Source organism: Candidatus Saganbacteria bacterium (assembly GCA_026387835.1).
Taxonomy (GTDB): domain Bacteria; phylum Margulisbacteria; class WOR-1; order JAKLHX01; family JAKLHX01; genus JAPLKZ01.
This window is the reverse complement of record JAPLKZ010000004.1, coordinates 16,234-73,904: the sequence shown is the minus strand read 5'-3', so window position 1 is coordinate 73,904 and position 57,671 is coordinate 16,234. Positions and strand designations below refer to the sequence as shown.

56 protein-coding genes are annotated in these 57,671 nt (G+C 45.4%); 39 read left to right on the top strand and 17 right to left on the bottom strand.

The window, feature by feature from the left end:
- The first annotated feature begins 39 nt into the window (after nucleotides 1-39).
- From NTZ10_00610 to dxs, 11 genes are read left to right on the top strand one after another with little or no spacing between them, the layout of a single operon-like run.
- On the top strand, nucleotides 40-354 hold the full coding sequence (locus NTZ10_00610; protein ID MCX5748737.1) for an SPOR domain-containing protein: 315 nt from the start codon (nucleotides 40-42) through the stop codon (nucleotides 352-354).
- A 33-nt stretch (nucleotides 355-387) separates the two neighbouring features.
- The gene (locus NTZ10_00605; GenBank protein ID MCX5748736.1) at nucleotides 388-1,416 is read left to right on the top strand and encodes a rod shape-determining protein; all 1,029 of its coding nucleotides are present in this window, start codon (nucleotides 388-390) and stop codon (nucleotides 1,414-1,416) included.
- An 18-nt stretch (nucleotides 1,417-1,434) separates the two neighbouring features.
- Nucleotides 1,435-2,247, top strand: a complete 813-nt coding sequence (mreC, locus tag NTZ10_00600) for a rod shape-determining protein MreC (GenBank protein MCX5748735.1) — start codon at nucleotides 1,435-1,437, stop codon at nucleotides 2,245-2,247.
- Nucleotides 2,248-2,251: 4 nt separating this feature from the next.
- On the top strand, nucleotides 2,252-2,722 hold the full coding sequence (locus NTZ10_00595) for a hypothetical protein (GenBank protein MCX5748734.1): 471 nt from the start codon (nucleotides 2,252-2,254) through the stop codon (nucleotides 2,720-2,722).
- Nucleotides 2,715-4,490 (top strand): penicillin-binding protein 2, encoded by a 1,776-nt coding sequence (mrdA, locus tag NTZ10_00590; protein ID MCX5748733.1) that lies wholly within the window; start codon nucleotides 2,715-2,717, stop codon nucleotides 4,488-4,490. The genes NTZ10_00595 and mrdA overlap by 8 nt, the downstream gene beginning before the upstream one ends.
- Nucleotides 4,487-5,020 carry a methylated-DNA--[protein]-cysteine S-methyltransferase gene (locus NTZ10_00585; protein ID MCX5748732.1) on the top strand — a complete coding sequence of 178 codons (534 nt, stop codon included), beginning with the start codon at nucleotides 4,487-4,489 and terminating at the stop codon, nucleotides 5,018-5,020. The genes mrdA and NTZ10_00585 overlap by 4 nt, the downstream gene beginning before the upstream one ends.
- 59 nt (nucleotides 5,021-5,079) lie before the next feature.
- A complete protein-coding gene (locus tag NTZ10_00580; protein ID MCX5748731.1) occupies nucleotides 5,080-5,721 on the top strand; it encodes a polysaccharide deacetylase family protein in 642 nt (213 codons plus the stop codon).
- Nucleotides 5,722-6,495 (top strand): imidazole glycerol phosphate synthase subunit HisF, encoded by a 774-nt coding sequence (gene hisF / locus NTZ10_00575; protein ID MCX5748730.1) that lies wholly within the window; start codon nucleotides 5,722-5,724, stop codon nucleotides 6,493-6,495.
- Nucleotides 6,492-7,388 (top strand): polyprenyl synthetase family protein, encoded by an 897-nt coding sequence (locus NTZ10_00570; GenBank protein ID MCX5748729.1) that lies wholly within the window; start codon nucleotides 6,492-6,494, stop codon nucleotides 7,386-7,388. The genes hisF and NTZ10_00570 overlap by 4 nt, the downstream gene beginning before the upstream one ends.
- 6 nt (nucleotides 7,389-7,394) lie before the next feature.
- The gene (locus NTZ10_00565; protein ID MCX5748728.1) at nucleotides 7,395-7,862 is read left to right on the top strand and encodes a divergent PAP2 family protein; all 468 of its coding nucleotides are present in this window, start codon (nucleotides 7,395-7,397) and stop codon (nucleotides 7,860-7,862) included.
- Nucleotides 7,852-9,744, top strand: coding sequence for a 1-deoxy-D-xylulose-5-phosphate synthase (gene dxs / locus NTZ10_00560; GenBank protein MCX5748727.1), 1,893 nt, complete (start codon nucleotides 7,852-7,854; stop codon nucleotides 9,742-9,744). The genes NTZ10_00565 and dxs overlap by 11 nt, the downstream gene beginning before the upstream one ends.
- Nucleotides 9,745-9,747: 3 nt before the next feature.
- Here dxs and NTZ10_00555 read toward each other — a convergent pair whose 3' ends face one another.
- Entirely contained in the window at nucleotides 9,748-11,076 is a 1,329-nt protein-coding gene (locus NTZ10_00555) for a hypothetical protein (protein MCX5748726.1), read from the bottom strand.
- Nucleotides 11,077-11,156: 80 nt separating this feature from the next.
- On the opposite strand from NTZ10_00555, the gene NTZ10_00550 reads away from it, so the two are divergent.
- From NTZ10_00550 to NTZ10_00525, 6 genes are all read left to right on the top strand, one after another.
- Nucleotides 11,157-12,815 (top strand): formate--tetrahydrofolate ligase, encoded by a 1,659-nt coding sequence (locus NTZ10_00550; protein ID MCX5748725.1) that lies wholly within the window; start codon nucleotides 11,157-11,159, stop codon nucleotides 12,813-12,815.
- Nucleotides 12,816-12,817: 2 nt separating this feature from the next.
- On the top strand, nucleotides 12,818-13,381 hold the full coding sequence (gene folE / locus NTZ10_00545) for a GTP cyclohydrolase I FolE (protein MCX5748724.1): 564 nt from the start codon (nucleotides 12,818-12,820) through the stop codon (nucleotides 13,379-13,381).
- 95 nt (nucleotides 13,382-13,476) lie between these two features.
- Complete coding sequence (locus NTZ10_00540) at nucleotides 13,477-14,490, top strand: family 10 glycosylhydrolase (protein MCX5748723.1); 1,014 nt, start codon at nucleotides 13,477-13,479, stop codon at nucleotides 14,488-14,490.
- A complete protein-coding gene (gene dprA / locus NTZ10_00535; protein ID MCX5748722.1) occupies nucleotides 14,480-15,562 on the top strand; it encodes a DNA-processing protein DprA in 1,083 nt (360 codons plus the stop codon). The genes NTZ10_00540 and dprA overlap by 11 nt, the downstream gene beginning before the upstream one ends.
- Before the next feature lie 45 nt (nucleotides 15,563-15,607).
- The gene (locus tag NTZ10_00530) at nucleotides 15,608-16,879 is read left to right on the top strand and encodes a CBS domain-containing protein (protein ID MCX5748721.1); all 1,272 of its coding nucleotides are present in this window, start codon (nucleotides 15,608-15,610) and stop codon (nucleotides 16,877-16,879) included.
- 33 nt (nucleotides 16,880-16,912) lie between these two features.
- Entirely contained in the window at nucleotides 16,913-18,172 is a 1,260-nt protein-coding gene (locus tag NTZ10_00525) for a divalent metal cation transporter (GenBank protein ID MCX5748720.1), read from the top strand.
- A gap of 75 nt (nucleotides 18,173-18,247) precedes the next feature.
- On the opposite strand, the gene NTZ10_00520 is transcribed toward NTZ10_00525, so the two are convergent.
- A complete protein-coding gene (locus NTZ10_00520) occupies nucleotides 18,248-18,406 on the bottom strand; it encodes a hypothetical protein (GenBank protein MCX5748719.1) in 159 nt (52 codons plus the stop codon).
- Between the two features lie 116 nt (nucleotides 18,407-18,522).
- Between NTZ10_00520 and accC the strand changes: the two genes are divergently transcribed.
- The 9 genes from accC to amrS are packed head-to-tail and all read left to right on the top strand — an operon-like array spanning nucleotide 18,523 to nucleotide 27,078.
- Complete coding sequence (gene accC / locus NTZ10_00515) at nucleotides 18,523-19,866, top strand: acetyl-CoA carboxylase biotin carboxylase subunit (GenBank protein MCX5748718.1); 1,344 nt, start codon at nucleotides 18,523-18,525, stop codon at nucleotides 19,864-19,866.
- A gap of 3 nt (nucleotides 19,867-19,869) precedes the next feature.
- On the top strand, nucleotides 19,870-20,283 hold the full coding sequence (gene nusB / locus NTZ10_00510) for a transcription antitermination factor NusB (protein MCX5748717.1): 414 nt from the start codon (nucleotides 19,870-19,872) through the stop codon (nucleotides 20,281-20,283).
- A gap of 22 nt (nucleotides 20,284-20,305) precedes the next feature.
- Complete coding sequence (locus tag NTZ10_00505) at nucleotides 20,306-20,983, top strand: riboflavin synthase (protein ID MCX5748716.1); 678 nt, start codon at nucleotides 20,306-20,308, stop codon at nucleotides 20,981-20,983.
- Complete coding sequence (locus NTZ10_00500) at nucleotides 20,974-22,215, top strand: bifunctional 3,4-dihydroxy-2-butanone-4-phosphate synthase/GTP cyclohydrolase II (protein ID MCX5748715.1); 1,242 nt, start codon at nucleotides 20,974-20,976, stop codon at nucleotides 22,213-22,215. Before NTZ10_00505 ends, NTZ10_00500 begins: the two co-directional genes overlap by 10 nt.
- 15 nt (nucleotides 22,216-22,230) lie before the next feature.
- Nucleotides 22,231-22,692: a 6,7-dimethyl-8-ribityllumazine synthase gene (gene ribE, locus NTZ10_00495; protein MCX5748714.1), complete on the top strand. Its 462-nt coding sequence runs from the start codon at nucleotides 22,231-22,233 to the stop codon at nucleotides 22,690-22,692.
- A 27-nt stretch (nucleotides 22,693-22,719) separates the two neighbouring features.
- Entirely contained in the window at nucleotides 22,720-23,817 is a 1,098-nt protein-coding gene (locus tag NTZ10_00490; protein MCX5748713.1) for an ABC transporter ATP-binding protein, read from the top strand.
- Entirely contained in the window at nucleotides 23,817-25,265 is a 1,449-nt protein-coding gene (gene gcvPB, locus NTZ10_00485; GenBank protein ID MCX5748712.1) for an aminomethyl-transferring glycine dehydrogenase subunit GcvPB, read from the top strand. Before NTZ10_00490 ends, gcvPB begins: the two co-directional genes overlap by 1 nt.
- On the top strand, nucleotides 25,265-25,990 hold the full coding sequence (locus tag NTZ10_00480; protein ID MCX5748711.1) for a lipoate--protein ligase family protein: 726 nt from the start codon (nucleotides 25,265-25,267) through the stop codon (nucleotides 25,988-25,990). The genes gcvPB and NTZ10_00480 overlap by 1 nt, the downstream gene beginning before the upstream one ends.
- A 17-nt stretch (nucleotides 25,991-26,007) precedes the next feature.
- Complete coding sequence (gene amrS / locus NTZ10_00475) at nucleotides 26,008-27,078, top strand: AmmeMemoRadiSam system radical SAM enzyme (protein MCX5748710.1); 1,071 nt, start codon at nucleotides 26,008-26,010, stop codon at nucleotides 27,076-27,078.
- Here the strand turns inward: amrS and NTZ10_00470 are convergent.
- The 3 genes from NTZ10_00470 to NTZ10_00460 are packed head-to-tail and all read right to left on the bottom strand — an operon-like array spanning nucleotide 27,075 to nucleotide 29,096.
- On the bottom strand, nucleotides 27,075-27,308 hold the full coding sequence (locus tag NTZ10_00470) for a hypothetical protein (protein MCX5748709.1): 234 nt from the start codon (nucleotides 27,306-27,308) through the stop codon (nucleotides 27,075-27,077). The genes amrS and NTZ10_00470 overlap by 4 nt on opposite strands.
- Nucleotides 27,305-28,495: a cation:proton antiporter gene (locus NTZ10_00465; protein MCX5748708.1), complete on the bottom strand. Its 1,191-nt coding sequence runs from the start codon at nucleotides 28,493-28,495 to the stop codon at nucleotides 27,305-27,307. Before NTZ10_00465 ends, NTZ10_00470 begins: the two co-directional genes overlap by 4 nt.
- Before the next feature lies 1 nt (nucleotide 28,496).
- Nucleotides 28,497-29,096 (bottom strand): DUF502 domain-containing protein, encoded by a 600-nt coding sequence (locus tag NTZ10_00460; GenBank protein ID MCX5748707.1) that lies wholly within the window; start codon nucleotides 29,094-29,096, stop codon nucleotides 28,497-28,499.
- 96 nt (nucleotides 29,097-29,192) lie between these two features.
- Between NTZ10_00460 and NTZ10_00455 the strand changes: the two genes are divergently transcribed.
- A complete protein-coding gene (locus tag NTZ10_00455; protein ID MCX5748706.1) occupies nucleotides 29,193-29,426 on the top strand; it encodes an Lrp/AsnC ligand binding domain-containing protein in 234 nt (77 codons plus the stop codon).
- Here NTZ10_00455 and NTZ10_00450 read toward each other — a convergent pair whose 3' ends face one another.
- The 6 genes from NTZ10_00450 to NTZ10_00425 all read right to left on the bottom strand — a co-directional run bounded on the left by NTZ10_00450 (nucleotide 29,427) and on the right by NTZ10_00425 (nucleotide 33,576).
- Nucleotides 29,427-30,935 carry a 2-isopropylmalate synthase gene (locus NTZ10_00450; GenBank protein ID MCX5748705.1) on the bottom strand — a complete coding sequence of 503 codons (1,509 nt, stop codon included), beginning with the start codon at nucleotides 30,933-30,935 and terminating at the stop codon, nucleotides 29,427-29,429.
- A 69-nt stretch (nucleotides 30,936-31,004) separates the two neighbouring features.
- On the bottom strand, nucleotides 31,005-31,256 hold the full coding sequence (locus NTZ10_00445) for a type II toxin-antitoxin system RelE/ParE family toxin (protein MCX5748704.1): 252 nt from the start codon (nucleotides 31,254-31,256) through the stop codon (nucleotides 31,005-31,007).
- The gene (locus tag NTZ10_00440; protein MCX5748703.1) at nucleotides 31,256-31,492 is read right to left on the bottom strand and encodes a hypothetical protein; all 237 of its coding nucleotides are present in this window, start codon (nucleotides 31,490-31,492) and stop codon (nucleotides 31,256-31,258) included. Before NTZ10_00440 ends, NTZ10_00445 begins: the two co-directional genes overlap by 1 nt.
- A 314-nt stretch (nucleotides 31,493-31,806) precedes the next feature.
- Nucleotides 31,807-32,406 (bottom strand): HD domain-containing protein, encoded by a 600-nt coding sequence (locus NTZ10_00435; GenBank protein ID MCX5748702.1) that lies wholly within the window; start codon nucleotides 32,404-32,406, stop codon nucleotides 31,807-31,809.
- Nucleotides 32,407-33,039: a hypothetical protein gene (locus NTZ10_00430; GenBank protein ID MCX5748701.1), complete on the bottom strand. Its 633-nt coding sequence runs from the start codon at nucleotides 33,037-33,039 to the stop codon at nucleotides 32,407-32,409. It abuts the gene before it with no gap.
- 12 nt (nucleotides 33,040-33,051) lie between these two features.
- A complete protein-coding gene (locus NTZ10_00425; GenBank protein ID MCX5748700.1) occupies nucleotides 33,052-33,576 on the bottom strand; it encodes a tetratricopeptide repeat protein in 525 nt (174 codons plus the stop codon).
- Between the two features lie 150 nt (nucleotides 33,577-33,726).
- On the opposite strand from NTZ10_00425, the gene NTZ10_00420 reads away from it, so the two are divergent.
- The 10 genes from NTZ10_00420 (at nucleotide 33,727) to NTZ10_00375 (ending at nucleotide 45,776) form a co-directional block, all read left to right on the top strand.
- Nucleotides 33,727-34,683, top strand: coding sequence for a patatin-like phospholipase family protein (locus NTZ10_00420; GenBank protein MCX5748699.1), 957 nt, complete (start codon nucleotides 33,727-33,729; stop codon nucleotides 34,681-34,683).
- Nucleotides 34,684-34,766: 83 nt separating this feature from the next.
- Complete coding sequence (locus NTZ10_00415) at nucleotides 34,767-35,906, top strand: Fic family protein (GenBank protein MCX5748698.1); 1,140 nt, start codon at nucleotides 34,767-34,769, stop codon at nucleotides 35,904-35,906.
- A 10-nt stretch (nucleotides 35,907-35,916) separates the two neighbouring features.
- Nucleotides 35,917-37,950, top strand: coding sequence for a class I SAM-dependent DNA methyltransferase (locus NTZ10_00410; GenBank protein MCX5748697.1), 2,034 nt, complete (start codon nucleotides 35,917-35,919; stop codon nucleotides 37,948-37,950).
- A 2-nt stretch (nucleotides 37,951-37,952) separates the two neighbouring features.
- On the top strand, nucleotides 37,953-39,275 hold the full coding sequence (locus NTZ10_00405) for a restriction endonuclease subunit S (protein ID MCX5748696.1): 1,323 nt from the start codon (nucleotides 37,953-37,955) through the stop codon (nucleotides 39,273-39,275).
- A gap of 5 nt (nucleotides 39,276-39,280) precedes the next feature.
- A complete protein-coding gene (locus NTZ10_00400; protein MCX5748695.1) occupies nucleotides 39,281-40,267 on the top strand; it encodes a DUF3644 domain-containing protein in 987 nt (328 codons plus the stop codon).
- A complete protein-coding gene (locus NTZ10_00395; protein ID MCX5748694.1) occupies nucleotides 40,257-40,616 on the top strand; it encodes a hypothetical protein in 360 nt (119 codons plus the stop codon). The genes NTZ10_00400 and NTZ10_00395 overlap by 11 nt, the downstream gene beginning before the upstream one ends.
- Nucleotides 40,616-43,597 carry a type I restriction endonuclease gene (locus NTZ10_00390; protein MCX5748693.1) on the top strand — a complete coding sequence of 994 codons (2,982 nt, stop codon included), beginning with the start codon at nucleotides 40,616-40,618 and terminating at the stop codon, nucleotides 43,595-43,597. The genes NTZ10_00395 and NTZ10_00390 overlap by 1 nt, the downstream gene beginning before the upstream one ends.
- Nucleotides 43,587-44,618 carry a hypothetical protein gene (locus tag NTZ10_00385; protein MCX5748692.1) on the top strand — a complete coding sequence of 344 codons (1,032 nt, stop codon included), beginning with the start codon at nucleotides 43,587-43,589 and terminating at the stop codon, nucleotides 44,616-44,618. The genes NTZ10_00390 and NTZ10_00385 overlap by 11 nt, the downstream gene beginning before the upstream one ends.
- A gap of 23 nt (nucleotides 44,619-44,641) precedes the next feature.
- Nucleotides 44,642-45,004: a hypothetical protein gene (locus NTZ10_00380; protein ID MCX5748691.1), complete on the top strand. Its 363-nt coding sequence runs from the start codon at nucleotides 44,642-44,644 to the stop codon at nucleotides 45,002-45,004.
- Nucleotides 45,005-45,221: 217 nt separating this feature from the next.
- Nucleotides 45,222-45,776 (top strand): isoprenylcysteine carboxylmethyltransferase family protein, encoded by a 555-nt coding sequence (locus NTZ10_00375; protein ID MCX5748690.1) that lies wholly within the window; start codon nucleotides 45,222-45,224, stop codon nucleotides 45,774-45,776.
- 24 nt (nucleotides 45,777-45,800) lie between these two features.
- On the opposite strand, the gene NTZ10_00370 is transcribed toward NTZ10_00375, so the two are convergent.
- Together NTZ10_00370 and NTZ10_00365 are read right to left on the bottom strand one after the other, a co-directional pair.
- The gene (locus NTZ10_00370; protein MCX5748689.1) at nucleotides 45,801-46,385 is read right to left on the bottom strand and encodes an ORF6N domain-containing protein; all 585 of its coding nucleotides are present in this window, start codon (nucleotides 46,383-46,385) and stop codon (nucleotides 45,801-45,803) included.
- A 165-nt stretch (nucleotides 46,386-46,550) separates the two neighbouring features.
- Nucleotides 46,551-47,183, bottom strand: a complete 633-nt coding sequence (locus NTZ10_00365; protein MCX5748688.1) for a hypothetical protein — start codon at nucleotides 47,181-47,183, stop codon at nucleotides 46,551-46,553.
- A gap of 113 nt (nucleotides 47,184-47,296) precedes the next feature.
- Here NTZ10_00365 and NTZ10_00360 point away from each other — a divergent pair, with 113 nt between their 5' ends.
- Nucleotides 47,297-48,520 (top strand): C45 family autoproteolytic acyltransferase/hydrolase, encoded by a 1,224-nt coding sequence (locus NTZ10_00360; protein MCX5748687.1) that lies wholly within the window; start codon nucleotides 47,297-47,299, stop codon nucleotides 48,518-48,520.
- Nucleotides 48,507-49,556: a hypothetical protein gene (locus NTZ10_00355; GenBank protein MCX5748686.1), complete on the top strand. Its 1,050-nt coding sequence runs from the start codon at nucleotides 48,507-48,509 to the stop codon at nucleotides 49,554-49,556. The genes NTZ10_00360 and NTZ10_00355 overlap by 14 nt, the downstream gene beginning before the upstream one ends.
- A gap of 20 nt (nucleotides 49,557-49,576) precedes the next feature.
- Here the strand turns inward: NTZ10_00355 and NTZ10_00350 are convergent, their stop codons facing one another.
- From NTZ10_00350 to NTZ10_00335, 4 genes are all read right to left on the bottom strand, one after another.
- Nucleotides 49,577-51,736: a DUF4116 domain-containing protein gene (locus tag NTZ10_00350; GenBank protein MCX5748685.1), complete on the bottom strand. Its 2,160-nt coding sequence runs from the start codon at nucleotides 51,734-51,736 to the stop codon at nucleotides 49,577-49,579.
- An 11-nt stretch (nucleotides 51,737-51,747) separates the two neighbouring features.
- Complete coding sequence (locus tag NTZ10_00345) at nucleotides 51,748-53,760, bottom strand: DUF4116 domain-containing protein (protein MCX5748684.1); 2,013 nt, start codon at nucleotides 53,758-53,760, stop codon at nucleotides 51,748-51,750.
- Nucleotides 53,761-53,773: 13 nt separating this feature from the next.
- Nucleotides 53,774-56,527, bottom strand: a complete 2,754-nt coding sequence (locus NTZ10_00340; GenBank protein ID MCX5748683.1) for a DUF4116 domain-containing protein — start codon at nucleotides 56,525-56,527, stop codon at nucleotides 53,774-53,776.
- 90 nt (nucleotides 56,528-56,617) lie between these two features.
- Nucleotides 56,618-57,671, bottom strand: a 1,054-nt coding sequence (locus tag NTZ10_00335) for a metallopeptidase TldD-related protein (GenBank protein ID MCX5748682.1), incomplete at its 5' end; no start/stop codon positions are given.

The window sequence follows — 57,671 nt, the reverse complement described above, 5'->3', positions numbered from 1 at the left end:
TGGGCGCTGCCTCCCGAGGAAAAACCGGCGGAAAAGGTATTGATAAAAAAGAACCCGTTCTTTCCGGAAAAGAAGGCCGTAAAAGCGACTAAAAAAGCAAAAGAGGCGCTTAAAAAAGAACTGCCGGACAGCCTTTTTAAAGTCCAGGCAGCCGTGGCGCCCTCAAAGGAAAAAGCCGTGAAGATCATAAAAGACCTCAATGCGAAAGGTTTTGAAGAGATATTCGCCCACGATATCGGGGGCGGGAAATTCTCGATACAGGCGGGAGCTTTCAAATCAAAAGAGAACGCTGAAAAACTCGTGAAAGACCTAAAGGCGAAAGGTTTCGACGGAAAAATATCTGACGGAGAATAAGAAAGGAGAAAGAAAGTGGGGATATACGATTACGTGTTCGGACATTTTTCAAGGGACCTGGGGATAGACCTCGGGACGGCGACGACGCTTGTGTTCGCGAAAGGCGAGGGCATAATACTCTGCGAGCCGTCCGTGGTAGCAATAAATAAGGATACAGGGAAAGTCCTTGCGATCGGCAACGAAGCAAAAGGTATGCTCGGCAGGACGCCGGCAAATATCATCGCGGTAAGACCTTTAAGGGACGGGGTCATCGCGGATTTCGAGGTCACAGAGATGATGATGAGGCATTTTATAACAAAAAGCCATAACAGGACAGCTTTTGTAAGGCCGAGGATAGTCATAGGTGTGCCTTCGGGGATAACAGGGGTGGAAAAGCGGGCAGTGATCGACGCGGCGATGCACGCGGGCGCAAGAGAAGCGTACCTTATAGAAGAGCCGATGGCTGCGGCTATAGGCGCCTCGCTTCCCGTGTCGGAACCGGTAGGTTCGATGATCGTTGATATCGGGGGCGGCACGACTGAAGTCGCGGTCCTGGCTCTCGGAGGTATCGTGGTCTCAAAATCGATCCGCGTGGCGGGAGACGAAATGGACGAAGCCATAGTAGCTCACTGCAGGAAAAATTATAACCTTCTGATCGGGGAAAGGACCGCGGAGCAGATAAAGATCGACATCGGATCGGCTTATCCTCTGGGCGAGGAGAGGACCGTCGAGGTCAGAGGCAGGGACCTTGTGTCCGGCCTGCCAAAAACGATAACGCTCACATCGGCCGAGATCAGGGATGCGCTTGCCGAACCTGTAGCAACGGTAGTTGACGCTGTTCGGATGACACTTGAAAAGACACCGCCGGAACTTGCCGCGGATATTATGGACAGGGGCATAGTAATGGCGGGAGGCGGGTCGCTACTTCGCGGTTTAGATAAACACCTGAGCCAGGAGACCGATATGTCAGTGTACGTTGTCGATGATCCGCTTTCCTGTGTCGCTTATGGCACGGGAAAAGTACTTGAAGAGATAGATACTCTCAAGAAGATGCTCATCACCAACAAGAAATCCTGGCAGTAGTCCGGGCGGCCATTATCTATGCGAAACGGCTCAAGGAACAATTTTCTTAAAGCATCGGTGTTGGTCATCGCACTGATAGTCATAGTCAATATACCAATTTTAAGAGAGATCCCGCCGGTAAGGTTCACAAAGAGCTTCATTTCTTTTATTACCTATCCGTTCCAGTTTGCCGCGTACAAGATCGTTTCCGGGGCTAAATATTCCCTCGGATCGGTGGCCGCATTGCGCGGCGCCCAGAAAGAGAATGAAAGACTGAGAGAAAGGCTCTCTCAGGAAAAGGCGGTCAACAGCCTGCTGGAATCCGTGATCGGCGAGAACAGGCAGATGCGCGGACTTTTGAATTTCAAAAGAAAAGACCCCTTTGTGATGAGCCTGCTCGCTGCCGAGGTGGTCTCAAGAAGCGCCAGCAGCTGGTTTGAGGTCGTGACCGCGGACAAAGGGACGGCTGACGGCGTGCATGCGGAAAAGGCGGTAATAAATGAAAGCGGCCTGGTCGGCCGCGTCATCGAAGCGGACAAGTATTCTTCCAGGATAATGCTGATCACCGATCCCGGATGCGGCATCTCGGTCGCGATAAAAAGGACCGGAAATATTGGCTCCGCTTCAGGGCTCGGGGAAGGAAAGATGAGGATCAGGTACATCGATTCAGCGGCGGATGTAAGAGTGAACGACGAGGTGGTCACATCCGGCAATTCGTCCGTATTCCCTAAAGGGCTGATAGTCGGGCGCGTCTCAAGCACAGGCAAAAAGGATTATGATCTTTTTCAACAGGTGATGATCGACACGGCTGTCGATTTTTCAAACTTAGAAAAGATCTTTATCCTAAGATAAAGCGATGCGAATAATCAGACTTTTCCTTTTCATCCTTGTCATCTTTGTCCTGCAGACCGTTGTATTGACCCATATCAGGCTATTCGGCGCCTATTTTTGCCCGCTTCTGGCGCTGGTCATCATCTGGGGTCTTATGAAGGGAACGGTCGAAGGTTTTTTTGCAGGGCTTCTTTCAGGTTTTCTTATGGATATTTCCGCGGCGAATATCCTGTTCTTTACGGTCACATATCCGCTGGCCGGTTACCTGTGCGGTCTCGCAAGGGAAAGCGTGTTCAGGGATGAAGATACCGTGATATTTGCGGTCGTCTTTTTGGGCAGCCTGATCACTTTTCTTGCGGAAGCACTTCTGCTCTCTCAATTTTTTGGCAGGAACAATCCGGGGTTTTGGACAACGGCGGTCATTTCAGCATTGCTTAACACGGCATTCGTACCTCTGATGAAGATGTCACTCGCAAAAATAGGTAAAAATGAATGAAATAAAGGAAATGAAAAGCCAGGCGCTTATGATCGGTGCGGTGCTCGGCCTGGCGCTGGCCGCAATAGTAGTGCGGCTGTGGCAGGTACAGGTGATAGACAGCGCGTCTTACAGGCGGCTTGCACAAATAAACGCAGCCCGCACGATGCCCGTCATCGCCCCGCGCGGCGTGATCTATGACAGGTACGGAAAGCTTCTTGTCGGCAATAAACCGGTCTTTTCGGTATATGTGCTTCAGAGCGAGACAAAGAACAGGCAGTATCTGATAAAAAAACTGGCGGCGCTTCTTTCAATGCAGGCCGAAGAGATAGAGAAAAGATTGAACGAAAAAAAGGCGCGGCCTTTTGACCCCGTCATAATAAAGGAGAACACGCCTATCGATGCCGTGACAAGGATAGAAGAAGAACGGTCGGGCCTTGAAGGGGTAGTGGTTAGCGTGCGGCCCGTCAGGGTCTATCCGAACAAGAGTATCGCGGCGCACGTGCTGGGTTATATAGGCGAGGTGACCGCTCTTGATATAGAAAAGGACTCCGGAAAGCTGCTCGGCTCCGGCGACCTTATCGGGAAAGCGGGAATAGAAAAGATATACGACGCGTACCTGAGGGGCTCAAACGGCGGCGAAAGGGCGAGCATAAATATATTCGGGTCATCGGGGCAGATGAAAGACGCGCAGGAGTCCGTACCGGGAAAGAACCTGAAACTGACAATAGATCTCGATCTTCAGAAAACCGCTGAAAAAGCACTCGGTTCAAGTAACGGCGCCGTGGTGGTCCTTGATCCTTCAAACGGCGATGTTCTTGCTCTCGTTTCGCATCCGAGCTATGATCCTAATATCTTTTCCGGTCCCATATCCCCCTCGACCTGGAAACAGCTGTCCGGAGGGAACCATCCGTTCTTGAACAGGGCCCTGAGCGTTTATCCGCCTGGATCTATCTTTAAGGCGATAACTATCTCTGCGGTCCTTGAAAGAGCGCTGGCAAAACCGGGAGAGACATTCTTCTGTCCGGGATATTTCAAGCTCGGCCAGCGCACGGCAAAGTGCTGGAAGACAAAGGGGCACGGGACCCTGACGCTTATGGAAGGCTTAGTGCAGTCATGCGACATCGTATTTTACAATATGGGACTCCGGGCCGGGCCGGACCGGCTCGCCGATCTCGCAAAAGGGTTCGGTCTCGGGGAACGCACGGGGATAGATCTGCCGTCGGAAGCAAAAGGAGTGGTCCCTGACTCGGCTTGGAAAAAGAGGGTCTATAAGGAACCATGGTATCCCGGAGATTCGATAAACTACGGCATCGGCCAGGGATTTTTATGGGTGACGCCTTTGCAGATGGTGAATGTATACGCGTCTATAGCCAACGGCATCGCACGATTTGAACCGCATCTGGTGACCGACATCAGAGACAGGGAAGGTGAAGAAATATATTTATATAAACCAAAACGGATCGGGGATGTGCCTGTCTCGCAAAAAAACCTTGTCCTTGTAAGGTCAGCTCTGCATGATGTCGTGTCAAGAGGCACCGGAAGGGCGGCAAGGATAATCACTTTTGAAGCTGCAGGGAAGACCGGGACAGCCGAGAACCCGAGAAAACCTCCGCACGCCTGGTTCGTCTGCTACGCGCCTTATAACGAACCGCAAATAGCGATAGCAGCGTTCGTCGAGCACGGGATGCACGGCGATCAGGTGACCGCCAGGATAGCGCACGACATATTGAAATGGTATCTGGATAACAGGGTCAGCAGGACCGGGCCGGATACTCGATTTCCATGATAAAATTACAGGATATGGGAGTAACTCAGCGAAAGACATTCACATACGCGATATTTAAAATGCCCGCGGGGTATATGGCCGCTATCAGGACATATAAAGGATTGTATTCCATAATACTCCCCAAAAAAACGCCGTCCGAGCTGATAGAAACGGTCAAAAAGACATTCAAAAAAATAAGGAAATATTCCGCTTCGTTTGGCGGGCTCAAAAAAAAATTAAAAAGGTATTTCGCAAAGAAAAGAGTCAGGTTCAATTATCGTCTTGATCTTGAAGGTTTCTCGGATTTTGACAAAAAAGTGTTCGCGGTAACGGCGACTATCCCGAGGGGACAAACGCGCTCGTACAGCTGGGTAGCGCGCCTTATCGGCGATACAAATTTCTCAAGGGCCGTGGGCCAGGCGCTTTCAAGGAACAGGCTTCCGGTAGTAATACCCTGTCACAGGGTCGTGGGCAAGAAGGACTTCGGCGGGTTTTCATACGGAATGGACAACAAGAGATTACTGTTGAATGCGGAAGGACGCCTGTGGTAAAAAAATACCTGATACTATTACTGCTGATAATTTTTTCACAGCATGCGCCGGCTTTTATAATGCAAAAAGTCATCTGGAAAGGCCCCGCGGATAAAAAAGAGATCGCATTGACCTTTGATGACGGGCCCAAGCCGGAATATTCCCAGAAAGTGCTGGACATCCTGACAAGATACACGGTCAAAGCCACTTTCTTTGTCGTCGGCAAAGAAGCAAAGGATTTTCCCGACATAATAATGAGGATGAACGACGAAGGCCACGAGATAGGAAATCACACATACACTCATAGGAATATTTCCGTCATGCCCGAAGAAGCCCTGAAGAAAGAACTGACAAAGACGAATACCGTGATATTTGACATAACCGGTAAATATCCCGGACTTTTCAGGCCTCCGGGAGGTGATTTTGTTTTCAGGACGAGATCTGTCGCGTCGAAATGCGGCTTGCGGCAGGTAAACTGGTCCGTCAACGCCGGCGACTTCGTGAAGATGACCCGCGATTTTGATCTCGACGAGGATTACGAAAAGACCGGAAGAAAACTCGCTGACAGCGTGATAGCGAAAGCGGGTAACGGGGATATCATCCTTTTCCATAACGGCAGCGAGGAGACGATCAGGGCGCTCCCGTTGATAATCGAAAGCCTGAGGGCAAAAGGTTACGAGTTCGTGACCGTATCAAAAATGATGTCAAAAGGAAAAAGTTAAATGCTTGCAAAAAGAATAATCCCCTGCCTTGATGTAAAAGAGGGGCGCGTGGTGAAAGGCATCAATTTTGTGAACCTTGCCGATGCAGGGGACCCCGTCTCGCTCGCTAAAGTTTACGACAAAGAAGGCGCGGACGAACTGTGTTTCCTTGACATCACGGCATCTCATGAAAAAAGAGGCGTGATGATCGATGTTGTAAGGAGGGTGGCCGAAGAAGTGTTCATCCCGTTCACGGTGGGCGGCGGGATAAGCGATCTGGACGCTATAAGAGAGATACTGTCTTCAGGTGCCGACAAAGTATCGATAAATACTGCGGCAGTGAACGATCCCGGATTGATCACCGCTTCGGCAGCGAGGTTCGGCTCGCAGTGTATCGTGATCGCTATCGACGCGAAACATGTCACTAGCAGCAGACCGAAAGACATAAAGAAATGGGAAGTGTACACGCACGGCGGAAGGACGCCGACCGGTATAGATGCCGTAGAATGGGCAAAAAAGGCGGAAAAGTTTGGGGCTGGCGAGATACTTCTGACCAGCATGGACAGGGATGGGACAAAGATCGGATATGATATAGAACTGACAAGGGCAGTATCTGAAAGCGTGAACATCCCGGTGATAGCATCCGGCGGGGCGGGAACGCTTGAGCACATCAATGATATTTTGACCGATGGCAGGGCTGATGCCGCTCTGCTCGCTTCTCTGCTGCATTACGGGCAGTTGAGGATCAAGGATATAAAGCAGTATCTGTCAAAAAATGGAGTGGCGGTCAGATGACAGAATTCTTCTTTGATATAAAAGCATATCTGAACGACAAAAAACAGGTGATCGACAAAAGCCTTGAACATCTGCTTCCGGATGATGATTCTGTCCTGTCACAGGCCATGAGGTACAGCGTTCTCTCTTCGGGAAAGCGTTTCAGGCCGATACTGGTGCTTGCCAGCGCCTCGGCTGTCGGAGGAAAAGAAGAGGACGTCATGACGACCGCGTGCGCCATCGAGATGATACATGCTTTTTCCCTTGTCCACGACGATCTCCCTTCGATGGATGATGACGATCTTAGAAGAGGTCTTCCTTCCTGCCATAAGAAATTCGGCGAGGCGACGGCGATCCTGGCCGGGGACGCGCTTTTGATCAGGGCGTTCGAAGTGCTTGCTAAGCTTCCGTACAGCGTCAATATTGCCGTAAAGAAATTTTCCGGTATTATCGGCGTTATTTCAAAAGCTGCGGGATGCGCCGGCATGACGGGAGGGCAATCACTGGACCTTATCAGCGAAGGTGCCGTGCCCGGCAAAGAATGGCTGCTTGAGATCCACAGAAAAAAGACCGCGGAACTCCTGATGGCAAGCTGTTATGCGGGAGCAAAAGTGGCCGGTGCAAAAAAATGGCAGATAGAATGCCTGAAAAAATATGCCTATCACACCGGAATGGCATTCCAGATAAAAGATGATATACTTGATGTGAGCGGAGACCCTCAGGAGACCGGAAAACCTTCAATGTCCGACAAAAAGAAGGAGAAGATCACGTTCCCTTCGGTCTTCGGACTTGAGGCCTCCATGGAAATGCTCCTGAAAGAAAAAGAATCAGCGCTAAAGGCACTGAAAAAGTTCGATAAGTCGGCCGACCCGTTGAGGGAAATGGCAAAATTTGCAGCGGAAAGGAACAATTAAATCATCATGAAGGTGCTTTTTGAGATACTGAAGAACTATCCTCTGATGTCCTCGCTTCTGGCCATGTTCCTTGGCCAGGCGTTCAAGATCGTCTACTACTATATGATCGACAAAAAACTTGAATGGCGCCATTTTTTAGAATCCGGAGGGATGCCTTCAGCGCACTCCGCCATGGCAACTTCTCTCGCCGTCTCGGTCGGCATCTGGAACGGCTGGTGCTCGTCGCAGTTCGCGATCTCAGTGGCTTTTTCCTGCATAGTGATGTATGACGCCGTGGGAGTGAGGCGCGCGACCGGTGCCCAGTCGATAGTACTTAACAGGATACTCGAGGACCTTTACAAGTCAGGCAGGATAAGCAGTGAAAAACTTCATGAGTTCATGGGCCATACGCCTCTCGAGGTCCTTGCCGGCCTGATATTCGGTCTGATAATATCTTTGCTTATGTATTTTGGAGTATACTCCTTTGTTGCTTGACAGACTTGATCTTCCGTCCGACCTAAAAAAACTGTCCGGTCCCGAGCTGGATGAGCTTGCGAAAGACATCAGGACGGTGATAATTGATACAGTTTCAAGGAACGGCGGCCACCTGTCTTCCAACCTGGGCTCCGTCGAGCTTTCGATCGCGCTGCACACGATCTTTGATTCCCCCTCCGATAAGATCATCTGGGACGTAGGCCATCAGTCATATGCGCACAAGATATTGACCGGAAGGCTAAAGCAGTTCGGTACCCTGAGGCTGTATGACGGGATAAGCGGATACCCCTCTTCGGAGGAAAGCGAGCATGACCAGTTCACGACCGGGCACGCCAGCACTGCCATTTCGTCCGCCATAGGGCTTGCCAAGGCGAGAGATCTTTTAGGAAAAGATTATAAAGTAGTCGCGGCCATAGGGGACGGATCGCTGTCGGGAGGACTTTCTCTTGAAGCGATCAATAACGCGATGAACCTGAAGAGCAACCTCGTCATCATCCTTAATGACAACGAGATGTCCATATCAAAGAATGTCGGGGCCCTTGCCGAATATTTCACAAAAGTGCGGATGAACCCGATCTACACCAAGACCAAGGCGCGCGTAGAAAAATTGGTAAAAAAGATCCCTAAGATCGGGATGCCTATGTTCAAGATCGCCGAAAAATTGAAGAACAGGATGAAAAACTTTATCATAAACTTCCAGACCGAGGTGATCGTCGAAGAGTTCGGCATACAATACCTCGGGCCTATTGACGGGCACAATATAACCCTGCTGATGAGCGCCCTTTCATTTGCAAAAGAGGTGCAGAGACCCATACTTCTTCATATCCTTACAAAGAAAGGGAAAGGATACCCTCCCGCGGAAAAGAACCCGACTAAGTTTCACGGTGTTGCAGCGTTCGATGTAAAGACCGGTGAGCCTCTGGTAAAAAGCCTGCCGGCGACATATACAGAGATATTCGGGAAGACTGTCCTGCGCCTGGGTTTAAAGGATCCAAATATCGTGGCAGTGACAGCCGCGATGGTCGAGGGTACCGGACTTGACGAGTTCGCGAAAGCTTATCCTGACAGATTTTACGATGTCGGCATAGCGGAGGAGCACTCGGTGATCTTTGCGGCCGGCCTGGCAAAAGGCGGGATGGTCCCGGTGTGCGCGATCTACTCGACTTTTCTGCAGAGGTCTTACGACCAAATATTCCATGATGTCTGCCTGCAGAATCTCCATGTCGTTTTCTGCATGGACAGGGCGGGGGTGGTAGGGGATGACGGGCCTACGCATAACGGCGTGTTCGATCTCGCGTATATGAGACACCTGCCGAACATGGTCGTGATGGCGCCGAAGGATGAGAATGAACTGCAGCACATGATCTTTACGGCGATAAATCACGATGGTCCGATATCGCTCAGGTACCCGAAAACGAAGATTACCGGTGTAAAAATGGACGGTGAGCTTAAGAAGATAGAGATAGGAAAAGGAGAGATAGTTTATAAATCCGAAATCCGAAATCCGAAATCCGAAACGATTTTGATCATATCTATCGGTTCAATGGTACACCCTTCGATAGAAGCGGCAAAGATGCTTGAAAAGGACGCTGTAAGCGCCACTGTCATCAATTCCCGGTTTGTAAAACCTCTTGACAGGGATCTTATCGTGAAAGAAGCGAAAGAAGCCGGTCAGATAGTCACCGTCGAAGAAGGATGCCTCCAGGGTGGTTTCGGCTCCGCGGTCCTCGAGCTACTTGAAGAAGAAAAGATAATAAAACCGGTGAAGAGGATCGGCCTTCCCGACAAGTTCATCGAAGCGGGAAAAAGAGATTTTATTTTAGAAAAATACGGATTGTACTCTCAGGGGATCGCCGGGACGATAAGAAGATCACAGGCCTGAACTTTATCCCTTCCGGTCAAGCCTATCCCAGAACTTTGCCTTTAAAGATGCGAGATCGAATTGGCTGATCTTTTCAGCGGTGCTTTCATCAGCTTCAAATACAAAATACATATCGTTACGGTTCAACAAGCGAGCTGCCAGGCTGTCGATTATCACTACAGACCTGGGGTATGTCTGAAGGCTGGATGACGGCCATCTTGGACTGACCGGCTTCTCAAGGACATTTTTCATCGCAAGAGCTTTGTGCCCGCCGGTGGCCATGAAAAGATGAAGGTCTGATGCGTGCGCCATCTCTCCGGTACCGCGGGTAAGCCCGAAAGCGGGGACCCTTTTTGCGGTTTTAAGGACGCTGTCCCAGGAAGAAGCAAATGATCTCATAAAATCCCGGTACACTTCAAGCTCAACATACGATAATTCATCAGGTACATTATCGCCGTGAAAAGACGCGGCAAGCACCTGACATTTACTGATGATTTCATTGAATGTCAGAAGCCCGTATGCAGCGGCTACATCCCTGAACATCGTGCCCCTTAAATATCCTGTTGTTTTAAAAGAAGGGACAAAACCTCCCGTATTTTGTATCCGTGTGGCATCGGTCAACCTTGAAAGCCTGAAACCTTCTTTTACAGGATCATAATCCCCGGGCTCGCACTGACCGTCATGCCCGTTTATCCCTATGCCGTGCCACTGGACGAGAGAACAGCCAAAATACTTTTTTAGAACATCTTCAAATATCCTTAATGCTTCAATATCCGCATATTCATATCTGACAGGCGGGCCAATGTACTGCTCTTCATTAAAACCGGCGGCGTTCATCCAGAGAAGATGTTCACCCATAAAAGTCCAGGGCGACTGGCGGTTGGCGATAAAATCGGATTCGGAACCTATATCATCCGTGATCTTGTCGTACAGCGACCTGTGCAGGGCATATTCATCGATCGAACCCACGAACGGGATCCTGTTAACGGGCAGGCTCATTCCGAATATGTTTTTTGAAAATTCAGGCATCCCGAGCGCGTATCTAGTTTCTTCCCATGTCCCTCCGGCTGACACGCCGAGTGTTGCCTTTTCATTTCCCAAAGCTTCAAAAGCTTTCAGAGTTATTCCCGCGCCTAAATACGCGGCAGTTTTCTGGTCTGGCACGATTATGACTTTCAGGCCGAAAACTGTCGATACCGAGAATACGTCATCTAATGTAGTTAATCTTTGTTCCGGAGTTTTCGGGAAGATACGCCTGGAATACTTCGGGTCGGAACCATATAGGTTACCGCTGAATACGGCATGTGGGACCGCAGATAATTGCGGAAGTCCTTTTCTTATTATTAATGCCATGTTTATTATTTCTATATACTACTTTTATATCGTCTTGAAAAACCAAAAATTTCACTGATTTATGATAAAATGCCTGTATTATGGTCTCCGATATAGAGATCGCGAAGAAGTGTAAACTCCTGCCGATAGAAAAGATCGCGGCATCGCTCGGGTTGAAAAAGAGCGAGATAGAGCTTTACGGACGGCATATCGCAAAGATTTATCTTTCGGCTTATAAGAAAAGGGTGAAGAAAAAGGACGGGAGTTTGATACTTGTCACTACGATATCCCCGACGCCTTTTGGCGAGGGGAAAACGACGGTGACGATCGGTCTGGCGCAGGCTTTAAAGAAAATAGGAAAGAAAACCATGGTCTGTATAAGGGAGCCGTCTCTCGGCCCTACGATGGGAATAAAAGGCGGCGCAGCGGGAGGCGGGTATTCGCAGGTGCTCCCGATGGAAGACATCAACCTTCATTTTACCGGTGATATGTATATGGTAGGAGCCGCGCACAATCTCCTTGCCGCGATGATCGATAACCATCTTTATTTCGGAAATGAGCTCGGGATAGACAAGGACAGGATTACATGGACAAGGGTCGTCGACATGAACGACAGGGCGCTCCGCAGCATAACTTATAAGTTCAAAGAAATAGAAAGGACCGCGCAGTTTGAGATCACGGCCGCTTCCGAGGTCATGTCAGTCATTTGTCTTTCTATGAGCATCGCGCAGATGAAAGAAAAACTGGGCAGGATAGTCGTCGGTTTTTCAAAAGGCGGTGAGCCGGTCACTGCATGTGACCTAAAAGCCTCGGGCGCGATGGCGCTTCTGCTTAAAGAAGCGATAAAACCAAATCTTGTCCAGACGGTGGAAGGAGTCCCGGCATTCGTCCACGGAGGCCCTTTTGCAAATATCGCCCACGGTTGCAATAGTCTGATAGCGACAAAACTGGCGCTGAAACTGGCGGACTATGTGGTGACGGAAGCGGGGTTCGGATCCGACCTCGGGGCAGAAAAGTTCTTCGATATTAAATGCAGGACCGGCGCCTTAAAACCCTCTTGCATCGTCCTGGTAATAACCACAAAAGCTCTGAAATGGCAGGGCGGAGCTGTCAAGGACAAATACAAGGACAGGGACGAGGAGGCGCTGAAAAAAGGCTTTGCAAATATGGATAGACATGTAGCGGGCCTTAGAAATTACGGGATCCCGGTGATCGGGGCGGTCAATAAATATGATTTTGACAGTCCGGAAGAAATAAAGATGATATGCGACAGATGTAAAGAGATAGGAATAAAGTGCGTTGTCTGCGATGTAAGAGAAAACGGCGGTAAAGGCGGGATAGGGCTCGCTAAGGAAGTAGCCGGACCGATAAATAATAAAAAGGCGGATATTTCTTTCTTGTACGATGTCAATGCCTCTATTGAAGAGAAGATCCGGAGCATCGCGGTAAAGATATACGGTGCTGACGGCGTTGAGTTTTCGGAACAGGCAAAAACAGATCTCGGGATAATAAAGAAAAAAGGATATTCATCCCTGCCGGTCTGTATCGCGAAGAACCAGTTCTCTTTTACGGATGATCACACAAGGCTCGGAGCGCCTGCAGGTTTCACGATAAAAGTAAAAAAAATGAAGATCGCCGCGGGAGCAGGATTCATCATAGCGTACCTCGGTGATATAATGACAATGCCGGGCCTTCCGAAACATCCGGCAGCGGAAAATATGGATATCGACGATGAAGGCTGTGTACGCGGGATATTTTAAAGATGATCAACCTTAAAAAGATAGAAAAAGCAGTAAAAGAAATACTTGAGGCCATAGGCGAGGATGTCGACCGCGAGGGCATCAAGGGCACGCCCGCAAGGGTCGCAAGGATGTACGCGGAACTCTTTGCCGGGCTTTCAAAAGATCCTGCCAAAGAGCTGACCATGTTCCATAATGAAGACCACGAAGAGATGGTGATGGTCCGCGACATACCTTTTTACTCGATGTGCGAGCATCATCTTATCCCTTTCATCGGCATGGCGCATATAGTCTATATCCCGCGAAAGGGCCACATAACCGGCCTTTCAAAGCTCGTGCGGGTAGTGGAGGCTTTTGCAAAGAGGCCACAGGTGCAGGAAAGGCTGACATCCCAGATCGCAGACCTGCTGATGAAGAAAATGAACCCCCACGGTGTACTGGTGATCATAGAAGCCGAACACCTTTGCATGTCGATGCGCGGGGTCAAAAAGCCCGGGGCCATCACGACGACCTCGGCTGTCAGGGGCATATTCCGCAGGAATGCCGCAACCAGGGCAGAAGCCCTTTCCCTCATAAAGAGCAAATGAACCCCAAAAGGCTCTTTTTTCTCTTTCTAATCATTGTCATTGTGTCGGTCTTTTACGCATGGCGGGCAGATTGCTCATACGCTTATGTGAAAGCAATGTGGGTGACAAGGTTTAAGATGGATTCAAAAGAAAAGATCGATAATTTCGTGAAAGCCGCGGCGGAGAACGGCTTTAACACGCTCTTTGTACAGGTCTGCGGCAGAGGCGTTGCTTTTTACAGGTCGGACATACTTCCATCCGTCGATACCGGATTTGACCCCCTGGCATATACTGTCGAAAAATCCCACAGCCGGGGGATAAGTGTCCATGCATGGATAAACACATTCCTTGTATGGTCAACTTCCGAGGCTCCGGAACAGCAGGACCATATCGTCGTACTGCACCCCGAATGGATACTCGAGACAAGGCCTATGCTTTTCCTGAACCCGGCATACAAAGAAGTAAGGGACCATCTGAAAGATGTCTGCCTGGAAGTCGCGGAAAAATATGATGTCGACGGGTTGCATCTTGATTATATTAGATATCCTGACTCAAAGTCCGGTTTTGATAATTATTCTAAGAGGCAATATTTCAATTCGTTCGGTGTCGACCCTTCATATCTGGTCACAAACCCGCAATGTCTAAAAGATAATTACGGGCCTGACGGTTACAGGAAAATAAAGGATAAATGGACTGATTACAGGTGCGCTAACGTGACGGGACTTGTAGCCGGGTTAAAGGAGGCGTTAAAACGGTCGGGCAGGGATATTTCTTTGTCCGCGGCCGTATATCCGGACATCGTCGAAGCAAGGGAAGATAAAGGCCAGGACTGGCTTTCGTGGCTCAATAACGGCATAGTGGATTTTGTCGTGCCGATGATCTATTCAGATGATCCGGACAAAATAAAGGATATGGTCCTTCTTGACGCGTCGCTTTCCAAAAAGAAAAATTCGGTGGTTGCGGGGCTCGCAGCTTTTAAAATGGACGCGGACATGACCGTCCGCCAGATCAAAATGGTAAGGCACTATATGATGTATTATGGGTCTCTTTACGGGGTCTCATTGTTCTCCTATGACTGCGTCAGCCTCAAACCGCTTTATCTTGAAAAGTTAAGAAAGCATGCCTTCTGAGACCCAATACCTCATCGCTTTAAGCGGCATACCGGAACTCGGTCCCGCGAGGATAAAAAAACTGCTGGAACATTTCGGTTCAGCTGAAGAGATATGGAAAGCAGGAAGCGAAAAATTGTCCGTGGCCGAAGGGATCGGGGAAAAGCTTGCTTCGCATATCAAGAGAAGCCGGCAGGCAGACCCGGGCAGTATCAGGACGGAGTTTGACGGCGGGATAAAAGCGATATCAATTTCGGACAGTTCGTATCCAAAAAGACTCCTCAATATTTACGACCCTCCCGCGGTCTTGTATATAAAAGGAGAAATACTGCCTGAAGATTCGGTCTGCATCGCCGTGGTAGGCACAAGAAATCCCTCATCATACGGAAGGGACATGACAAGGGCTCTGGTAAAGGACCTCGCGCAGGCGGGGGTGACCATCGTCTCCGGCCTGGCAATAGGAATAGATTCCTTTGCGCATCAGGCTGCTGTCGAAGCGGGAGGAAGGACGATAGCTGTCCTTGGCACAGGGATAAAAAAGATATATCCTTCACAAAACAGGGGTTTGGCAGAAAAATTAATAAGCAGCGGCGCTCTTGTCTGCGAGTATTATGAGGTCGCGGAGATCGATAAGTGGGCTTTCCCGAAAAGGAACAGGATCATTTCAGGCCTTTCGATGGGAACTCTCGTGATAGAAGGATCATCCGACAGCGGGTCGCTCATAACAGCGGGTTTTGCCGTTGAACAGGACAGGGATGTATTTGCTCTTCCGGGACAGATAGACAGGGACCTCAGCAGGGCGCCGAACGCTCTTATCAAGCAGGGAGCAAAGCTTGTGGAAAATGCGGGGGACATACTGGAAGAACTCAACATAATACCGGTCTCTGCTAATAACAGCTCGGTCGTTGCCATGGACCGGCTCTCGGAAGACGAAAAGCTGATAATGGAGATCATCGCGTTTGAACCCGCACATATCGATGCTATAGCGTCAAGATCGTCAAGACCCATCCCCGAGATCATTTTCATCCTGTCGAATTTAATATTTAAGAGCGCTGCAAAAGAGCTGCCCGGTAAATATTTTTATCGGACATAAAAAGCCTCCTGTGGTATAATTTTTTTAGTCAAGAGGAGGTTTCTCATGATCTATTTTACCGAAATGTATGCTTCAGAGATGATCGGTCAGACAGTGATCGACAGGGCCGAAGAAAAGATCGGCAGTGTTATCGACGTCGTCATCGAACCGGGCGACCAGTTCCCTAAAGTGATAGGACTTTTATTAAAATTCGGGCGGGGCAAAAAAGAAAAGATATTATTATTGTCAGAGATAAACCATATCGGAAGAAGGCTTATTTCAGCGAATTCCTCAAAAGACAATATTGCTTTTGCATCCATCAGAGAGAACGAGATGCTTCTGCAGCGCGACCTTATGGACAAGCAGATAGTGGATATCCACGGCTCCAAGGTCGTCAGGGTCAACGACTTGAAGCTCGCGAAAATAGGAATGGATATCAGGCTGATCGCAGCTGAAGTCGGGTTCAAAGGCATTATTAGAAGACTGCATCTCGACAAAATACTGCTTCCTCTGATGGCCGTGTTCAATATCCAGCTCAAGGATGACCTGATAGGCTGGAATTTTGTCGAGCCGTTACAGACAGATATCGCGCGGTTAAAGCTGGTCGTCCCGTACCAGGGGGTCTCAAAGCTCCACCCCGCGGATATTGCCAATATAATAAGCCAGGTTCATATCGACGAAAAAACGGCTATTTTTTCGTCATTGTCGACCGAGACCGCCGCGGAAGCCCTTCACGAGCTTGAACCCCGTATCCAGGCTTACCTGATCGGGATCCTTGACTCCAAAAAAGCGCTTTCCATAATCGAAAGGATGCCCAGCGACGAGGCTGCCGACGTGCTGGGAGACCTGCCTGAAGAAAAAGCGTCCGAGCTTTTGAGGCTCATGAAGCAGAAAAAAGCGGAAGAGATACAGGAGCTTTTGAAGCACGGAGAGGAGACCGGCGGAGGGCTCATGACGACGGAGTTCATAACTATATCGAAAGACCTTACGGCCCAGCAGACGATCGAAAAGATACGGGAGCTCGCGCCTTCATGCGAGACGGTCTATTATCTCTACGTGGTCGATGAAGCGCAGCATCTTGTCGGGGTCCTGTCGTTAAGGAGCCTGATAATATCAAAACTCGATGCTCCGGTCTCGGAGATCATGAAGACCAAGATCATAACCGTGCATCCGGAGATGAGCCAGAAGATGGTAGCCGAAGTGATATCAAAATACAATCTCCTTGCCGTGCCGGTCGTAGACAAACTTAACAGGCTGCTCGGCATCGTGACGGTGGATGATGTCATCGATTTCATACTGCCGCCGCTTGCGCGAAGGAAAAGGATGTCGGTAGGGTAAGTATCGTCTGAAAACCCTCCGTGGAATATGCTGATGCTTTTTAAAAAAAAGAACAAGAATAAAAACTGGAATTATTGGAGATTAAGGCTTCTGATAATGTTCTCCGTGATAGGTCCGGGGATAATAACCGGCACAGCCGATAATGATGCGGGAGGCGTGGCGACATATTCAGTGGCAGGAGCGCATTTCGGCTACTCGATGCTTTGGATATTGATAGTCATAACCTTCATGCTCTATATAACACAGGAGATGGGTGCAAGGCTGGGTGTCGTAACGGGAAAGGGCCTGGGCGACCTCATAAGAGAGCGTATCGGACTCCACACTGCGGTGTTGATACTGTGCCTGGTCTTTATAGCCAATTTTTCGAACATCCTTGCGGACGTGGCGGGAATAGCTTCTGTGGCCGACATCTACCATATTCCCAGGATGATATTTGTGCCCGTGTTCGTGTTCTTCATCTGGTATATCATCCTTAAAGGCAGCTTCAACTTTGTCCAGAATATTTTTATGACCTCCTGCATACTTTTTTTCTGTTATATCGTCAACGGTTTCATCGCAAGGCCGGATATCCCCGCGATGGTGCAGGGAAGCCTGGTCCCGGTCATCAAATTTAACCGGGAATTCATATTTACGGCGACGGCACTGATAGGAACGACGTTAACAGTGTGGGGGCAGTTTTTTGTGCAGTCGTATTTTGTCGACAAGGGAGTGGACAAGAAACATCTTAAGACCGCAAGGATGGACGTCCTTTTCGGTGCATTCTGGACCGATTTCGTGGCTTATTTTATAATCATCTCGGCAGCAGCCACTCTTTTTGCAAAAGGTATCAGGATAGAGAACGCGGCTGACGCGGCGATGGCGCTCGAACCCATGCTCGGGGCGTTCTCAAAGCATCTTTTCGCGTGGGGACTTCTTAACGCGTCTCTGCTGGGCGTCAGCGTCATATCGATGGGGACGGCTTATGCGATCACCGAGATCCTGGGTACGGAGAGGAAGGTGAACTCATCGTTCAAAGAGGCCCCGTTATTTTATACAATAATAGGGTTCTGTCTTTTCGCGAGCACGCTGCTCGTTTTCCTGCCGAACTTTCCGATGATATTCGTGCTCACGGCTTCACAGGCGCTCAACACCGTGCTTCTGCCGTTCATCTTCTTCGTCATCCTGAAACTTATTAATGACAAAAAACTGATGGGCCCCTATGTGAACAACAGGTTCTCGAATATCCTGGCATGGATAACGATCGCGAGTTTCACCGTCATCGCTTCATTGATGCTGTACCTGAACGTATTCTAAAAATTCCGCCGGATGAACAAAATAAAAACCCCTGCCTAGTACAGGGGCTTTTATACAATTCAGACTAAGAAATGATCAGCTGACCTTTTTCATCAATTTTTTTCTCTTGATCACACCCCAGATGATCTTTGTCATTGACGTGACCGGGATCGCCTTTTTTCCGAAGACATCTTCCAATGTATCCGTCTGTCCTTTGAAATCCACTCTCATTTTTGATAATCCGCCTCTTGCCATTTAAACTCACCTCCTTTTTGTCTGTTTATCGACCACTCTTAAAATGACCGATTTATGTTATAATTATAGAGCATATTTTCACGGTGTCAACTGCGTTTTAGAGCAAGGAGCAAGTTTTGTTCGAAAAAATACTGGTGGCCAACAGGGGTGAGATCGCGATCCGCGTCATCCGTGCATGCAGGGAAATGGGAATAAAATCCGTTGCAGTGTACAGCGAAGCCGATAAAGACTCGCTCCACGCAAGACTAGCCGATGAATCTTACTGCATCGGCCCGGCGGTACCGGCTTCAAGCTATCTCAATATCCCGAGGATAATCTCTACCGCAGAAGTGTGCGGAGCGCAGGCGATACATCCGGGATACGGGTTCCTTGCCGAAAATGCAAAGTTCGCCGAGATATGCGCGGCACACAATATAGTCTTCATAGGACCAAGCCCTTCTTCAATAGAATCGATGGGTGATAAAGCCACGGCAAAACAATGCGCTATGAGGTCCGGAGTGCCTACTGTCCCGGGTTCGGAAGGAATTATAAAAGACCCTAACGAAGCCCTGAGGATCGCGAAAAAGATCGGGTTTCCCGTTGTGATAAAAGCAACCGCGGGAGGCGGCGGCAGAGGGATGAGGGTTGTCAAGGCAGAAGCGGATTTTCTTGCTCTTATGAGCACGGCGCAGACAGAGGCGGGAGCCGCTTTCGGCAATTCCGATATTTACGTAGAAAAATTTATCGAACAGCCCAAGCACGTCGAGATACAGATACTGGCCGATGCTTTCGGCAATGTGGTCTATCTGGGAGAAAGGGACTGCTCCGTGCAGAGAAGGCATCAAAAACTCGTGGAAGAATCGCCGTGCGCGGTCCTGAACGAGAAGACAAGAAAAAAGATGGGCGAAGCTGCCGTCCGGCTGGCAAAAGCAGTCAAGTACTGCAGCGCGGGAACGGTGGAATATTTGCTGGACAAAAACGGGAATTATTATTTCATGGAAATGAATACAAGGGTGCAGGTGGAGCATCCGGTCACAGAAATGGTAACCTCGGTCGATATCCTGAAAGAACAGATATCGATAGCCGCTCTTGAGAAGATGCGCCTGAGGCAGTCCGATATTAAAATAAGAGGCCACGCGATAGAACTGAGGATAAACGCGGAAGATCCCGATAAGAATTTCATGCCTTCGCCCGGCCAGATAAAAGAGTATATTATCCCGGGCGGCCCCGGAGTAAGGATCGACAGCCTCGCCTATGCGGGATGCAGGATACTGCCTAATTATGATTCGTTGATAGCAAAACTTATCGTCTGGGCGCCGAGCAGGGACGAGGCGATAGCACGCGCAAAGCGCTGCCTGGACGAATTCATAATAACGGGCATCAAGACCACTATACCCTTCCACAAAAAAGTCATGGATAATGAGGCGTTCAAAAGAGGCGAAGTCTACACTGATTTCATCTCCGCCAACTTAGAGCCTTAAAACATGGGAAAACGCTCAACTTCAAGACGGATAGCGATGCAGGCACTGTACCAGATAGACATCTCCGGAGCAAAGCCCGAAGAAGCGCTGGAAAATCTGTTCGAAGACGGCATTTCAGATGAGACCAGGAAATTTTCCGCGGAACTGGTGCAAGGCACTGTCGGCGATATAAAAAAGATCGACGCGGACATAGCAAAATATTCAAAAGACTGGCCCGTCAGCCGCATGAGCGTGATCGACAGGAACATCTTAAGGCTTGCTTTCTATGAGATAACATCGGAAAAAGGGACACCGGAAGCAGTCGCGGCAGATGAAGCGGTGGAACTTGCAAAAAAATACGGGACCGCCAGGTCCGCGAAGTTCATAAACGGTATATTGGGCTCTCTTATAAAAGATGTATCAAAAGTCGTAAAATGATAAAATTGGTTAAGATAAAAATATGTTTACCGGAATAATAGAAGAGATCGGTAGTATCAAAAATACCAAGGCGGCTGCCGGGTTAAAATCATTTGAGGTCGGCGCAAAGACAGTACTGTCCGATCTGAAAAAAGGCGACAGCATCGCGGTCAACGGCGTATGCCTGACTGTCGTCAATAAAAAACGGAGATCATTTATTGTCGAAGCGGTATCCCCGACACTTTCAGACACGACATTAGATCTGCTTAAGACGGGCGATGAAGTGAACCTTGAAAGGGCGTTGAAAGCCTCGGACCGGCTTTCAGGCCACATCGTTTCGGGTCATGTCGACGGGACCGCAACTGTAAAGGAAGTCATAAGGACGTCAGGTTCTGTGAAGATGGTCTTTTCTTCCGGCCGGAATATCCTGTCCGGCATTATAAAAAAAGGATCTGTCTCTATTAACGGCATAAGCCTTACTGTGGCGGAGATCTTCAGGGATTCGTTTTCAGTCGTCATAATTCCTTTTACAATGAAAAACACCACGCTGGCAAAACTCAGGATAGGGGATAAAGTCAATATTGAGACAGATCTTGTCGGGAAGTATGCGTCCAAAGCCATGAAGAAAAAACCTGATGATGAAGTTGAAAGCGGCGTCAGTCTGGGTTTGATGCTGAAAGATATGATAGGGCGTACCGGGAGCCAATACGAATGCAATTAAAATTCGATCCTGTCGATAATGCCCTGAAAGCTTTCAAAAACGGTAATATGATCATCGTCGTCGATGACAAGGACAGGGAGAACGAAGGCGACCTGGTGATAGCCGCGGAAAAAGCGACGCCGGAATCAATAAATTTCATGATCTCCCACGGGAAGGGGCTAGTATGTGTCCCGATGACCGAGGAAAGACTTAAAACGCTGGAAATAGACCAGATGACCGGAATGAACACCGAATCGATGACGACCGCGTTCACGGTATCCGTGGACGCCGCGAAAAAATTCGGCACGACGACCGGCATTTCACCTGCTGACAGGTGCCGCACGATCAAAGTGCTTATCGGCAAGAGTTCAAAGCCGTCCGACCTTACAAGGCCGGGCCATGTGTTCCCGCTGATGGCAAAGAATGGCGGCGTGCTGAAAAGAGCGGGCCACACAGAGGCGGGCGTTGATATCGCGCGCATGTCGGGCCTGACAGAGGCGGCTGTGATATGCGAGATAATAATGCCCGACGGCGAGATGGCAAGAGGCGAAGATATCATAAAGTTCGCGAAAAAATACGGCCTTACCGTGATATCCATAGCGGACCTCATCAAATACCGCTTAAAAAAAGAGAACCTGATAAAAAAAGTAAGCGAGGCCAGGCTCCCGACCGGATACGGGGAGTTCACGATATCGGGTTATGAAAATATACTGAACGGCGAACATCATATCGCGCTTGTAAAAGGCATCGTAAAAGGGAAAAAGAACGTGCTTGTAAGGGTCCATTCCGAATGCCTGACAGGAGACGTGTTCAAAAGCTGCAGGTGCGACTGCGGGGAGCAGCTTGAAAGATCGATGGAGATGGTCGAATCTGAGGGTCAGGGCGTGATATTATATATGAAACAGGAAGGCCGCGGTATCGGGCTGATGAACAAACTTAAGGCATACGAGCTTCAGGACCTTGGAAAAGATACCGTAGAAGCGAACGAAGCTCTCGGTTTTGAGGCTGATCTAAGGGATTATGGTATAGGGGCTCAGATACTGAGGGACCTCGGGCTTTCCACAATAAGGCTTTTGACCAATAATCCGAAAAAGATAGTGGGAATAGAGGGTTACGGACTGGAAGTTATAAAAAGGATCCCGATAGAGATCAAGCCGAACAGGTATAATAGAAAGTATCTTATGGTAAAATCTAAAAAGCTGGGCCATATCCTGAACAAATATAAAAATGTAAGCTCAAGTATCACAAATTAAGAAAGGAGAAAGACCATGAAGGTAAAAGAAGGCGCGCTGGAAGCAAAGGGGCTGAAGTTCTCGATAATCGTGAGCCGTTTCAATGAGTTCATTTCAAAAGGCCTGCTTGAGGGGGCTCTTGACTGCCTGAAAAGGCACGGTGCAACTGAAGCATCCATCGAAGTCGTGTGGGTGCCGGGGGCTTTTGAGATGCCGCTCGTGGCAAAAAAAGTCGCGGAAAAGTCCAAGCCGAACGCGGTGATATGCCTGGGAGCCGTGATAAGGGGAGGGACTTCCCATTTTGACTATGTAGCGTCCGAAGTGTCCAAAGGGATAGCAAAAGTATCTTTAGATACGGAGATCCCTGTGATATTCGGCGTGCTTACAACTGATAATCTGGAACAGGCCCTGGAACGCGCGGGAGGCAAACCCGGTAACAAAGGATGGGCGGCCGCGCTGTCAGCCATCGAATCCGCGAATTTATTGAAACAAATATAGGCTTTTTGGTAAAGACTGGAGAATAATGTGGTAAGGGTATATTTTGAGAATGTGACAAAGAAGTTCGATAATTTTGTCGCTGTCAAGGATATGAGCCTTGAAGTAAAGGACAGGGAGTTTTTGGTGCTTGTGGGCCCCTCGGGATGCGGAAAGACAACTGCTCTCAGGATGGCGGCAGGACTTGAAGAGGTCACCGAAGGAAAGATCTATATAGGCGACAAGATGGTCAACGATGTCCCTCCCAAAGACAGGAATATCGCGATGATATTCCAGAACTATGCGCTTTATCCCCACATGAATGTCTATGACAATATGGCTTTCGGCCTTAAATTGAGGAAGATACCAAAAAAAGACATCGACAGAAGGGTCAAAGAAGCCGCGAACGTCCTCGATCTTGAGACGATGCTGGACCGGCTTCCGAAGCAGCTTTCCGGAGGGCAGAGGCAGAGGGTAGCCGTCGGACGGGCCATCGTAAGGGAACCAGCCGTATTTCTCATGGACGAGCCCCTGAGCAATCTTGACGCGAAACTACGCGTGCAGATGAGAGCGGAGCTCCAGAGGATCTATAATAAACTAAAAGCGACGATAATATACGTGACGCATGACCAGGTAGAAGCGATGACCCTCGGGACAAGAATAGCGGTCATCCTTAACGGCCAGCTCCAGCAGGTAGATGTTCCGCTTCAAGTTTACGGATACCCGATAAATAAATTTGTCGCAGGCTTCATCGGCAGTCCCGCGATGAACTTTATCAAGGGAAAGCTTGACCAGGCCGGAGAACACATCTTTTTCGATTCCGAGGACCTCAAGATCGTCATGCCGTCGGATTTCAATGACATATTAAGGCCTCACGTAAGTCATGATGTCACCTTCGGTATCAGGCCTGAGGATATACTGAGCCATCCTCTGCCTGAGACAAAACAACAGTGCCAGCTCGAGGCAAAAGTAGATTTCAGGGAGCTCATGGGATCGGAGACATATCTTTACCTGAAGATCGGAAAGACGCCTCTTACTGCCAGGGTGGATTCCCTGACCGATACAAAACCGGGAAGCCAGTATTGTGTCTATCTCAATCTTAAAAAGATGCATGTCTTTGATACGGACAGGCAAAGATCCATCATCTGATGCAAAACGAACCGTTGATATTCGAGCTAAGTTCCGGAGGAAGATCGTCGGATCTGCTGCCGGAAATATCAGATAAAGCCTCTCAGAGCATACCGCAAAAGTTCCTCCGGGAAAAACCGCCCTTGCTCCCTGAAATAAGCGAAGTCGACCTTGTCAGGCATTTCACGAACCTTTCAAGGAGGAACTTCGGAGTGGACACGGGTTTTTATCCCCTTGGCTCCTGTACGATGAAATACAACCCTAAGATAAATGAAGAAGTGGCCAGCCTCGAAGGTTTCTCGGATATTCATCCTCTTGAAGATGAAAGCAGAGTGCAGGGCACGCTGGAGCTCCTTTATAATTTCGAAAAATACATGTGTTCCATATTCGGCTTTGACGCTTTCACCCTTGCTCCGGCTGCCGGGGCACACGGAGAGCTGACAGCGGTCCTCATGGCAAAAAAGTATTTCAGGAAAAAAGGACAGCTCCGGAGAAATAAAGTCCTTATCCCCGATTCAGCGCACGGCACGAACCCTTCGAGCGCGGGGCTGGCGGGATTTGAGGTAGTGAGCGTAAAGTCTGATAAGAACGGCGGTGTGGATATCACAGAACTAAAAAGACTTGCGGGCCCGGATACCGCGCTGATGATGCTGACGAACCCGAACACGCTCGGGCTTTTTGACAGGAATATACTCGAGATAGCGGATATCGTCCACAAAGCGGGCGCATTGTTCTACATGGACGGCGCTAATGCGAACGCAATACTTGGCAAAGTGAAACCGACATCTTTGGGATTCGATATGGCGCATATAAATCTTCACAAGACATTTTCAACGCCGCATGGCGGCGGAGGCCCGGGTTCAGGTCCGGTCGGCGTCACGAAGGAACTCGAACCGTTCCTTCCGGTCCCGAGGATAATGAAGGATAAAGATAAATTCATCATCAAAGAAAAAGGTTTTGATCCGTCCATAGGTAAAGTGTCAGCTTTTTACGGCAACGTTGGGGTCATCATCAAGGCATACGCGTACATCCGCTCGCTCGGGGGCGAAGGATTAAAGGCGGTCTCGGAGAACGCTGTCCTAAACGCGAACTATATAATGAACGCACTGAAAAAATATTATTTCCTGCCATATGAAAGGACCTGCCAGCACGAATTCGTCATCTCGGCGAAATGGCAGAAGGAAAAACACGGTATAAAAGCCCTGGACATCGCAAAAAGGCTGATAGACTACGGGTTCCATCCGCCGACGATCTATTTTCCCCTTATTGTGGAAGAAGCAATGATGATCGAGCCGACAGAGACGGAAAGCAAAGAGACGCTTGATAAATTCATCGATGCGATGATCTCGATCGCGAAGGAATGCGAGAATGACCCTGAGCTAGTAAAAAGCGCTCCGCACTCGACAGTGGTCGGCAGGCTCGATGAAGTAAAAGCAGTAAAAGACCTCAACGTCCGCTATAAAGGCTGATGGACAGACAATCTTTATCTGAAGACATTACAAAATATGATCCCCAATGGAACGTCATTATTGATGAAAAGCGTACTGCACAGGAGAATATGGATATCGATGCAGATCTGTATAAGAACAGCATTTCCCCGACACTCCGTATATTTGGCTGGAAAAGCCCGTCGATAACCGTCGGCTATTTCCTGGATATTGACAAAGAGATAGATACTGATAAAGCAAAAGAAAAAGGGGTCGATATTGCAAAAAGGCCGACAGGCGGAGGAATAGCTTTCCATTCCAAGGATGACATCTCATATACCGTTGTCGCTCCTTTAGAAGCTCTTCCGAAGGGGCTCATGGCATCATATATGTATATATCAAATATAATAGCTAAAGCCCTTTTTACGCTGGGGATAAAAGCGGAGATAAAGAAAACCTCTTTAAAGAACAGACAAAAGGGTTCAAACATCTGCTTTCTGGACCCTCTTGAGTACGAGATCACGGTAGGCGGACGCAAGCTGGTAGGCAGCGCGCAGAAAAGGGGCAGGGACAGGCTCATTCAGCAGGGGACTGTCGCGGTAAACGGCATTCCGGACAATACGGCTGATCTGTTAAAGAAAAAGTTCAGTATAGAAGGATACAGGGCTTCTTCGACAGATCTTGCTTCTCTGGCAGTAAAAGACCTCGCTTTCCGTCATCTGGCAGATGTGCTGTCCGGCGCATTTTTTGTAAAAACAGTGAAATAAATGCTAAAATCTTCTTAATGAAAGAAGCGCTTTTCTACAAAAAATTAAAGGACGGCTATATCAGGTGCGACCTGTGCCCCCATTTTTGCGTCATCCCCGACGGCAAAGCCGGGTTCTGCGGGGTCAGGGTGAACAGGAACGCCGTACTCGAGTCGATGGTATACAACAAGGTCTCTTCAAAAGCCGTCGATCCTATAGAAAAAAAGCCGCTTTATAATTTCAACCCTTCAACCCTGGTGTTCTCCATGGGGACACTGGGCTGTAACATGCACTGCAGCCACTGCCAGAACTGGGAGATATCGCACGTGATACTCGCGGAAAGCTTTGACGGCAGCAAGATATACGAGGTCGCAAAAGAACGCTCCACAGAGATAATAACGCCCGAGCAGTCCGTTGAACTCGCGCTCAAGAACGACTGCGACGGGATAGCCTGGACATACAATGAACCGACCGTCTGGTTCGAATACACTCTTGATAGCGCGAAGCTCGCAAAACAGAAAGGGCTTTACACAGTATACGTGACGAACGGGTATATAAATCCGGAACCGCTCGAGATGATAGCGCCGTACCTCGATGCGTTCAGGGTGGATGTAAAAGCGTTCAATAATGATTTTTACCGGGATGTGGCAAAGGTCCCAGACATGAAACCCATACTCACGTCAGCCTCGCTTGCAAAGAACAAGCACAAGATGCATGTGGAGATAGTGACGAATATCATACCGGGCATGAACGATGACGATGCCCAGCTCAACGGGATCGCTTCGTGGATAAGCAAAGAGCTCGGGCCGGATACCCCGTGGCACGTGACAAGGTTCTTCCCGTACCTGGAGTTCAGCTCTGTCATGCCGACACCCATAGAGACGCTTGAAAAAGCGCGCTCGATAGGGCTCAAGGAAGGCCTTCAGTATGTATATCTCGGGAACGTGTCGAACCATGAATACGATAACACTTACTGTCCAAAGTGCCATTCCGTGGTAATAGAGAGGGAAGGCTACAATATCGTCTCATACGAGATAGATGCAGAAAATAAATGCCTTAATTGCGGAAATGCCATAAACATTAAGTGGAGCAAAGGCTCTAAATTCTAAAGACCTTTTTGTCTCTCTTTTTGTATCCGCTTCAGGTTCGGCAGGCTGTAAGTCCTGCTCAGTACCCTGTTCCTTAAATAAGAGAATGCGACCAGGATGAAGCCCGCTATCATCAGATTGTTTGCTTTTGCTTTAGCGCCGTAATAGACAAGTCCGATCCCGGCGATCATAAGGATGAGATTGAAAGCCGCGTTGACAAGCAATGTCCTGATCAGGATATTCGGTTTCATTTCTTTTTTAACAGCAGCTTTAAAAGGAACGGCGTCACGAAGGTCGTCGCCATTATCACTACGACCGCGGCGGAATAGATGGGCTGGGTGATTATATGCTTTGTAAGCCCCATGCTCGCAAAGATAAGGCCGACTTCGCCTCTCGGGATCATCCCGACCCCGATGAGAAGCTTGTTGGATGTACGGTCAAGCACGGAAAATCCTGCAATCACCTTTCCGATCACAGCGGCAATGAACAGCCACAGGGCTATCTGGAGTATCATCGCATTGGAGGGGACATACGGATTGAAGACTTTTATATCAACAAGAGCTCCCATAAGGACGAAAAACACCGGCACGAAAATATCCGCAAGAGGTTTTATCTGTTCCTCGATGAAGACCCTTTCTCTTGTGATCGAAAGTATCAGGCCCGCGATGAAAGCGCCGACAATAGGCGCCAGCCCGACCTTGAAATAGCCTATATAAGGAAGGTGCATGTCGGCGGAGGCGACATACGCAAGCAAAAGGCAGAAACAGAACGCGCTAACAAATAATATTCCCCTTACACGCATCTTTCTTAAAAGTCCGAAAAGTAACGGCATGATCAGGACGCCGGCTATGAGCGAGACAGAGAGGAATACCACCGCGATCATAGTAATATTTGCTACCGACGAAAAAGAAACATTCCCGTTCAGGACCAGTCTCGTGACGACAGCGAGTATCGCAAGGCCGATAACATCGTCGATCACAGCGGCGCCGAGGACGATCCTTGCTTCTTTGGACGCAAGCGCATGGAGGTCTGAAAAGACCCTGGCTGTAATACCTACTGATGTAGCTGTGAGGATGGCTCCAATGAATATCGAATGGACCATGTCAAGGCCGAAGAACGTACTTATATAATAACCGAAGAGAAAGGGAAAAAAGACACCCACGCAGGCAACGACAAAAGCCCAGCCGCCTACCTTTAAAAAGTCATAAAGGTTAGTCTGGATGCCGATCTCGAACAAGAGCAGTATCGCGCCGATCTCTGCAAAGACCTGGATCATCTGAGAATCATGCACAAGCCCCAGCACGCTTCCGCCTATTATCACGCCGCCGATAAGCTCGCCGATCACAGGGCTTTGTCCCAGCCTCTGTGCGAGCTCGCCGAAAAGCTTTGCTGTGATAAGGATGACGATCAGTGTCAGAAGAAGATGAGAAAATTCCATTTTATTTTCTTTCTTTTGGCTGGAGCACGCCCGCGGATACGATCATCTTTACCGCATCCTCGGTCTTGATATCAAGCATGATGACGTCCTTCTGCGGTACAAGGACCAGGAATCCCGTTGCAGGGGTAGGGGTGTTCGGGATAAAAACGTTGACAAGGTCATCGTGGCCTGTCTTTTTGGATATTTCCTTTGATGTCCTGCTTGTCAGAAAACCTATTGAATAGACGCCGGTCCTCGGATATTCAATGAGGCATGCTTTTGTAAATCCCTTTGAAGCCCCTGTCTGGAAAAGCGCGTCATTGACCTGCTTGGCAGAAGAGTAGATCGTCTTTACTATCGGCACTTTTATGAGCAGATTATCGATAAAGTGAAAGAATCTTTCGCCGATAAGGTAATTTGCAAGATACCCGGTGAACAGTATCAGGGAGATCGTTATAATAAAACCGAGTCCCGGCATCGGATGTCCGAATATCAAGGAAAGAATGCCACCCAGGATGCCGTCCATGAACGAGAACATGAACCACAAAAGCCATATCGTGATGAATAACGGGAGTAATATTATTACCCCTCTGAAGAACAAGCTGCTTAGTTTTGCCCACATGATATTTTCTCAAGAGAAATAATAACATCAAAGAGCGGTGTTTGCAAACAATTTACGGCTGTATGTTATAATATTTCGAAAAGGAGTATAACAAACATGACACAAGCCTATATATTGATCGAATGCCATCCGGGAAAAGGACAGGAGCTTTCAAAGGCGATAGCGCACCTTCCCGTCATAAAACAGGTGCATTTTGTAACAGGGCCTTATGACGTGATAGCTTTTGTCGAAGTGCCTGACCTGAAGCAGCTTGGTGACGTACTTATTAAGAACATCCAGTCAACGGGGTATGTATCAAGGACGCTGACCTGCATCACAGTGGATCAATAATTATTTTTCGTTCACCATCTTGTTGATAGCGTTAATATAGGCTTTCGCGCTTGCGATTATGATGTCAGTATCGGAGCCGTGGCCTGAAAATATCTGCTCTTTCTCTTTTATCCTCACCATGACCTCGCCCATGGCGTCAGTGCCTCCGGTGATAGCCTGGATTATATAATCCACCAGCTTGACGGGCCTTTTTACTATTTTATCTATTACCTTATATACGGCATCCACAGGTCCGTCGCCGAAACCTTTGACCTTGCAGGCTTTTCCCTTATACATTAGAGAGACCTCTGCAGTAGGCTTCAGCTTTGTCCCCGAAGATACCTTCAGGAACTCAAGCTTGTATGTTTCCGGCGTCACATAGATCTCGTCGCTTATGAGAGATTCTATGTCCTTGTCGGATATCTCTTTTTTCTTGTCAGATAGGACCTTGAACGCATTAAAAGCTTTTTCTGTTTCTTCATCCTTCAGGTCAAAGCCCAGCTCCTTCAGTTTTTTTATGAAAGCGTTCCTGCCTGAATGCTTGCCGAGCACCAGCTTGCTTTCGCCGATACCGAGCTCAGCGGGATCCATTATCTCGTATGTCTCCCTCGCGCGCATGACGCCTGCCTGGTGGATGCCCGCTTCGTGCGCGAAAGCGTTCGCTCCGACAACGGCTTTGTTGGCCTGGACTATCATGCCCGTCAGGTTGCTCACAAGGCGGCTTGTCCTGTATATTTCCTTTGTGTTTATAGAAGTTTCGGCATCAAGAAAGTCTTTCCTCGTCTTGATAGCCATCACTACTTCTTCAAGAGAGGCATTACCAGCGCGCTCTCCCAGGCCGTTGATCGTGCATTCTATCTGAGTGACGCCATTCTCGATTGCTGCTATTGAATTGGCGACAGCAAGTCCGAGGTCGTTATGGCAGTGCGTACTCAGGATGATCTTATCTATGTTTGGCACGTTCTTTCTCACCTCAGCGAACATCTTCCCGAATTCGGCCGGGATCTTATAGCCGACGGTATCGGGCAGGTTTATCGTCGAAGCGCCCGCGTCGATCACAGCTTCTATCACCTTATAAAGAAAAGCGGGCTCTGATCTTCCTGCGTCCTCGCAGGAGAACTCCACGTCATCGCAAAGCGTCCTTGCGTACTTCACCATGGACGCGCTTGTGGCAAGCACTTCTTCGGGGCTCATGCGCAGCTTTTTCTCCATGTGGATCGGCGATGTCGCCAAAAATATATGTATGCGGTGTCTTTTTGCCGCTTTTATAGCGTCATACGCCGCTTTTATGTCTTCTTTCTTCGCGCGCGCAAGGGAAGCGATAACCGGTCCCTTGATGTTCTTTGCAATTGCCGCCACGGCCTCAAAATCGCCGGGGGATGATATCGCAAAGCCGGCTTCTATCGCATCCACGTTCAGCTTCGCAAGCTGTTTTGCTATCTCAAGTTTTTCCTCGGTGTTCAGGCTGCACCCCGGCGCCTGTTCGCCATCGCGGAGGGTGGTATCGAATATTAATATTTTCTTGGTCATTATTGCTACCTCTTTATGAAAAATATTATAACATAGCTAAAACGCGAGTATTGCGGCAGAGGAATATAACTATTTATAGATGTCGCCGCGGCTGCCGATGGCATGGACAAGAACAATCTGTTCCTTCTCGATTATTTCGTAGATCACCCGGAAATCGCCTATTCTGATACGATAACTTCCCTTAAGAGCGCCGTGCAAGGCAGTACCGAGTTTAGGATTTATCGAGATCGCATCTATCGCTTTTGCAATGCGGTTCTGCGTCGGCTTATCCAGTCTAGAGAATTTCTTTTCCGCGGTCTTATGGAATAAGATCCTGAACATCAGATATTGTTCTTTTTCTTTATTTGTTCCCAAGAAGTAAAATCAGCGGTTTTCCCATTATCCCAGGCTTTTTTTGATCTTTTTACAGCATTGATTATAGTCTTTGAGTTCAAAATGTTTTCTTCTGTTTCCTTTTCACGTATATATGTAATGAAATCAACCACCGATCTCATCTGCCTTTCGGGAAGCGTTTTTACTCCGTTTATGATCTCTTTTATCATTGTTTTTGGATTCATAACGTCTCCTTATTTTAATACTTAGAATTGGGGATCTATTGAAGTTTATTATATCATAAGCCAAAACTAATGGATCTGTTTTGCTATCTCCAGCTTTTCCTCGGTGTTAAGGCTGAAACCCGGCGCCTGCTCGCCATCGCGGAGAGTGGTGTGGAAATGTTATTTTCCAGACTTCAACGAAAGCCAAAACACTACAACTGCGACCAACAGGGGAGTGACCACATAACCTATTATCACGATTACCCAACCAAAGATGAGCTCAGATGTAGACATTTGCTCACCGATTTAATAGTTAGTCTTGGCGGGAAACCTGATTATTTTCTTTTATAGTAGTTCTTATCTTCTGATATCATCCGACCATCCTCGTAAATATGCGCAGTCCAACTATCAGCAAATTGCAAAAGAAGGGTCAATGGCTCTTCTTTGTGTGCGACTTCGTGATTTGCTTCAATGAATTGCCCGTCATGATACAAGATGGCCTGCGCTTCTGCATCAGACAGCGGCATGTATTTTGAAGCGATATAAAGGCTTCTCACCGCGAGGTTCATGTATACCTCATCTGGATTTACCTTGTATGTGAGATTTCTGTTTTTTGTCTCCCATTCATTTTCGTTTTTGATATACCTTGGCTTGCCGGGCATACCGATTTTGCCAACATCGTGAAAAAGACCTACGATTACACAGGTTTCATCTGATAACTCCGGCGCAAGGGTGCTTTTTATCTTCAAAAGCGTTTCTGCCACGCCAACGCTATGTTCTAAAAGGCCACCTTCTTTATTTAAGTGAAATCTCGTGCTTGCGGGACTGGTCAGCCAGCTCGTCTCAGTTTCAAGCATGTTGACGAAGTCGTCGAAATCCTTTTTCCGGCTCTTAACCATAGATTTTAAAGTTTCGTATTTAGAAATAATAGACATTTATTCTTTATCCTCCCATATGATCTCAATGATGTTCGACAGGATCTTTTGCTTCTCAATAAATCCATGCTTAGTCATTTTTGTTCCCTTTATGAATGCAAGCATTTTTTTACGCCCCATGAACTCTTTAGGCATTTTATCAAGCTTTGTCGCATCTTGAAGAGTCTTATTCCAAAAATTCTCTTCGGCACTTTTTGAATTAAATTCATCTCTGCTTAGCATAAATTCCAATCCATATAATGCGACAGGCTTAACGGAATTTTCGTATATCTCGCGGAACATTTTAAAGGTCTGTGCTTTTATCTCATCGTATGAATGAGCATTAATAAAATCCGGGTTCAGGACTATGATATCGAAATGTCCTCTCTTATGTCTCGACTTATTTTCCTTAACTTCACAATTAATCCCCTTCATGTCCAACTTGACAGGCGTGGGATATTCGCCATGGACCAAGAAATGTTTGTTGCAGTCTTTATCAAGCGCGACAAGATATCCTAATTCATTCTGAAGCTGACTATAAAAATACATGACAATATCATTTTCGGTAAAATATTGAGTCGCATTTTCTCTGAATTCGCCCTTTACTTTGTCAATAGTTGTTTCAACTCTTTCAATGATAATATTTGCATCCATAAATTCACTCTCCTAATCTGTTTTGCATCTTGGCATCGGTATATCTCCGTACATTGAAGATATTAGTTTAACTATTGGTCTTATGTCATCTGTTTTGCCGGCGCATAATACGGCACATTTAACTATGCGATATTCATTATACCCATCATCAATAAGAGTATTCAACATATCGACAAAATCGCATATATCCTGTCTTCCATCCCTTTCAATGCAGTTCAACAGCAAAACCGCGCCGAACATCGAACAAATAACACCTTTTGCGACATCACCCAGATGAATAAATGATAACCCCATATAAAGGTAATTATGAGGATCAAAATAATATTGGTGCGCTTTAAGTGATTCTTTGAACCAGTATATCGCTTCTTTATTATCGCCGGCGGAAAGCCTGCACAGACCCAACCAGAGCATGGCATCCCGGTCTTTGGGGGCTTTTTCAAGGACCATTTTGAATATTTCAATTGCTCCATCATAACAGCCTTCCTGATATACATCTTTGCCGGCCTCGAACAAAACATCAAGAAATTGTTCATCCATCGCAACCCCTCCTTATTACTATATACCGATAATTTAACGGTTTTTTTAAGACTTTTTTATGGCAGCTTTAAATATTAGCACAGTCAAGGCATATTTAGTCTGCAAGCATAATTGATATTTCCGGATAAATATTACATAATTCAGATAATCATGAAAAATAACCTTGCCCTCGTCCTCTCCGGCGGCTTCGTCAAAGGCGCCGCACATATAAGCATTGCCGAGGAAATGTATAAAAAGGGATATGTCCCCGATATCTTCGTTGGCACATCGATAGGTGCGGTGTTTGCAGTGATGCTCGGTCTTTACGACGAGCCTAAGACAGTCAAAGAGATATCGCTTAAATTTATAAAGAAGCATATATGGCCGCAGATGCTCGCGTTTGACCTGTTCTCGCATGCCGGGTTGCTTGAATCAAAGGAAACCATCGACCTTATCGCTAAAGAAGCGGGATTCACGGGGATGACATTCAGAGATCTAAAGAAGCCGGTCTATATTACGGCGACGGACTTGAATTCGGGGAAGCAAGTAATATTTGGCAGTCGTCAGTCTACAGACGACTGTCGACTGACCGAGGCCCTTGAAGCGTCAATATCATTCCCTGTTATCTTTAAACCCAAAAAAATAAAGATTGGTAACAAAGTTATGGCTCTTGCCGACGGCGGGATCAGAGAAAACTGCCCAATATCGGTTGCGGCAAGGATTGCGGGGGTTAAAAGGATTATCGCGTGCGATCTGGGCTATTGTGGTCAAGTTAAAGGGGATTTTAACAAAAAGAACATCATGGACGTTTTCATGCAATGTCTGGATTTGACGACCTCTTTTTCACAGATCAACAGATATATCAATGATGATATCTTCTTGAAGAAAAAAATAGCAGTAAGGATCATCAATCCTGGCATCTTTGATGTGCATCCTTTTGATTTCAAGGAGATCCCTGCGATAATGGACCGGGCCACAAAAACAGCGCGGTTTATATTCTCAAAGTTTAAAAAGCCGGATGCCTTCTTCAAATACTGGCAGACGGACCCTTTCAGAAAAGAATATATGACGATGGAGCATATAGGGAAGAAGGAGACGAATGCGTTTCAGGTGGTGGATTTTGGGTGAGCAATAATCTTTGAATATACCTTGACATATTCAATCTAAAGTGTTATACTTTGAATATAAATAATAGTATTCAAAGGCGGATTATGAAGTATTCAAAGTATATCGCAGGCCATTATAAGAGTCAAGGAAAGCATAAAACCTTTACTCCTACATCTATAAACCAACCATTTGACTGGCAGGACAAGAAGATCGATCTGTTATTAGCACAAGCGATGCGGTACTTGGGTGAGCTTGACGCCTATTCCACGCTAGTCCCTGATGTTGACTTTTTTATCAAAATGCACGTTTTAAAGGAAGCTACACAATCAAGCCAAATAGAAGGTACCAAAACCAACATTGATGAGGCTTTATTGCCCAAAAATGATGTTGATCCTGATAAAAGGGACGACTGGAGTGAAGTTCAAAATTATATCAAAGCAATTAACCATGCGATAGAGCAGTTGCGTCATCTGCCGGTTTCAATAAGGTTGATAAAAGACGCACACGGCATATTATTGTCTGGGGTTCGCGGATACAGCAAAAATCCTGGGGAGTTTAGGATTAGGCAAAACTGGATAGGTGGCCGAACGATCGAGGAGGCTTCATTTGTGCCTCCACAATATAATGAATTGAATGACCTAATGGGAGATCTCGAGAAATTCATTCATAATGATAAGACAAATATACCGGATATCATCAAAACGGCTTTAGTTCATTATCAATTTGAAACTATCCATCCATTTCTTGATGGCAACGGCAGAATAGGAAGGCTGTTAATAACGCTTCATCTTGTAAGCTTGGGAATATTAAAGAAGCCCACACTTTATCTGTCAGATTACTTCGAAAAGAATAGAATTCAATATTATGATGCCCTGTCAAAGGTGCGGGTCTCAAATGATCTTGAACAATGGATTAGGTTCTTTCTTTCGGGAGTTGCGGAAACAGCTAAAAAGGGGAAAGAAACATTTGAGAAAATAATTGTATTGCGCAGAAAATATGAGGATAATATTGAGTCTGGGATGGGGATAAAACGGCAAAAGCTCGGCAAGCAGCTTCTTCATAAGCTGTTCTCTAAACCGACGGTAACAGTACATGAAATTGGAAAAATGATTCCTGTGACATTCCAGACAGCGAGTACATTGGCAAAAGAGTTTGAAAAACTGGGATTATTCAAAGAAAAGACAGGTTATTCAAGAAACAGAATATTCTCTTTAACAGAGTATATTAATCTATTTAAAAAGTAATGGAGGCAAAATGAACAATTTCAATACAAAAGCGGGATTAATCTGGAATATAGCTGAGCTACTGCGAGGGGGCTGGAAACAACATGAATATCAAGATGTGATCCTTCCTTTAGTCGTGCTCAAACGTCTTGACTCGATCTTTTCAAAGGTAAAAGAAAAGATCATGGCTCAGCATAATAAATACAAAGGTAAAGTTAACATTGATCCAATATTGAAGGCATCAAGCCTGGGCTTCTACAATATCTCGCCATATGATTTTGAAAAGCTTCTTGAAGATCCGAAGAATATAGCGAAGAATTTACGCCACCATATAAATGGTTATAGCGACAACGTTAAGGAAATCTTTGCAAAATTCGACTTTGAAAAACAGCTGTCGCGTCTTGAAGGCGGCAACCTTCTATACCTCATAATAAAGGAGTTCAATAAAGTAGACCTGCATCCCGAAACGGTTAGCAATCACGAAATGGGTTATATTTTCGAGGAATTAATAAGAAAATTCAATGAGCAATCGAACGAAACCGCAGGAGAACATTACACTCCGAGGGAAGTTATTAAAGTTATGGTTGAGATACTATTTGCTCCGGATAAAGAGCAGCTCAAACAAAAACATAAAATTAGAACTGTTTACGACTGTTGCTGCGGTACCGGCGGTATGCTTACTGTAAGCAAAGATCATATATTAGAGAATATAAATGAGAAAGCTGCCATTTACCTATACGGACAGGAATTAAATCCCGTAACATACGCGATCTGCAAATCAGACATGATGATAAAGGCTGAAAATCCGGATAATATCAAAGGCGGCGACAAGGACAACACAAAAGCAAGTACGCTTTCCTGCGAACAATTTGCAGGAACCTCATTTGACTATTGTCTGACTAATCCTCCTTACGGTGTTGACTGGAAAAAGGACAAGGAAGCGGTCGAAAAAGAGGCGGAGCGGGGTTATGCGGGCAGATTTGGTGCGGGTCTTCCGCGAATATCTGACGGACAGCTGCTTTTCCTTCAACATTTGATCTCAAAGATGCGAAATCCGAGCGATGGCGGATCCCGTATCGCGATCGTTTTAAATGGTTCTCCGCTTTTTACTGGGGATGCAGGTTCGGGAGAAAGCGAAATAAGACGATGGATCCTTGAAAAGGATCTGCTTGAGGCGATAGTGGCTTTACCGGACCAATTATTCTATAACACGGGCATTAATACTTATCTGTGGTTCTTGACTAATAGAAAGGACGCAAAACGAAAAGGCAAGGTGCAGTTGATCGATGCGAGGTCATTTTATGAAAAAATGAGGAAATCGCTCGGGAATAAGAGGAACATGATATCTCCTGCAAACAGGAAAGATATTTACGATATCTACAAACGCTATGCAGAGAGTGAACATTCAAAAACATTAAAAACTACGGATTTTGCGTATAGGCAGATAGTGATCGAGCGGCCGCTTAAGCTTAACTTCCAGGTGAATGAAGAACGAATGAAAAGGCTTCAGGAAAACAAAACATTCTCAAATGACACCCCAAGCAAGAAGAAAGGTGCCGCCGGCGATAAGGAAAACAAAGAATGGCAAAGGTTAAGGGACAATATTATTTTATGCTTGGATAATGCTCCAAAGATACTGTATAAAAATCGCGAAGAATTCATAACTGATATAGAAAGGATACTTGAGAAGTCAAAGATTAACGTTCTGGCTAATATATTTAAGATTATCTGGCAGGAGTTGTCAGAGAGAGATGATACTGCGGATCCATGCAAGGATAAAGAAGGAAATATTGAGCCGGACAGCGAGTTGAGAGATACGGAAAATGTGCCGTATGGCCAGGATATCCATGAATATTTCTTAAAAGAAGTAAAGCCATATGTTCCTGACGCATGGATAAACGAAAATGTCAGGGATCATAAGGACGGAAAGATCGGAAAGGTGGGCTATGAGATACCTTTGACGAGGTATTTCTACAAATATGCCCCACCAAGACCACTTGAAGAGATCGAGACGGATATTGAGAAGGTCGAGAATGAGCTTTTGGAGTTATTAAAGCAGTTATAAATATGGCACAAACAATCAAATTCAAAAAACAGCACAAAAGATATCCTGAATACAAAGATTCAGGAATTGAATGGATTGGAAAGATTCCCGGTACGTGGAAATCTGATCGACTAATACATAAACTTATTAATAACGATGGTGGGGTTTGGGGTGATGATGATCCGCTTGGACAGGGGACAATTGTATTAAGGTCCACTGAGATCGATATGGATGGGGATCTAAAAATCGATAACCCTGCAACAAGATTATTAAGCAAATTAGAAATCGAGAAAGCAAAATTGCTGGAGGGCGATCTTCTCATCGTTAAATCTAGTGGAAGTGAGTATCATATTGGTAAAACTGCTATTGTCACAAAAGAAGTTGCTAGTGATGGGTGCGTCTTTTCAAACTTTATTCAAAGGCTCAGAGTCAATAAAGAAATAAATCCAAAGTTACTCTATTACATCTTAAATAATGTATTAGGAAGAGAGCAAATAAATTATTTGGGGCTAACAAGCTCAGGACTTGTTAATATTTCCCGGGGAACCATTAATCAAGTAGTAATTCCCACGCAAGCTATAGAAATTCAATCGCACATTGTCTCATTCCTTGACCAAAAAACCGCCTTGATTGATCAAATATTAGAACAAAAACGCAAGCTAATTGAGCTCCTCAAAGAAAAGCGTGCGGCGGTGATAAATCAGGCGGTGACAAGAGGGCTTGATTCAAAAGCCAAACTTGTTGATAGCGGGATTGAGTGGATCGGGAAAGTGCCGGAGGGGTGGCGGGTGGAGAAGTTGAAGTATATTGTAAATCTCCGTAGAAGTCAGAGCCCAGATAACAACAAGAAATATCTCGCATTAGAAAACATTGAAAGTTTTACAGGTCGATATTTGGAGAGTGAAATTGAACAAGACCCAGACAGCATAACGAATGAATTTCAGCTTGGGGATGTACTTTTTAATAAATTAAGGCCATATCTGGCAAAAGCACTTCTTCCGGATTTTGATGGTATCTGTACCGGCGAACTGCTTGTCATGGAGCCACGGAGGGATAAAATTAATTCACAATATCTCTTTTGTCGAGTCCTTTCAGATGACTTCTTATCACTTGTTGACAACTCTACATATGGGGCAAAAATGCCAAGAGCCAGCTGGGATTTTATCGGGAATATTCGAATTGCATTTCCCGATACAAATATCCAAGAACAAATATCGGAACACATTAAGAATGAGCTGTCCAAAGTTGATGCTCTTGCAGATAAAATTGGCAAATCGATATCCCTGCTTCAAGAATACAAATCCTCAATCATTTCAAATGTAGTGACGGGGAAGGTGGAGGTGTAGGGGGAATGTCAAAGGAAAGACATCTGTATTCCGAAAAAGTTGATTTAATCAATAAAGCGAGAGAATCTGCTCTGGCTGCTGTTCAAATATATAACAATCCTCTAACAACATTTAAGTCGGAGTCTTTTATTGTGCTCTTCATGATTGCCTGGACATATCTTCTTCACGCGTACTATAGGAGTAAATCGATAGATTACAGATATTATGAGAAGAGAAACAAAAGGAAAAAGTTTAAAAAGAATAAAGATGGTAGTGTTAAATATTGGGATTTAACAAGTTGTCTCGATGAAGAAAACCGCCCTCTTGATGTTGACACGACTAATAATCTCAAATTTCTAATAGGGTTAAGAAATCAAATTGAGCATAGGAAAGCTAACCATTTGGATTCGTACCTATCTGCTAGATATCAGGCGTGTGCAATAAACTTTAACTATTACATCAAAAAACTATTCGGTGATAGACATGGATTGGACAATATGTTGGCATTGAGCTTGCAATTTGCTGAGCTTGATTATTCACAATCAAAAACTATTAGGGATAAAGACAATAAAATACCACAGGAGATAAAATCATATATAGCTAAATTTGATAGTACATTATCTGAAGATCAAATCATAAGCGAAAGATATGCCTATAGAATATTATTTACAAAGGTCATAGCAAAAAGAGCAGGGCAGGCTGATCGAGTAATTGAATTTCTTGATCCTAAATCACCCCTTGCCGAAAATATCAAGAGAGAATACTGGGTTAAAGAGGAAACTGAGAAAAGGAAGTACTTGCCTAAAAATATCGTTGAAGAAGCTCATAAGGCAGGATTCGATGATTTTAATATTGCAAAACACTATAGAATATGGAAACAACATAATGCAAAGGAGACATCAAAAGGATATGGTTTTCAATTACCAGACAGATGGTACTGGTACGAAAAATGGAAGGACTTTGTTCTGTCATACTTAGCAAAACAAAAGGAGATCAATAATCATGGAACTTAAAGAATTTATCAAGAAAGTGCTAGTGGATATAACTTCGGCAGTTAAGGAGGCTACAATAGAAGCACATCAAATAATCGAAATATACGGAAGTCCAGAAAATCGACATGTAGAATTTGATATTGCGGTATCAGTTGAAGAAACAACCTCAAAGTCCGGGAAGGCAGGGGTGAAAGTATTGCAGTTTGTTGAAGCAGGCGGGGACATAAATCGAGATAATAAGAATTCTACTGTTAGTAGGATTAAATTTGGTGTGTGGATTGATAATATGTCAGCAGACGAAAGAAGCAAGCTGAATACTCAATTGAAAGGTATTAATAAGCAAAATTATCATCCTTTGGATGTGGGCTAATGATAACTAATACAAAAGAACTCGGTTTCGAAGAATTTATTGAAAAACATCTTATTAGTAGCCAGTCATATTGCAAACTGAAACCAGGCGACTTTGATAAAGCGATTTGTTTTGACAAAGATACAGTCATCGGGTTTATCAAGAAAACACAGAGTAAAGAATGGAAGAAACTGCTTGATCAGCATGGGGAAGATGCGGAAAATCGGTTTTTTAAGAGGTTGGACGAGGAAATAAGGGCGCGGGGGATATTGGAAGTGCTCCGCAGCGGAATAAATGATCATGGGATTAAATTTGACCTCGCGTATTTCAAGCCGGAAACAAAGCTGAATGAAGAGACACTGCAAAAGTATAATTCCAACATCTTTAGTGTTGTCCGGCAATTGAAATATAGTGAAAAGAACGAAAATTCAATAGATATGGTGATCTTTATTAATGGATTGCCCATATTCACGATAGAACTCAAGAATCAGTTGACGGGCCAATCGGTAAAGAATGGCATAATGCAGTACAAAACAGACCGTGATCCGAGAGAAAAGCTTCTTTCATTCAAACGATGCCTGACTCATTTCGCGGTTGATACTGAGGTCGTATTTATGACAACGAAGCTCGAGGGATTAAGGACCAGATTCCTGCCATTCAATAAGGGCAATAATAATTCCGCCGGAAACCCTGTCGCGGAAGGCAAATATAAAACGCATTACTTTTGGGAAGAAGTGTTATCTCCTGATAGCATTCTTGAGCTCGTAGGCCGGTTCGTGAACATTCAAAAGGATGAGAAGGAAGACCAAAAAGGCAAAAAATATACGGAAGAGACATTAATTTTTCCAAGATATCATCAGCTGGATACGGTTAAAAGGCTTGTGGCGGATTCAAGAGAAAACGGGGCTGGCAAAAACTATCTAATCCAGCATAGTGCGGGAAGCGGAAAAAGCAATACGATCGCATGGACAGCTCACCGACTTTCCGCGCTTCACAATAGCGAAGATCAGAAAGTATTTGATTCTGTAATAGTTGTTACAGACAGAAGAGTCTTAGACAGGCAGCTGCGCAATACAATAATGCAGTTTGAACAGACAGCCGGTGTGGTAAAGCCGATAATAGAAGGTTCAAAAGAATTAAAGGAAGCACTTGAAGCCGGTGAAAAGATTATAACTACAACATTGCAAAAATTCCCTTTCATCGTTGGAGTTGTCGATGAATTGCCCGGGAAAAAGTTTGCCGTGATAATTGACGAAGCCCATTCCTCCCAAAGCGGAGAAAGCTCAAAAGGGCTGAAAATAGTGCTCAAATCTTCGGGTAAAGAAAACGAAGAAGAGACCCTGGAAGAGGCGGAAAGAGAGGATGATACAAGCAAAGAAGAAACACTTGAAGACATGATCCTCAAAGAAATGCGGGGAAGAAGATCAAAATCCAATACAATAAGCTTTTTTGCCTTTACAGCCACTCCAAAACAAAAGACACTTGAGGTTTTCGGCGATAAGAGCCCTGTTGACAATAAATTCTATCCTTTTAGTCTTTATTCGATGAAACAGGCGATCGAGGAGGGCTTTATCCTTGATGTGTTAAAAAATTACACGACATACCAGGTCTATTTCTCATTGATTAAGAAGATTGAGAACGATCCTGAATATGAAAAGAAAAAAGCTCAGCGCATGCTTCTAAATTATGTTGAGAAGCATGAGCACGCAATAAATAAGAAGGTTTCGATAATATCCGATCATTTTGCCAAAAATATTTCACATCAGATAAACGGCAACGCAAAAGCAATGATAGTAACAAGATCGAGACTGCATGCAGTGCGATTTAAAATCGCCATGGATAAATATTTGAAAGAAAAAGGATACCCCTTTAAAGCTTTGGTGGCATTTTCGGGAAAGGTGAAGGACGGTAAGCTTGAATATGCCGAACAACAGATGAACGGCGGCATCCCTGAAAAGAACACGGCTGAAGAGTTCAAAAAATCTGAATATAAATTCTTGATATGCGCGGATAAGTTCCAAACGGGCTTTGATCAACCTCTGCTTTCGGTTATGTATGTTGATAAAAAGCTTGGCGGAGTAAACGCTGTGCAAACATTAAGCCGATTAAACAGGGTATGTCCTAACAAAGATGAGGTATTTGTCCTGGATTTCGTCAACGATACTGACGATATTAAAGAATCTTTTCAGCCCTATTATGTGTCAACCGTCCTTTCGGAATCTACGGACCCCAATTTATTACACGATCTGCAAAGAGATATATTAAATTTCAGGCTATTTAGCGAAGCCGAGATTGATAACTTTGTGGAGTTGCTTTATCTAGGAAAAAGTCCGGCCCAATTAAACAGTTTCCTTGATGTTGTTGCGGAGAGATTTGCGCATTATCTGCCGGAGGAACAGGATGATATGCGCGTCAAGTTCATTGATTATATAAGAAAATACGCGTTTATCGCGCAAATAATAACCTTTGAGGATACGAGGCTTGAGAAACTTTATATCTTTCTTAGGAATCTGTATAAGAAATTGCCGGCGAGGAAGAATCCTCTTCCATGGGAAATACTTCAAAGTATTGACATGGAATCATATAAGGTCATCAAAGATAAAGAAACCAGGATATTCCTTGAAGATGAACAGGGGTTGATCAGGCCAATTGAAGGAGCAGGGCGAGGCAAATCTCAGGATGAATTGGACATGCTTTCGAGGATCATTAAGGATATTAACGATAAATTTGGGACAACTTTTAGCACAGACGATAGGGTTATATTGAACAATTTAGGGAAAAAGCTATTAGACAATGAATCATTGAGCGGATCCATACAAAACAATGCCCGTGATGTAGCAAAGATAAAGTTTGATGAAATCTTTCAACAGGAGCTGATCAATATGTTGAATCAGCATTTTGATTTCTATAAAAAGCTTGACTCTAATATTGATTTGAAGGAATATGTTAATCAGAAATTGTTCGATTATGTAAGTAAAAAGGTGACGAAGAATGCCGATTGAACTTACAAGAGGCTCCGAAAATATAAACAACTTCTTTTCAGCAGTAAGTGAGCTGAAGGAGACGAACTTAACCGCTTATATAGCATATTTTATAAAAATGTTCCCAGATCGCATTGGTAATATCTTTCTTGAAAAGAGAGAACATATAATAAAGATAAGAATTGAGCACTTCGCACAAAAGAGTGATCGCTACGATATCGTGATGGAGACCGACAGAAGAAATATCATCATTGAGGCAAAGCTCGATTTTAAACAAAGGAAAAGACAAATTGCAAGATATATTAAAAATATTGTTAAAAGTAAAAAAAGAACGACATTATATTTACTCGATTACGGTTCTTATAAATCAACGAGTTGGATTCGAGATATTAAAGAGGGCCTTCCCAAGAGAGTTGAGATAAAATATGTTACATGGAGTGACATTCATAAGGAATTCGTTAAATTGTTAAGATTCAAAAGCTCAAAAGCGATCGATGAATCAGCTTATTACATAGCAAAAGAATTTAAAAATTATATGGAGGTAAATAATATGAGCAGTAAAAAACGTAAGGAAGTATATGTGAGGGATCTACAAGGTGATTCAGTTGAATTGTTCTTTAAGTATCATATTTATAAAAGTCAAACAAAATTCTTCAAGTCGGCTCAGGGGAATATGTATTTTGCTCCATATTTAACTGGTCGTGCACCAAAGGACTTCGCAGAAAGATCAATGATAAAAATAGAGCCGGGAATAGCCTGGATAGCGCCAATATTAGATATTCAGGTATTAAGAAGAAGTGGAATAAAAGAATATTTAAAGTCTAAAGGGCACAATAAATACAAAGAAGCTGTAAAGGAAATATACAATGAAACCAGAAGCCCTGAATTGATGATCTTGTTATTAGGGGAACCATTCCAGGCATTTCTGACGCCAATATCTAAGGGGAAACTTGGAATACATGGGGCTATGGGTGCAAGAAGTTTTACATTTCAGGAGTTATATCAGGCAGCAGGAAGAGGAGGGTTGAATAGTGCCAAATGAAAATGAACGGTTAGGGGTTGCAAATGGGGGCAACCGTCCCTCCGGCAAATGATGTCATCGAGTTTAGTAAAAATATTGTATACTATTATAAGGCTTTGAAGGTTAGGAAGCGGTCTGCCAAGCCTCCTTCGGGAGTCATTGATGGGGGAAATGCGCGTCCCCCCAAAGCCAATGAGGAGAAAATTATGGATAAAGAGGAAGAGAAGATATTTGAGAAAATGGCGCAAGGTTTTATGCAGAAAGGTGCTATTACACCGATTGAATCGAACACCAAACATATTCACCTGTATTTAACGAGAGTGGACAAACAGGGATATGAACACGAATCTTTCGGGGTTAAAGTACCGTCAAATATGTTTACCAAATATTCAAAGAATACTGATTGACAGTCATTTGCGGCAGATCTATAATTTTATTTGCGCCTGAAGGTGTCGGAGCCTTGTTAAAAGGCAGACGTTCCGAACCAAGCATTTGAGCATGAGTTCGCACCAGAGGGCGTTTTTTTGTTATATGATAATCCCAAATTAAAAAACTAGCTTTCATATAATCCGGTGGCATTGTCAAACCTTGCCCTCCATTGAGCACTAATGTAAAATCAAAGAGATGAACACAACAGAAGACAGTCCGCTTAAAAAGATATATAGCAGATCTGATCAGGCCGGTAGGAAAGATCTTGCGGGTGAGCATCCGTTGAACGATCCTGTCCAGGTCGCCATGATCATTGTGTTCCTTATCGTATGGATAACAGACTCGTTCTTCCTCCACATGACAACATCCGCTGCAGCAGGCGTTCCGTTACTGCTTAGGGCCCTGTGCGGGATATTGTTGTTATGCCTGTGGCTATATCTGACAAAAAGCGCGCTGAATATTGTTTTCGTTCAGACAAGAGAGGTCCCTTCGGTAATAAGACAGGGGCCTTTTGCTTATGTGCGCCATCCAATATATTTAGGTTCGATATTGCTGTATGCGGGACTGTCAATCATCACTTTTTCTATGGCTTCCTTTTTCCTGACAGCCGTTGCGGCGGTCTGGTATAACTATGCCGCGGCCTATGAAGAAAAACTGCTGCTTAATAAATACGGCAAAGATTACTCGGAGTACATGGAACAGGTCCCAAGATGGATGCCGAGGATAGCACAGGGGAAGAAACATACTTGAAACACAGTCAGGGATGTATCCCCCCTATATAAACCCGAACTTCGCCTTCGGCTTCTGTTCTTCTTTTATTATTTTATTTATTGCCCTGAAGATATCAATAATATCCTTGTCATGACGGTCGACCGTGCGTTCTAGCTCGGCAAACTTTTGTGCGAGTTCCTTATTAAAAGAAACTATCTGTCTTATTTTCACGAACGCACGCATAATGGCGATGTTGACCATGATGGCACGTTCGCTGTTTAAAATGCCGGAAAGCATGGCTATTCCCTGTTCAGTAAATACGAATGGGTAATGTCTCCTGCCGCCATAACTTGACATCGCATTTTGCGATATCAAGTCGGGAGAAAGATCTTGCAATGATAAGTATTCGTTCTGGGTCAGCTGAAACATAAAATCCTCAGGAAACCTTTTAATATTGCGTTTCACCTGTTCATTTAAACGTCCGGTAGATACCCCGTAAAATGATGCAAGATCTGCATCAAGTATTACTTTTCTACCTCTGCTCAGAAATATCTTTCCTTCTATACTTTCGGCTGAAATTATCAGATTGTTGGATTTTTCAACACCTATATTCTTTAACCTCTGCTTAATAATTGCACTTTTAGGCATAAATACCTCCTTTTTAGCTTAAAGCTTACAGCTTATAGCTGTCTTATGAGCAATTTAACCGCCACAAATCACTGAGCGAAGCTGATGTATGGGGCCGTTCCGCACGCACTGGTTTACGGGACGGGTTGCTTTCTGGTCGGCAAATAAAGTTTGATGACTTTCACATCAGAAGTTCTTGCTGGTTAGTTCGATCGTGGTGATCAGAGTGGCAGTGCCAATGTCCAGGTTTATAAGGATCTTAACAACGCCAACGTTTTTGGCAAGCCACATATCTACGGTGACGATCCTGGCTGAAGAAGGGTTGATTGTCCTTAGCTTAAAACAATTGGTGTAGTTCGCGGCCGGGGTTGTGACATCTTCCTTATTTACAACGGTTGTTTCGATGGTCCCATCGGTATACCAACTTGCTCCGACAAAAAGAGGAAAAACGAGCATGTTTGACGGTTGGGTTTTCACATAATCCGGCGAACCATAGTCTTTAACGTCCGAGTCAGTTACTCTGACCAGGCTTTCCGAGGTTTCGATCAGTGAACCTCTGAAAGTCTCATTCTTTTGTTTCTGTACTATTTGGCTGCCAACTGTCGAGAAACCATCAAAGCCGGTGCGCAGAATAGAGACTTCGGTTGTGGCGCTGGATAGACTGCGATAGGTCCAGCTGAAGCCATCGGTATTCGGAAAATACTCCCGCCCTTCACTAGTGGTTGACACTATCTGACCGCAGCCTGTCACGATCATGGTCAGGAATAAAGCGCAGAAAATAAAAGCGGTTATTTTTTTCTTAAATAGCCAGGCCTTCATGATTTTCTTATTATATTTGTATTCCTGGTATTGCATTCAAAATATTATACGCCCGCAATATCAAGTATTTCAATATCTTGACACCATTTATGTATTACGCAATAATACAACAAGTGAACAGAAAAACTTTTTTCTTTCTCATTTTATTTATTTTTACGCTGACGTGCTCCGGTTGCGGCAATCTTTTTAACACGGGGGCCTCATCGATACCAGGACTCCAGCTGGTGTCTTCGTACGATGACGGGAAACTTTATGTGACCAATACGGCCCCGGGAGTCAACCAATTATATGTAGTGCAGCTGAAGGGGACTTTTTATGAAATGGGCATGCAGTACGGCTTCCTTACAAGGACCATGCTTGCCGAAATATACCAGAATGGGATGGATTATTTTACGGCGCACGGCGCCTCTTATGAGGCTGTGGCCGCCATGGGGCAGGTGGAATATGATGTCCAGTACGATTACATGAAAGACCTGATCAACGGCATGGCCGAGACTTCAGGCCTGGGCCTTGAAAAACAGAAGATAGTATCCGGGCTCATGGGCATGCTGTTCGGGTGTTCAGGCATCGCCGCATGGGGGGACTACACGACTGACGGAGCGCTCGTATTCGGCAGGAACTGGGATACGGCAAAGGGGCCTTTTTCAAACCTTTCAAAATACGTGACGGTCGTCGTCTACAATCCGACGGGATACAGCCACAGCGTCGTAGACATCAACTATCTCGGCTCGATAGCCCCGCAGACACTATTGAACGATGCGGGACTTTTCATCGACCTGCAGAACGGCCAGGTATCCGATCCTCATACAGATCCTTCGATGATCCCGACTTCGATGAAGCTTTTTTCTGTCATGCTGGAGCAAAGCACACTTGACGGCATCAATGCGGCTTTTGATGCCACACAGACCAATATGGGACTGATCATAAACGCCGCCGGTACAAATGATGCTTTTTCTTATGAATGGGCGACCTACGGAGGCAAGAGAAGGGGTGCAGATACACCGGGGCTTTTATCGACCTCAAATCATTTTGTCGACCCGAGGTGGACCGGGCTTCCGACAGTTGCGGCGGGACTTGCCGGAGGATACACTCTTGAGCGCAGGGCAAACCTCCTGGCACTGGGAAATGCAAATAAAGGATCGATCAATGCCCAGAAGATGATGGATATCCTTGATACGACGATTCCCTTAGGCGGCCCAACATTCCCGGATGACAGCATCTACGCGACATTTTACCAGATCGTCGCTGTCCCTTCACTAAAGCAGTTATGGGTCAAATCCAGAGGCTACAGCGGCTGGGAGAGGATCGAAGCAGGATCCTTGTTTGAAAGCCGCTGATATTGCAGCACGGATTGCGAACTACCTGAAATTCCCCGATAAAACAGCCGATACTGTCCTGAGGCGCATTATGATGTTCAGTATACCTTCACAAATACCGTTACACGGCCGAAATGACGGGCGTTTTGTGATGGATTATCTGAAGACCGTGCACAGGCAGAGGCTTGTGGACGCGGAATTTTTCCTGAGCCACGGAAGCGAGTCGCGGCAGCTGTCCTTCCCGAATATGATGAAGTTCGCGGTGTTCAGGACGCCCGTGCCGGCGGACGTGGGACTGACAATTGAATGCCTCGGCAGGGAGTTCACGGTTTCCTGCTGCGAGACGGGGAAAGCAAAGGAAGGACAAGAACTGCTACAACAAGACCTGACAAAAAGTTTCGTCCTGGAAGGGTCCGCTCCCGGTGAGAAAATAAACCTCAGGCATCTGGTGCCGGTGATAGTCGGCCGCAGCGCGTTCGTGCATGTGAGCAACAGGATCCCGCTGCCTGAAAGGTATCCCGACCTCGCATTTGCCGTCGAAAACACGGGAAATAACGAAGTGCGGGTCTTTGCGCTCGGAGCAGAGGCAATTGTCAGTAGAAATTATACGGGCCTGCACGTCCTTGATCATACGGCACGCGACGGGATAGCCTGGTACAATGCCTCGGTCATGAGAAGCCTTGTACCGATGCTGTTCGGCGGGATATTGCCGGACCCCGAAAGCCAGTTCCATTTTTGCAGGTACCCGGAGCATTCAAGATATTTCAGGCATGATAACTTGATCCCGAAAGACCCTATACTTGACAGGATATGCGAACGATGTGCGCATTACGCTTTCGGTATGCTCTTCAATGACCTCGGGAAAGTAACAGGATACCTGAGCCGATCCACCCCGCCGACGCAGCTTCTTTTCGGGGCGAACTTTGCAAAGGGAGCGCAAGGCCCGATAAGGGTACTCGATGTGGTCAATCCTGGGATATTTGAAAAACCAACGCCTTATGAAGAGATGGTGGAAAGTTCGGTGGGGGCGTATAACAGAATGTTCACGGGAGAGTGAACTATTGGTTCCGGACTTTATTATTTATTGTCGGGCCAAATTATTTGTAAGGCCCTAAAAGACGCGTACTCGGACCCGTTTTTTTTAACTTTATTTAAATAATCCATGTGCTTTTCTCCGTCTTTCTCGATGATGAGCGCCGCGCTGTTGTGTACATACCATTCTTTGTCATTAAAAAGCTTAAGTATTTCCTGTGTAAACTCACCAGTGTCCGCACCGCTGATACGCAAAGCTTCAAGCGCCCTGTATCTCAATGTCCAATCATCGCTTTCCATCATCTTTCTAAGAGCCTGAAGCTTTTCAGGAGAAGGTTTCTTTCCCGCTTCAAGCCCCTGATCTTCAACGCCTTCCTTATCGAGCTTTTCAAGAGCTTTTGCAGCTGCGTTCTTATAAACCTCATATTTGCTGTTCAGCAGCCCGCGGAGTTCAGGGATGTCTTTTTTATACCAGTAGACATTTGAAGGGAGATTGACGGAGATAGAAGGTGCATGGCTCCATGCAAAAATAAAACTTGTTTCTGAACGGAGATTCAGCTTCCCCTCATGGGCAAGCAGTCTCAATACGGCCGAATTCTTGGACATTTCGGTAAGCCTGACATCTCTCATGACCACGTTCTTTGATTGTGTAGCCCAATAACCGCCCCGTAAAAATACTTCAGCCATGGTCGATGTCAGTTTTACTGCTGAGTCCGGGTCTATATTGCTTAAACCCCTGAGCCCGGTCTTTTCTATCTGCCGGATAACTGTCCTGTACGATGACAATAACACGCTTCCCGAAAGAGCTTTATATCCGAGCGAAGCGTCGGTCTCCTCATTATTTCTCATGACAAGCATGTTCGATACTAACAGCGACAGATAATCCTTTTCGCTCATGTTCGAATCAAAAATGCTCTGTAATCCCGGTATGCTGGCAGTTATCACATCTTTGTCTTTCCATAAGGATTCATCCGCGAACTCCAATGTTGCTGCGTTTTGTTTAACGGCAGTCAATACTACTTCTTTATCCTTCCTTATCAGGTCGTCCGCATATTTCAACGCATCGCTGTTCTGCCTGATAGCCGCTAATACAACTTCTTTATCCTTCCTCAGGAGGTCATCCGCATAACACAGTGCTTCACCGTCCTGTTTAACAGCAGCCAGTACCACTTCTTTATCATTGTTTAATAATTGATATGAAGACTGCAGTGCTTTTCCATATTGTTTGACAGCTGTAATTACTACATCTTTATCCCTTTTTAAGGAGTGATCCGCGAACATCAATGCCTGCCCGTTTTCTTTGACGCATGCCAATACCACTTCCTTGTCCTTCTTCAGAGCCTCGTCCGCGAACTCAAGAACCCCGCCAAAAAATCCCGCTGCTTCCAATATGAAACCCTTGTCATTCTTAAGAGAGCTATCCGCATGATAGAATGCTGCCCATGCGTTTTGTCCAGCAGCAGCCCTTACTACTTCTTTGTCTTTCTTTAAGGACGCATCTGCGTACTCCAGCGCATGTCCGTCCTGTTTAACGGCAGCCAGCATCACTTCCTTGTCCTTCCTTAAGGCTTCGTCCGCGATTTCCAAAGCCGTCCGGCTTTCTTTGACAGCTGCCAGTATGAATGATTTGTCCTTCTTTACGGAAACATCCGCATATTTCAGTACATCCCGATTGTATTTAAAGGCCGTCAAAAGAAATTCTTTGTCCTTACTAAAGGACGCATCCGCATACTTCATTGCGGCAGCGGAACGTTTAACGGCTTCTAATATAAAATCCTTGTCTTTTTTTAAAGAAGGATCCATTTCCTTTAAAGTATCAGGATCGGCGTTGACTTTGGCCAGGATGAGCTCTTTTTTTTCATCGGAAATAAAGACATCGACTTCCAGCTGGATGTAGGTTATTTTCGGACGTCCCTGAATGAACAATACACGGCTCGGTCTGAGCGCTTTGATATCCCCGTCCAGTCTGCCGTCCGCTTTGTCCAGGGCCTGCAGTTTCAGATAAAGTTTTTGTATCGTGTCGCAGGACGAGGTCGACCCTTCGCTGAACTGTATGGATGTGCGGATCCCTTTCTTTGCGGCCTCGGACAGGTCTTCACGGGTTATGACGCCGTCCATTTTCATATCCCTTACAAAATCTATTTCTCTCAACCTTTGGTAGAAGTAATCGATGACCAGCCCGCCGACCATTGTTATCTTTTCCATGTCTTTATCCTTTATTTTGGATTTGAGGGATTAAGTATATCTGTAGCTCTGTTTTGCGCAAAAACTGACCCGGTCTTGAGGCTGTCTTTTAAATATTCGATATGCTTTCCCTTTTCTTTCCCTATGATAAGACCGGCGCTGTTGTGTACATACCATTCTTTGTCATTAAATAGCTTATATATTTCAGGCGTAAATCCGCTCGTGTTCGCACCGCTGATGCGCAATGCTTCAAGCGCCCTGTATCTCAATGTCCAATCCTTGTCTTCCATCATCTTTCTAAGAGCCTGAGCCTTTTCAGGAGAAGGTTTCTTTCCCGCTTCAAGCCCCTGATCTTCAGTGCCTTCTTTTTCTATCTTTTCAAGGGCTTTTGCCGCTGCGTTCTTATATACTTCATATTTATTATTCAACAATCCGCGCAGTTCAGGGATGTCCTTTTTGTACCAGTAAACATTTGAAGGGAGGTTAACTGGTATTGAATCGGCGTGGCTCCAGACAAAATCAAACTGTGTTTTTACAGGTATCTTCATTTTACTTTCTGAGACAAGTAATCTTAATATGACCGAATTTTTGAACATCTCTGTCAGTCTTACATCTCTCCTGACAGCATGTTTTGACTGTGTGGCCCATAAGCCATGGGAGCCGTCAATTTCAGCCATGATCGAGGTTAATTCTTTAGCAGATTCCGGATCGATATTGCCAAGGCCTTTTAGTCCTGTTATTTCTATCTGCCCGGTAATCGTACGATATGATGAAAGCAGTATATTTCCCGAAAGAGCTGATCTTTGAAGTGAATCGTCGGTTTCCTCCTGATATTCCAAAAACGTCATATTTGATACGAACGATACAATATACTTTTCTTCATTCATATTCAGGTTGAAAATATTCTTTAATCCCGGCTTATTAGCCAATAACACATCCCTGTCTTTCTGGAGTGATACGTCGGAATGCTTGATCGCAAATCTGTCCTGTCTGACAGCGGCCAGCACCACTACTTTGTCCTTTTTGAAGGCATCGTCGGCAAACGACAGGGCATGTCCGTTTTGCATAACCGCCGCGAGTACAATTTCTTTATCCTTCTTTAAATGATCATCAGCCAGCTCAAGTGCCAGTCCATATTGTTTTACGGCTGCCATCATAAAATCCTTATCCTTAAGCAATGAAGGGCCGGCATATTTGATAGCATTGTTATACTGTCCGACCGCCTGCAGTATGAGATCTTTATCTCCCTTTAAAGAATCATCCGCAAACTGCAGCGCATATCCCTCCTGTTTTACGGCAGCCAAAACCACGTCTTTGTCTTTTTTAAGTGTTATATCCGCATATTCGATTGCACATCCGTTTTGTTTAACAGCCTCTATCATGAAGTATTTATCTTTTTTTAGCGAATCATCCGCATATTTTAATGCAGTCCAGGAACTTTTGACGGCAGACAAGACTATTTCCTTGTCTCTCTTAAATAATGCATCTGCACAGTTGAGCGCACATCCGTCTGTTTTAACAGCTTCCAATACGAATCCCCTGTCTTTTTTTAATGAATCATCGGCATATCCTAATGCCTTTCCGTCTGACCTGACCGCTGCAAGCACAACTTCTTTATCCTTCTTCAAGGAGGCGTCCATTTCTTCCAGGGCATACCATTTATCCCGGACTTTGGCAATTGCAAGCTCTTTTTTTGCGGAGATATCCGAATCATCAAGATCCAACTCTATGCTGACTTTATCTTGTTGTTGAGGTGTCAATGCTACTCCCTGCCGGACCCTTAATGTGTTAAGCAGTCCGTCATTAGTGCCGTCCTCTTTATCTATTGTCTGAAGTTTCAAGTACAGCTTTTGTATGACATCATAAGAAGAAATTATGCCTTCGTTGAACTTTACTGTCGTATCTATTCCGGTCTTTGCAGACTCGGCCAATTCTTCCCTGGTTATTATCCCGTCAGCCTTCCCGTCCCTTACTGCATCGATCTTCCTCAGTCTTGAATATATATCTTCAATATTCCACAAATCTGTTAGTGTTATTTTGCTCATGTCTCTGCCCCCTTTATTTTGGATTTGTTGGGCCAAGTATATCTTTAGCCCTTTCTTGCGCAAACTCTGATCCGGTCTTGATACTGTCTTTCAAATATTCAATATGCTTTTCTTTGTTTTTCTCGATGATCAGTGCGGCGCTGTTGTGGACATACCAATCTTTGTCATTAAACAGCTTGAGTATTTCCGGTGTAAGTTCGGCTGCATCCGCACCGCTGATGCGCAGCGCTTCAAGAGCTCTGTATCTCAATGTCCAATCTTTGTCTTCCATCATCTTTCTAAGAGCTTGAGCTTTTTCAGGCGAGGGTTTGTTTCCCGCTTCAAGCTCCTGATCTTCAACGCCATCCTTAGCTATCTTTTCAAGAGCTTTTGCGGCTGCTTTCTTGTACACTTCATATTTACTGTTAAGCAGGGAGCGCAATTCAGGGATGTCTTTTTTGTACCAGTAAACATTTGAAGGGAGATTGACAGGTATAGATGGTCTGCCACTCCAATCAAACTTATATGTTGTTATTTTGGGGGTCTCCATCTTCCCCTCCTGAGAAAGAATTTTTGCTATAACCGAAATATTTGACATTTCTATCAGCCTGATATCTCTCATGACACTGTATTTTGATCTCGTCGCCCAAAGGTCATGATACCCATATATTTCAACAATTATTGAAATTAATTTATTGGCCGAGTCCGGATCAATATTGCTTAACCCTTTAAGACCGGTTTTTTCTATCTGCTGATTGATCGTCCTGTAGGATGACAGCATTCCTTTTCCTGAATGCGCTAAAGCTTTAAGAGAAGCATCGCTTTCTTCGTAAAATCCCATAAGCAGAATATTTGAAACAAATAATGATAAATAATCATTTTGGCCTGTGTTTGAATTGTAAATATCGTCTAATGAGGGCACGGTAGCCAACACCACTTCTCTGTCATATCTCAAGCTGTCATCCGCATACTGTAATGCATATTTATTTGTTTTAACAGCAACCAATACAACTTCTTTATCCTTTCTAAAACTTCTATCTGCATATTGCAAAGCCCCTCCATTTTGTTTAACAGCCGCTAATACAACTTCTTTATCCTTTCTTAAGGTTTCATCCGCATACTGAAGTTCACTTCCGGCTTTTTTAACAACTGTCAATACAAATACTTTATCCCTCTTTAAGCTTTCATCCGCATACTGCAATACACCTCCAGATTCTTTAACTGCTGCCAGGACTACTTCTTTATCCTTCTTTAAGGTTTCATCCGCATATTCTATCGCCAATCCGATTTCATCGATCGCTGCCAGTACAACTTCTTTGTCCTTTCTTAAGCTTTTATCCGCGTACTGCAATGCAAATCCATTTTGTTCAACCGCTGCCAGTACAACTTCTTTGTCCTTCTTTAAGCTTTCATCCGCATGCTGCAAATATTTTCCGTCTTGTTCAACAGCTATCAGTACTATTTTTTTATCCTTCTTTAAGGTATTATCCGCATATTCCAAAGCCGCTCCATTTTGTTTAACAGCTGCTAATACAACTTCTTTGTCGTTCCTTAAGGTTTCATCAGCATACTGCAATGCCCCCCAATATTCTTTAACAGCTGCCAGTACTATTTCCTTGTCCTTTTTGAAGGGGGCATCCATTTCCTCTAAATTTCGCCAAAATCCTTTAACCTTATCTAATGCGAGTTCTCTTTTTTTTGCAAAATCAGAAGTACCCTTATTTTTTTCGATGACCGCTGATATGACTTTTTCAAAGTCTTTGCCGCGCCTTAGTACAATATCCCCGTATATAACTGCATCTCCATTTTGTTCAACCGCTGCCAATACAACTTCTTTGTCCTTCGTTAAATAATCCGCATATACCAACGCATTCCCATTTTGTTTAACAGCTGCTAATACAACTTCTTTATCCCTTCTTAAACTTCTGTCTGCATACTGCAATGCCTCTCCATTTTGTTTAACAGCAGCTAGCACTATTTCTTTGTTTTTTCTAAAACCTTCATCAGCATACTGCAAAATCTTCCCGCTTTGTTTAACAGCAGCCAGGACTATTTCTTTGTCCTTTTTTAAACTTTCGTCCGCATATTGCAACGCCCCTCCGTTTTTATTGACAATTGCAAGTACAAATTCTTTATCCATTTTTAAGTCTGAATGCGCATGCTCTAGCGCCGATCCGTTTTGTCCGGCTGCTGCCAATACGATTTCCTTATCCTTCCATAACGTTTTATCCATATATTGCATTGCCTCACTGTTTTGCTCAAGCGCCGCCAATACAACATCCTTGTCCTTTCTTAAGCTTTCACCCGCATACTGCAATGCCATCCCGTCTTTTTCGACTGCCGCCAAAACCACCTTTTTATCTTTTCTTGCGGAGGGTTCCGTATATTGTAAATGTTGAAAACCTCTTTTAATTGCACTGATTATGGATCTTCTTTTTTTAGCAGAAACAAAATCGTCGGTCTCTAAAAGTATGCTGACATCAGCGATCTGTTCTGTAGTCAATGTGATCCCGGAGCGCGATTTTAGCTCCTCAATATTTCCGTCCAGACTGCCGTCCTTTTTATCCATGGCTTGAAGTTTCAGATAGAGTTTTTGGATCGCGTCATACGATGAGGTTTTGCCTTCGTTGAACTGTATGACTGTGTTGATATTTTTATTTGAGGCCTCACCCAGCTCTTCCCGGGTTATGATACCGTCTGCTTTTCCGTCCTTTATAGAATCTATTTCTCTCAACCTTCTGTAGATATCTTCTATAGTCCGTGTGCCTGATAGTGTTAATATTTCCATGTTATTTTCCTCCGGTTATATGTCGAACATATTTTCAGGAAATTTCATGTGATTTTCGGGGGCTGAGGGGGCTGGGATTAGCGATTACAATCAATTCCCCGAAACATCGAGCGAGCCGATAAGCAGGGAAGGGGAGCCGCAGTTGTCGGCCTGGGCGAAGAATTCGAGGTCATTGCCTATTTCTTCCACCGAGCGGAGGAGTTCTATAAGATTGCCTGAAATAGTTATTCCTCTTACAGGATAAGTCGTTTTTCCGTTCTCTATCATGAGTCCCGCAGCACCGAGGGAAAAATCGCCTGACACCGGGTTTATCGTGTGAAGCGCCATTAAGCGCATTATAAGAATGCCTTTGGTTATTTTTGATATTATCTTCTCCCGTGAACTCGTGCCAGGCTCGACAAACATATTATTGGGGCCTATAACAGGAGGATATTTGAAACTGGCCCTTTTTCCGTTCCCTGTGCTTTTTGTTTTGTCCTTTGATGCGGTGTAAACGTTATACAAAAAGCTGTTCAGTACACCGTCTTCGACGATAATATTTCGCCGTTTTGGAACTCCTTCATCATCAAAAGGAGAAGTGCCGGTCCTGTCAGCTAATGTCCCGTCGTCTGTTATGGAAACTGTTGCTGAAGCTATCTGTTTGCCTGTCTTTCCCGCGAACAGGGACTTTCCTTTCTGCGTTGCATCTGCGGATATCATCCCTGAGATGACCTCAAGCATCTCCGCTGCCGTCTCATTATCGAGGACGACAGGAAGTTTCCCTGACTTGATCGTCCTGCCGTCTAAAAGCGCCATTGCTTTGGCAGCCGCTTTTTCGCCTGTCTGAACAGGATCAAGGCCCTTCCATTTCTTTTTAAAGTTGTAATAATATCCTTCTTCTTCACCTTCTCCGGACGAGCTGATTACCTGCGCGAATCCGCCGCAATAGTTAGAAGTATATGAACAATCGATACCCTTGGTATTTCTTATATGCACCTCGCTCTCGGATTCACAGTAGCCGGTATTCTCCGTCTTTTTTATTCTCGGGTCAAGGTTGTAAGCCGCTTTTTCTATCGCTTTTGTCAGTTCGATCTTAGTTTCGACGGGTACTGAAGCTATTTGGGGGTCAAATATATTCATTTCAGTATACGGTGAAGGTCCTGGG

Coding starts and splice junctions, on each gene's coding strand:
- NTZ10_00455 (MCX5748706.1), top strand. CDS start 29,193: ATGACACAAGCCTATATATTGATCGAATGCCATCCGGGAAAAGGACAG.
- NTZ10_00460 (MCX5748707.1), bottom strand. CDS start 29,096: ATGTGGGCAAAACTAAGCAGCTTGTTCTTCAGAGGGGTAATAATATTA.
- NTZ10_00445 (MCX5748704.1), bottom strand. CDS start 31,256: ATGTTCAGGATCTTATTCCATAAGACCGCGGAAAAGAAATTCTCTAGA.
- NTZ10_00520 (MCX5748719.1), bottom strand. CDS start 18,406: ATGGCAAGAGGCGGATTATCAAAAATGAGAGTGGATTTCAAAGGACAG.
- NTZ10_00450 (MCX5748705.1), bottom strand. CDS start 30,935: ATGACCAAGAAAATATTAATATTCGATACCACCCTCCGCGATGGCGAA.
- NTZ10_00505 (MCX5748716.1), top strand. CDS start 20,306: ATGTTTACCGGAATAATAGAAGAGATCGGTAGTATCAAAAATACCAAG.
- NTZ10_00390 (MCX5748693.1), top strand. CDS start 40,616: ATGATAACTAATACAAAAGAACTCGGTTTCGAAGAATTTATTGAAAAA.
- NTZ10_00500 (MCX5748715.1), top strand. CDS start 20,974: ATGCAATTAAAATTCGATCCTGTCGATAATGCCCTGAAAGCTTTCAAA.
- NTZ10_00410 (MCX5748697.1), top strand. CDS start 35,917: ATGAACAATTTCAATACAAAAGCGGGATTAATCTGGAATATAGCTGAG.
- NTZ10_00440 (MCX5748703.1), bottom strand. CDS start 31,492: ATGAATCCAAAAACAATGATAAAAGAGATCATAAACGGAGTAAAAACG.
- mreC (MCX5748735.1), top strand. CDS start 1,435: ATGCGAAACGGCTCAAGGAACAATTTTCTTAAAGCATCGGTGTTGGTC.
- dprA (MCX5748722.1), top strand. CDS start 14,480: ATGCCTTCTGAGACCCAATACCTCATCGCTTTAAGCGGCATACCGGAA.
- NTZ10_00385 (MCX5748692.1), top strand. CDS start 43,587: ATGCCGATTGAACTTACAAGAGGCTCCGAAAATATAAACAACTTCTTT.
- nusB (MCX5748717.1), top strand. CDS start 19,870: ATGGGAAAACGCTCAACTTCAAGACGGATAGCGATGCAGGCACTGTAC.
- NTZ10_00530 (MCX5748721.1), top strand. CDS start 15,608: ATGATCTATTTTACCGAAATGTATGCTTCAGAGATGATCGGTCAGACA.
- NTZ10_00345 (MCX5748684.1), bottom strand. CDS start 53,760: ATGAGCAAAATAACACTAACAGATTTGTGGAATATTGAAGATATATAT.
- folE (MCX5748724.1), top strand. CDS start 12,818: ATGATCAACCTTAAAAAGATAGAAAAAGCAGTAAAAGAAATACTTGAG.
- NTZ10_00405 (MCX5748696.1), top strand. CDS start 37,953: ATGGCACAAACAATCAAATTCAAAAAACAGCACAAAAGATATCCTGAA.
- hisF (MCX5748730.1), top strand. CDS start 5,722: ATGCTTGCAAAAAGAATAATCCCCTGCCTTGATGTAAAAGAGGGGCGC.
- NTZ10_00340 (MCX5748683.1), bottom strand. CDS start 56,527: ATGGAAATATTAACACTATCAGGCACACGGACTATAGAAGATATCTAC.
- NTZ10_00375 (MCX5748690.1), top strand. CDS start 45,222: ATGAACACAACAGAAGACAGTCCGCTTAAAAAGATATATAGCAGATCT.
- NTZ10_00365 (MCX5748688.1), bottom strand. CDS start 47,183: ATGAAGGCCTGGCTATTTAAGAAAAAAATAACCGCTTTTATTTTCTGC.
- ribE (MCX5748714.1), top strand. CDS start 22,231: ATGAAGGTAAAAGAAGGCGCGCTGGAAGCAAAGGGGCTGAAGTTCTCG.
- NTZ10_00550 (MCX5748725.1), top strand. CDS start 11,157: ATGGTCTCCGATATAGAGATCGCGAAGAAGTGTAAACTCCTGCCGATA.
- NTZ10_00465 (MCX5748708.1), bottom strand. CDS start 28,495: ATGGAATTTTCTCATCTTCTTCTGACACTGATCGTCATCCTTATCACA.
- NTZ10_00570 (MCX5748729.1), top strand. CDS start 6,492: ATGACAGAATTCTTCTTTGATATAAAAGCATATCTGAACGACAAAAAA.
- NTZ10_00595 (MCX5748734.1), top strand. CDS start 2,252: ATGCGAATAATCAGACTTTTCCTTTTCATCCTTGTCATCTTTGTCCTG.
- NTZ10_00380 (MCX5748691.1), top strand. CDS start 44,642: ATGGGGGCAACCGTCCCTCCGGCAAATGATGTCATCGAGTTTAGTAAA.
- NTZ10_00480 (MCX5748711.1), top strand. CDS start 25,265: ATGGACAGACAATCTTTATCTGAAGACATTACAAAATATGATCCCCAA.
- gcvPB (MCX5748712.1), top strand. CDS start 23,817: ATGCAAAACGAACCGTTGATATTCGAGCTAAGTTCCGGAGGAAGATCG.
- NTZ10_00395 (MCX5748694.1), top strand. CDS start 40,257: ATGGAACTTAAAGAATTTATCAAGAAAGTGCTAGTGGATATAACTTCG.
- NTZ10_00420 (MCX5748699.1), top strand. CDS start 33,727: ATGAAAAATAACCTTGCCCTCGTCCTCTCCGGCGGCTTCGTCAAAGGC.
- mrdA (MCX5748733.1), top strand. CDS start 2,715: ATGAATGAAATAAAGGAAATGAAAAGCCAGGCGCTTATGATCGGTGCG.
- NTZ10_00580 (MCX5748731.1), top strand. CDS start 5,080: ATGCAAAAAGTCATCTGGAAAGGCCCCGCGGATAAAAAAGAGATCGCA.
- NTZ10_00415 (MCX5748698.1), top strand. CDS start 34,767: ATGAAGTATTCAAAGTATATCGCAGGCCATTATAAGAGTCAAGGAAAG.
- NTZ10_00370 (MCX5748689.1), bottom strand. CDS start 46,385: ATGCCTAAAAGTGCAATTATTAAGCAGAGGTTAAAGAATATAGGTGTT.
- NTZ10_00435 (MCX5748702.1), bottom strand. CDS start 32,406: ATGTCTATTATTTCTAAATACGAAACTTTAAAATCTATGGTTAAGAGC.
- NTZ10_00540 (MCX5748723.1), top strand. CDS start 13,477: ATGTGGGTGACAAGGTTTAAGATGGATTCAAAAGAAAAGATCGATAAT.
- NTZ10_00425 (MCX5748700.1), bottom strand. CDS start 33,576: ATGGATGAACAATTTCTTGATGTTTTGTTCGAGGCCGGCAAAGATGTA.
- NTZ10_00525 (MCX5748720.1), top strand. CDS start 16,913: ATGCTTTTTAAAAAAAAGAACAAGAATAAAAACTGGAATTATTGGAGA.
- NTZ10_00565 (MCX5748728.1), top strand. CDS start 7,395: ATGAAGGTGCTTTTTGAGATACTGAAGAACTATCCTCTGATGTCCTCG.
- NTZ10_00555 (MCX5748726.1), bottom strand. CDS start 11,076: ATGGCATTAATAATAAGAAAAGGACTTCCGCAATTATCTGCGGTCCCA.
- NTZ10_00585 (MCX5748732.1), top strand. CDS start 4,487: ATGATAAAATTACAGGATATGGGAGTAACTCAGCGAAAGACATTCACA.
- NTZ10_00400 (MCX5748695.1), top strand. CDS start 39,281: ATGTCAAAGGAAAGACATCTGTATTCCGAAAAAGTTGATTTAATCAAT.
- NTZ10_00430 (MCX5748701.1), bottom strand. CDS start 33,039: ATGGATGCAAATATTATCATTGAAAGAGTTGAAACAACTATTGACAAA.
- NTZ10_00350 (MCX5748685.1), bottom strand. CDS start 51,736: ATGGAAAAGATAACAATGGTCGGCGGGCTGGTCATCGATTACTTCTAC.
- amrS (MCX5748710.1), top strand. CDS start 26,008: ATGAAAGAAGCGCTTTTCTACAAAAAATTAAAGGACGGCTATATCAGG.
- NTZ10_00470 (MCX5748709.1), bottom strand. CDS start 27,308: ATGAAACCGAATATCCTGATCAGGACATTGCTTGTCAACGCGGCTTTC.